The 55,844-nt window shown below is 43.7% G+C and carries 63 protein-coding genes (2 of these 63 running past the window's edge); 28 read left to right on the top strand and 35 right to left on the bottom strand.

The window, feature by feature from the left end:
* Positions 1-596, top strand: partial view of a hypothetical protein gene (locus tag FRZ54_RS15580; protein ID WP_187359636.1) — the 3' portion only. Its footprint begins 118 nt before the window's first position; the window shows 596 of its 714 coding nt (coding positions 119-714); the start codon falls outside the window, past its left edge; it ends in the stop codon at positions 594-596.
* A 31-nt stretch (positions 597-627) separates the two neighbouring features.
* On the opposite strand, the gene FRZ54_RS15575 is transcribed toward FRZ54_RS15580, so the two are convergent.
* On the bottom strand, positions 628-1,842 hold the full coding sequence (locus FRZ54_RS15575; RefSeq protein ID WP_147032507.1) for a BaiN/RdsA family NAD(P)/FAD-dependent oxidoreductase: 1,215 nt from the start codon (positions 1,840-1,842) through the stop codon (positions 628-630).
* Between FRZ54_RS15575 and FRZ54_RS15570 the strand changes: the two genes are divergently transcribed.
* From FRZ54_RS15570 to FRZ54_RS15560, 3 genes are all read left to right on the top strand, one after another.
* Entirely contained in the window at positions 1,841-2,446 is a 606-nt protein-coding gene (locus FRZ54_RS15570) for an NADH-quinone oxidoreductase subunit A (RefSeq protein WP_147032506.1), read from the top strand. The genes FRZ54_RS15575 and FRZ54_RS15570 overlap by 2 nt on opposite strands.
* Complete coding sequence (locus FRZ54_RS15565) at positions 2,436-2,918, top strand: NADH-quinone oxidoreductase subunit B (RefSeq protein ID WP_147032505.1); 483 nt, start codon at positions 2,436-2,438, stop codon at positions 2,916-2,918. The genes FRZ54_RS15570 and FRZ54_RS15565 overlap by 11 nt, the downstream gene beginning before the upstream one ends.
* A gap of 375 nt (positions 2,919-3,293) precedes the next feature.
* Positions 3,294-4,193, top strand: a complete 900-nt coding sequence (locus FRZ54_RS15560; RefSeq protein WP_228462509.1) for an alpha/beta hydrolase — start codon at positions 3,294-3,296, stop codon at positions 4,191-4,193.
* Positions 4,194-4,314: 121 nt separating this feature from the next.
* Here the strand turns inward: FRZ54_RS15560 and FRZ54_RS15555 are convergent, their stop codons facing one another.
* From FRZ54_RS15555 to FRZ54_RS15545, 3 genes are all read right to left on the bottom strand, one after another.
* A complete protein-coding gene (locus FRZ54_RS15555) occupies positions 4,315-4,947 on the bottom strand; it encodes a hypothetical protein (RefSeq protein ID WP_147032504.1) in 633 nt (210 codons plus the stop codon).
* Between the two features lie 418 nt (positions 4,948-5,365).
* Positions 5,366-5,884 (bottom strand): fasciclin domain-containing protein, encoded by a 519-nt coding sequence (locus tag FRZ54_RS15550; protein ID WP_147032503.1) that lies wholly within the window; start codon positions 5,882-5,884, stop codon positions 5,366-5,368.
* 249 nt (positions 5,885-6,133) lie between these two features.
* Positions 6,134-6,568 (bottom strand): hypothetical protein, encoded by a 435-nt coding sequence (locus FRZ54_RS15545; RefSeq protein ID WP_147032502.1) that lies wholly within the window; start codon positions 6,566-6,568, stop codon positions 6,134-6,136.
* A gap of 168 nt (positions 6,569-6,736) precedes the next feature.
* Between FRZ54_RS15545 and FRZ54_RS15540 the strand changes: the two genes are divergently transcribed.
* The 6 genes from FRZ54_RS15540 (at position 6,737) to FRZ54_RS15515 (ending at position 11,195) form a co-directional block, all read left to right on the top strand.
* Positions 6,737-7,225 carry a hypothetical protein gene (locus tag FRZ54_RS15540; RefSeq protein ID WP_147032501.1) on the top strand — a complete coding sequence of 163 codons (489 nt, stop codon included), beginning with the start codon at positions 6,737-6,739 and terminating at the stop codon, positions 7,223-7,225.
* 125 nt (positions 7,226-7,350) lie between these two features.
* On the top strand, positions 7,351-8,490 hold the full coding sequence (locus FRZ54_RS15535; RefSeq protein WP_147032500.1) for a 5-(carboxyamino)imidazole ribonucleotide synthase: 1,140 nt from the start codon (positions 7,351-7,353) through the stop codon (positions 8,488-8,490).
* 13 nt (positions 8,491-8,503) lie between these two features.
* Positions 8,504-9,151: a hypothetical protein gene (locus tag FRZ54_RS15530; RefSeq protein ID WP_147032499.1), complete on the top strand. Its 648-nt coding sequence runs from the start codon at positions 8,504-8,506 to the stop codon at positions 9,149-9,151.
* Between the two features lie 14 nt (positions 9,152-9,165).
* Positions 9,166-9,663: a 5-(carboxyamino)imidazole ribonucleotide mutase gene (purE, locus tag FRZ54_RS15525; RefSeq protein ID WP_147032498.1), complete on the top strand. Its 498-nt coding sequence runs from the start codon at positions 9,166-9,168 to the stop codon at positions 9,661-9,663.
* 211 nt (positions 9,664-9,874) lie between these two features.
* On the top strand, positions 9,875-10,585 hold the full coding sequence (locus tag FRZ54_RS15520) for an ArsR/SmtB family transcription factor (protein ID WP_147032497.1): 711 nt from the start codon (positions 9,875-9,877) through the stop codon (positions 10,583-10,585).
* Entirely contained in the window at positions 10,566-11,195 is a 630-nt protein-coding gene (locus FRZ54_RS15515; protein ID WP_147032496.1) for a flavin reductase family protein, read from the top strand. The genes FRZ54_RS15520 and FRZ54_RS15515 overlap by 20 nt, the downstream gene beginning before the upstream one ends.
* Before the next feature lie 75 nt (positions 11,196-11,270).
* On the opposite strand, the gene FRZ54_RS15510 is transcribed toward FRZ54_RS15515, so the two are convergent.
* A complete protein-coding gene (locus tag FRZ54_RS15510; protein ID WP_147032495.1) occupies positions 11,271-11,834 on the bottom strand; it encodes a YqgE/AlgH family protein in 564 nt (187 codons plus the stop codon).
* Positions 11,835-11,943: 109 nt separating this feature from the next.
* Here FRZ54_RS15510 and pdxH point away from each other — a divergent pair, with 109 nt between their 5' ends.
* The 4 genes from pdxH to FRZ54_RS15490 all read left to right on the top strand — a co-directional run bounded on the left by pdxH (position 11,944) and on the right by FRZ54_RS15490 (position 14,780).
* Positions 11,944-12,591, top strand: coding sequence for a pyridoxamine 5'-phosphate oxidase (gene pdxH, locus FRZ54_RS15505; RefSeq protein WP_147032494.1), 648 nt, complete (start codon positions 11,944-11,946; stop codon positions 12,589-12,591).
* Positions 12,588-13,088 (top strand): NADH-quinone oxidoreductase subunit C, encoded by a 501-nt coding sequence (locus tag FRZ54_RS15500; RefSeq protein WP_147032493.1) that lies wholly within the window; start codon positions 12,588-12,590, stop codon positions 13,086-13,088. Before pdxH ends, FRZ54_RS15500 begins: the two co-directional genes overlap by 4 nt.
* Before the next feature lie 32 nt (positions 13,089-13,120).
* Positions 13,121-13,486 carry a four helix bundle protein gene (locus FRZ54_RS15495; RefSeq protein WP_147032492.1) on the top strand — a complete coding sequence of 122 codons (366 nt, stop codon included), beginning with the start codon at positions 13,121-13,123 and terminating at the stop codon, positions 13,484-13,486.
* Between the two features lie 163 nt (positions 13,487-13,649).
* Complete coding sequence (locus FRZ54_RS15490) at positions 13,650-14,780, top strand: NADH-quinone oxidoreductase subunit D (protein ID WP_262712295.1); 1,131 nt, start codon at positions 13,650-13,652, stop codon at positions 14,778-14,780.
* A gap of 26 nt (positions 14,781-14,806) precedes the next feature.
* Here the strand turns inward: FRZ54_RS15490 and FRZ54_RS15485 are convergent, their stop codons facing one another.
* From FRZ54_RS15485 to FRZ54_RS15475, 3 genes are all read right to left on the bottom strand, one after another.
* Positions 14,807-15,259 (bottom strand): DUF1772 domain-containing protein, encoded by a 453-nt coding sequence (locus FRZ54_RS15485; protein WP_147032491.1) that lies wholly within the window; start codon positions 15,257-15,259, stop codon positions 14,807-14,809.
* Positions 15,260-15,480: 221 nt separating this feature from the next.
* A complete protein-coding gene (locus tag FRZ54_RS15480) occupies positions 15,481-16,569 on the bottom strand; it encodes a trypsin-like peptidase domain-containing protein (protein ID WP_147032490.1) in 1,089 nt (362 codons plus the stop codon).
* An 11-nt stretch (positions 16,570-16,580) separates the two neighbouring features.
* Positions 16,581-17,150, bottom strand: coding sequence for an RNA polymerase sigma factor (locus tag FRZ54_RS15475; RefSeq protein ID WP_147032489.1), 570 nt, complete (start codon positions 17,148-17,150; stop codon positions 16,581-16,583).
* Between the two features lie 124 nt (positions 17,151-17,274).
* Here FRZ54_RS15475 and FRZ54_RS15470 point away from each other — a divergent pair, with 124 nt between their 5' ends.
* From FRZ54_RS15470 to FRZ54_RS15455, 4 genes are all read left to right on the top strand, one after another.
* Positions 17,275-17,472 carry a hypothetical protein gene (locus FRZ54_RS15470; protein WP_147032488.1) on the top strand — a complete coding sequence of 66 codons (198 nt, stop codon included), beginning with the start codon at positions 17,275-17,277 and terminating at the stop codon, positions 17,470-17,472.
* A gap of 124 nt (positions 17,473-17,596) precedes the next feature.
* Positions 17,597-17,809, top strand: a complete 213-nt coding sequence (locus FRZ54_RS15465) for a hypothetical protein (RefSeq protein WP_147032487.1) — start codon at positions 17,597-17,599, stop codon at positions 17,807-17,809.
* 155 nt (positions 17,810-17,964) lie between these two features.
* Positions 17,965-18,168: a hypothetical protein gene (locus FRZ54_RS15460; protein ID WP_147032486.1), complete on the top strand. Its 204-nt coding sequence runs from the start codon at positions 17,965-17,967 to the stop codon at positions 18,166-18,168.
* Between the two features lie 160 nt (positions 18,169-18,328).
* Positions 18,329-18,547 (top strand): hypothetical protein, encoded by a 219-nt coding sequence (locus tag FRZ54_RS15455; protein ID WP_147032485.1) that lies wholly within the window; start codon positions 18,329-18,331, stop codon positions 18,545-18,547.
* Between the two features lie 55 nt (positions 18,548-18,602).
* Here FRZ54_RS15455 and FRZ54_RS15450 read toward each other — a convergent pair whose 3' ends face one another.
* Positions 18,603-18,767, bottom strand: coding sequence for a phosphatidate cytidylyltransferase (locus tag FRZ54_RS15450; RefSeq protein ID WP_147032484.1), 165 nt, complete (start codon positions 18,765-18,767; stop codon positions 18,603-18,605).
* Positions 18,768-18,861: 94 nt separating this feature from the next.
* Between FRZ54_RS15450 and FRZ54_RS15445 the strand changes: the two genes are divergently transcribed.
* On the top strand, positions 18,862-20,364 hold the full coding sequence (locus FRZ54_RS15445; protein ID WP_147032483.1) for an ATP-binding cassette domain-containing protein: 1,503 nt from the start codon (positions 18,862-18,864) through the stop codon (positions 20,362-20,364).
* Between the two features lie 11 nt (positions 20,365-20,375).
* Here FRZ54_RS15445 and FRZ54_RS15440 read toward each other — a convergent pair whose 3' ends face one another.
* Entirely contained in the window at positions 20,376-21,419 is a 1,044-nt protein-coding gene (locus FRZ54_RS15440) for a glycosyltransferase (RefSeq protein WP_187359635.1), read from the bottom strand.
* Positions 21,420-21,658: 239 nt separating this feature from the next.
* Between FRZ54_RS15440 and mqnC the strand changes: the two genes are divergently transcribed.
* From mqnC to FRZ54_RS15420, 4 genes are all read left to right on the top strand, one after another.
* Positions 21,659-22,783: a cyclic dehypoxanthinyl futalosine synthase gene (gene mqnC, locus FRZ54_RS15435; protein ID WP_147032481.1), complete on the top strand. Its 1,125-nt coding sequence runs from the start codon at positions 21,659-21,661 to the stop codon at positions 22,781-22,783.
* 360 nt (positions 22,784-23,143) lie between these two features.
* The gene (gene scpB / locus FRZ54_RS15430; protein ID WP_147032480.1) at positions 23,144-23,704 is read left to right on the top strand and encodes an SMC-Scp complex subunit ScpB; all 561 of its coding nucleotides are present in this window, start codon (positions 23,144-23,146) and stop codon (positions 23,702-23,704) included.
* A gap of 125 nt (positions 23,705-23,829) precedes the next feature.
* Positions 23,830-24,030, top strand: coding sequence for a hypothetical protein (locus FRZ54_RS15425; protein WP_147032479.1), 201 nt, complete (start codon positions 23,830-23,832; stop codon positions 24,028-24,030).
* Between the two features lie 83 nt (positions 24,031-24,113).
* Complete coding sequence (locus FRZ54_RS15420; protein WP_147032478.1) at positions 24,114-25,235, top strand: GNAT family N-acetyltransferase; 1,122 nt, start codon at positions 24,114-24,116, stop codon at positions 25,233-25,235.
* Positions 25,236-25,258: 23 nt separating this feature from the next.
* On the opposite strand, the gene FRZ54_RS15415 is transcribed toward FRZ54_RS15420, so the two are convergent.
* From FRZ54_RS15415 to FRZ54_RS15375, 9 genes are all read right to left on the bottom strand, one after another.
* The gene (locus FRZ54_RS15415; protein WP_147032477.1) at positions 25,259-25,600 is read right to left on the bottom strand and encodes a helix-turn-helix domain-containing protein; all 342 of its coding nucleotides are present in this window, start codon (positions 25,598-25,600) and stop codon (positions 25,259-25,261) included.
* A gap of 80 nt (positions 25,601-25,680) precedes the next feature.
* Complete coding sequence (locus FRZ54_RS15410) at positions 25,681-27,036, bottom strand: UDP-N-acetylmuramate--L-alanine ligase (RefSeq protein ID WP_147032476.1); 1,356 nt, start codon at positions 27,034-27,036, stop codon at positions 25,681-25,683.
* A 56-nt stretch (positions 27,037-27,092) separates the two neighbouring features.
* Positions 27,093-27,941: a universal stress protein gene (locus tag FRZ54_RS15405; RefSeq protein ID WP_147032475.1), complete on the bottom strand. Its 849-nt coding sequence runs from the start codon at positions 27,939-27,941 to the stop codon at positions 27,093-27,095.
* Between the two features lie 133 nt (positions 27,942-28,074).
* Positions 28,075-28,911: a 50S ribosomal protein L11 methyltransferase gene (prmA, locus tag FRZ54_RS15400; protein WP_147032474.1), complete on the bottom strand. Its 837-nt coding sequence runs from the start codon at positions 28,909-28,911 to the stop codon at positions 28,075-28,077.
* Positions 28,908-29,378, bottom strand: a complete 471-nt coding sequence (locus FRZ54_RS15395) for a hypothetical protein (RefSeq protein WP_147032473.1) — start codon at positions 29,376-29,378, stop codon at positions 28,908-28,910. The genes prmA and FRZ54_RS15395 overlap by 4 nt, the downstream gene beginning before the upstream one ends.
* 104 nt (positions 29,379-29,482) lie before the next feature.
* On the bottom strand, positions 29,483-30,247 hold the full coding sequence (tpiA, locus tag FRZ54_RS15390) for a triose-phosphate isomerase (protein ID WP_147032472.1): 765 nt from the start codon (positions 30,245-30,247) through the stop codon (positions 29,483-29,485).
* 140 nt (positions 30,248-30,387) lie between these two features.
* Positions 30,388-31,572, bottom strand: coding sequence for a GlmU family protein (locus tag FRZ54_RS15385; RefSeq protein WP_147032471.1), 1,185 nt, complete (start codon positions 31,570-31,572; stop codon positions 30,388-30,390).
* A 68-nt stretch (positions 31,573-31,640) separates the two neighbouring features.
* Positions 31,641-31,889, bottom strand: a complete 249-nt coding sequence (locus tag FRZ54_RS15380) for a type B 50S ribosomal protein L31 (protein WP_147032470.1) — start codon at positions 31,887-31,889, stop codon at positions 31,641-31,643.
* Positions 31,890-32,176: 287 nt separating this feature from the next.
* A complete protein-coding gene (locus FRZ54_RS15375; protein ID WP_147032469.1) occupies positions 32,177-34,627 on the bottom strand; it encodes a TonB-dependent receptor domain-containing protein in 2,451 nt (816 codons plus the stop codon).
* A 239-nt stretch (positions 34,628-34,866) separates the two neighbouring features.
* On the opposite strand from FRZ54_RS15375, the gene FRZ54_RS15370 reads away from it, so the two are divergent.
* Positions 34,867-35,985: a sensor histidine kinase gene (locus tag FRZ54_RS15370; RefSeq protein WP_228462507.1), complete on the top strand. Its 1,119-nt coding sequence runs from the start codon at positions 34,867-34,869 to the stop codon at positions 35,983-35,985.
* Positions 35,982-36,728, top strand: a complete 747-nt coding sequence (locus tag FRZ54_RS15365) for a LytR/AlgR family response regulator transcription factor (protein WP_147032467.1) — start codon at positions 35,982-35,984, stop codon at positions 36,726-36,728. The genes FRZ54_RS15370 and FRZ54_RS15365 overlap by 4 nt, the downstream gene beginning before the upstream one ends.
* Here FRZ54_RS15365 and FRZ54_RS15360 read toward each other — a convergent pair.
* From FRZ54_RS15360 to FRZ54_RS15345, 5 genes are all read right to left on the bottom strand, one after another.
* Positions 36,721-37,212, bottom strand: coding sequence for an isoprenylcysteine carboxyl methyltransferase family protein (locus tag FRZ54_RS15360; RefSeq protein WP_147032466.1), 492 nt, complete (start codon positions 37,210-37,212; stop codon positions 36,721-36,723). The genes FRZ54_RS15365 and FRZ54_RS15360 overlap by 8 nt on opposite strands.
* A 104-nt stretch (positions 37,213-37,316) precedes the next feature.
* On the bottom strand, positions 37,317-38,372 hold the full coding sequence (locus FRZ54_RS15355; protein WP_147032465.1) for a type III polyketide synthase: 1,056 nt from the start codon (positions 38,370-38,372) through the stop codon (positions 37,317-37,319).
* A gap of 188 nt (positions 38,373-38,560) precedes the next feature.
* Complete coding sequence (locus FRZ54_RS24755) at positions 38,561-38,746, bottom strand: hypothetical protein (RefSeq protein WP_228462506.1); 186 nt, start codon at positions 38,744-38,746, stop codon at positions 38,561-38,563.
* Positions 38,743-39,684 carry an acyltransferase family protein gene (locus tag FRZ54_RS15350; protein ID WP_228462505.1) on the bottom strand — a complete coding sequence of 314 codons (942 nt, stop codon included), beginning with the start codon at positions 39,682-39,684 and terminating at the stop codon, positions 38,743-38,745. The genes FRZ54_RS24755 and FRZ54_RS15350 overlap by 4 nt, the downstream gene beginning before the upstream one ends.
* A gap of 133 nt (positions 39,685-39,817) precedes the next feature.
* Positions 39,818-40,096, bottom strand: coding sequence for a hypothetical protein (locus tag FRZ54_RS15345; protein WP_147032464.1), 279 nt, complete (start codon positions 40,094-40,096; stop codon positions 39,818-39,820).
* Positions 40,097-40,740: 644 nt separating this feature from the next.
* On the opposite strand from FRZ54_RS15345, the gene FRZ54_RS15340 reads away from it, so the two are divergent.
* The gene (locus tag FRZ54_RS15340) at positions 40,741-41,037 is read left to right on the top strand and encodes a hypothetical protein (RefSeq protein ID WP_147032463.1); all 297 of its coding nucleotides are present in this window, start codon (positions 40,741-40,743) and stop codon (positions 41,035-41,037) included.
* Here FRZ54_RS15340 and FRZ54_RS15335 read toward each other — a convergent pair whose 3' ends face one another.
* Complete coding sequence (locus FRZ54_RS15335) at positions 41,038-41,358, bottom strand: hypothetical protein (protein WP_147032462.1); 321 nt, start codon at positions 41,356-41,358, stop codon at positions 41,038-41,040.
* Between the two features lie 144 nt (positions 41,359-41,502).
* On the opposite strand from FRZ54_RS15335, the gene FRZ54_RS15330 reads away from it, so the two are divergent.
* Positions 41,503-41,898, top strand: coding sequence for a response regulator (locus FRZ54_RS15330; RefSeq protein WP_147032461.1), 396 nt, complete (start codon positions 41,503-41,505; stop codon positions 41,896-41,898).
* Positions 41,899-41,967: 69 nt separating this feature from the next.
* On the opposite strand, the gene FRZ54_RS15325 is transcribed toward FRZ54_RS15330, so the two are convergent.
* The 4 genes from FRZ54_RS15325 to FRZ54_RS15310 all read right to left on the bottom strand — a co-directional run bounded on the left by FRZ54_RS15325 (position 41,968) and on the right by FRZ54_RS15310 (position 46,704).
* Entirely contained in the window at positions 41,968-43,191 is a 1,224-nt protein-coding gene (locus FRZ54_RS15325) for a DUF6786 family protein (protein WP_147032460.1), read from the bottom strand.
* A gap of 7 nt (positions 43,192-43,198) precedes the next feature.
* On the bottom strand, positions 43,199-44,362 hold the full coding sequence (locus tag FRZ54_RS15320; RefSeq protein WP_147032459.1) for a glycoside hydrolase family 172 protein: 1,164 nt from the start codon (positions 44,360-44,362) through the stop codon (positions 43,199-43,201).
* A 16-nt stretch (positions 44,363-44,378) separates the two neighbouring features.
* Positions 44,379-45,227 carry a fumarylacetoacetate hydrolase family protein gene (locus FRZ54_RS15315; protein ID WP_147032458.1) on the bottom strand — a complete coding sequence of 283 codons (849 nt, stop codon included), beginning with the start codon at positions 45,225-45,227 and terminating at the stop codon, positions 44,379-44,381.
* A 151-nt stretch (positions 45,228-45,378) separates the two neighbouring features.
* On the bottom strand, positions 45,379-46,704 hold the full coding sequence (locus FRZ54_RS15310) for a right-handed parallel beta-helix repeat-containing protein (protein ID WP_147032457.1): 1,326 nt from the start codon (positions 46,702-46,704) through the stop codon (positions 45,379-45,381).
* A gap of 895 nt (positions 46,705-47,599) precedes the next feature.
* On the opposite strand from FRZ54_RS15310, the gene FRZ54_RS15305 reads away from it, so the two are divergent.
* On the top strand, positions 47,600-48,439 hold the full coding sequence (locus tag FRZ54_RS15305; protein WP_147032456.1) for a hypothetical protein: 840 nt from the start codon (positions 47,600-47,602) through the stop codon (positions 48,437-48,439).
* Between the two features lie 72 nt (positions 48,440-48,511).
* Here the strand turns inward: FRZ54_RS15305 and FRZ54_RS15300 are convergent, their stop codons facing one another.
* The 6 genes from FRZ54_RS15300 to FRZ54_RS15275 form a co-directional block, all read right to left on the bottom strand.
* On the bottom strand, positions 48,512-50,131 hold the full coding sequence (locus FRZ54_RS15300; RefSeq protein ID WP_147032455.1) for a glycosyl hydrolase family 28-related protein: 1,620 nt from the start codon (positions 50,129-50,131) through the stop codon (positions 48,512-48,514).
* A gap of 1,143 nt (positions 50,132-51,274) precedes the next feature.
* The gene (locus FRZ54_RS15295; RefSeq protein ID WP_147032454.1) at positions 51,275-51,556 is read right to left on the bottom strand and encodes a hypothetical protein; all 282 of its coding nucleotides are present in this window, start codon (positions 51,554-51,556) and stop codon (positions 51,275-51,277) included.
* 37 nt (positions 51,557-51,593) lie between these two features.
* On the bottom strand, positions 51,594-52,727 hold the full coding sequence (locus tag FRZ54_RS15290; protein ID WP_147032453.1) for an NAD(P)/FAD-dependent oxidoreductase: 1,134 nt from the start codon (positions 52,725-52,727) through the stop codon (positions 51,594-51,596).
* A 110-nt stretch (positions 52,728-52,837) separates the two neighbouring features.
* Entirely contained in the window at positions 52,838-53,518 is a 681-nt protein-coding gene (locus tag FRZ54_RS15285; protein ID WP_147032452.1) for a peroxiredoxin, read from the bottom strand.
* A 349-nt stretch (positions 53,519-53,867) separates the two neighbouring features.
* Positions 53,868-54,608, bottom strand: a complete 741-nt coding sequence (locus FRZ54_RS15280) for a LytR/AlgR family response regulator transcription factor (protein WP_147032451.1) — start codon at positions 54,606-54,608, stop codon at positions 53,868-53,870.
* A gap of 5 nt (positions 54,609-54,613) precedes the next feature.
* Positions 54,614-55,844, bottom strand: partial view of a histidine kinase dimerization/phosphoacceptor domain -containing protein gene (locus FRZ54_RS15275; protein WP_147032450.1) — the final stretch only. It continues 1,940 nt past the right edge of the window; 1,231 of the gene's 3,171 nt are visible here — the last part of the coding sequence; its start codon lies beyond the right edge, outside the window; its stop codon occupies positions 54,614-54,616.

The raw sequence follows: 55,844 nt of genomic DNA, 5'->3' as shown, positions 1-55,844 counted from the left end.
ACGATGATCTTTCCGGCAAAGGGCCGATCAAGGACGAAGGTTATATCGAATTCAAAGACGATAGTAAGGCAAATCCTTATAAGCTCAGCGCCAGCGACCTCAAATCCTATATGGTTGGACAGGATAGCTTTGTGGTAGCTCATGCCCCGCACAATACAACCTGGACCAAAAAAGAGCTTGATTTTGTTAAAGTCGAACTGGATGAGGAAACCAAATTATACGTAGCCGAAGTGGGCACAGTATCCGGCGGAGGAAATGGCATTGGCGTACGCCCGGCAGGTGGCGTCGGCTTTGGGACGGGCCCTTACGGAGGCGGTTATGGCGGTGTTTCAATTGATATTGGCGGCGGTCGCGGCAGAAAGGGCCCTGTACAGGCAACTTATTATTACGGTGCAAACACGGCTGAAATGGATCAGTTAACCCCAATGAACTTTGAAGATGCCATGAGCGACATTATGGGTGACGAACAGGAAGTAGTTGACAAGATCCGCGCTCATCAATTCAACCTCGGCAATATCCAAAAACTGATCGCCTATTTTAAGCAGGTAAAGGAAGCTGAAAGCAAAAGGCTTAAAGCTGAAAGCAATCCGAATTAAAGCTTTGGTCTTTCTGCTTTTAGCTTTTTGCTTAAATATTCTGTGCTATCACAAACCCGGAGGCCCAGGCCCATTGAAAGTTGTAGCCGCCCAGCCACCCGGTAACGTCGACACACTCGCCCCCGAAAAAAAGACCGGGTACCTTCTTAGCTTCCAGTGTTTTTGAAGATAATTCGTCGGCAGATACACCGCCGCGCATTACCTCGGCTTTATCGTAACCCTTATCTCCAGCCGGCTTTACCTTGAACTCGTGTATCAACGCACCGATATTTTCCAACTCTGTTTTGGTTAGTGATGCCAGGTTTTTATCAGACGGTAATTTATCACTCAAAGCCTCCGCAAATTTTCGGGTGAATAAGCCTGACATAAAATTCAAAAGCATCTTTTTACCGTTTACTTCGCGTTCCTGTTGGATCAGGTCGACGATATCCTGGTGCGGCAACAAGTCGATATAAATAAACTCGCCCGGTCGCCAGTACGATGATATCTGCAAAATAGCCGGGCCGCTCAATCCCCAATGCGTAAACAATATATTTTCCTCAAAACTTATCCTATCGTTCCAAACGCGGCAAAAAATGCTGTTGCCGGATAACTGTTCGTACCAGGGCTGATCTTTACCGGTTATTGTCAGCGGCACCAAAGCAGGTGCGGTTTCTGTAATTTTCAGGCCAAATTTCCGGGCAATTCTCAAACCAAGGTCTGTCGCTCCCATTTTTGGAATTGGCAACCCTCCCGCAGCAACAACAACTTTTTCAGTAGTAAGGCTGACGTTTCTTCCATTTCTTATAACCGATATTTCAAAGCCATTATCAGCACTTATAACATCTGTAACCTCGGTGCCACACCATATTTCCTGCCCAAAGTCCTCGCATAACCCGGTAAAAACCTGCACCACATCCTTCGCCTTATTGCTTACCGGGAAAAGCTGGCCTAAAGTTTTTTCGTGCCCGGTGATGCCATAAGTTTCAAAAAAACTGATCGTATCCTCTACCGACCATTGCGCAAAGGCCGATTTACAGAAATGCTCATTCTGCGAAATAAATTGCTGCGCGGAGGCATACAGGTTAGTGTAATTGCAGCGCCCTCCCCCGCTTATCAATATTTTGGCGCCCGGCTGTTCATTCTTTTCCAATACCAGCACACGCTTGCCCAAATACCCGGCCTGCACGGCACACATTAAACCGCAAGCGCCTGCGCCTATTATTATTGCATCGAAATGGGTTTGTTTTGTTAAATTTGTGCTCATGGATGGCATTTCGCAAATATCAGAATTTGGAAAGATACTTATCTTTTTAATAACCGGTATCCTGGCCGTCGCTTTTGCCTTCTTTGTTTCACGGCGATTATCGCCCAATAACCCTAATGCTGAAAAACTTACCTCGTACGAATGCGGCGAAGAGCCTACAGGTAGTGCCTGGATGCCGTTCAACTCGCGGTTTTATGTGATAGCGCTTATTTTTTTATTGTTTGATGTCGAAATGGTATTTATACTCCCCTGGGCAACGGTCTTTGGCGATAAAACCATCATCAGTATCGATAACCGCTGGGGATGGCTATCGCTTATCGAAATGTTTGTGTTCCTGGGCATCCTGATACTCGGCCTGGTTTATGTTTGGGCAAAAGGCGACCTCGACTGGATAAAGCCGAAGCCTGTCATACCAACTACCGATACGCAGGTGCCGGTGTCGCTGTACGATCAGTTAAATAAACAGCAAAGCGCTTACAAAGTGAAAGATTTCGCTCTTGAACTCACTGCTGTTGCCCCAGAGCAAACTGCCACCGCTACTGCAACTCCCTTAAGAAAGCCCATGTTCAAACCAACATTCAAAAAACCGGATAATGAATCCTGAAAACATGAACGAAAGCGGCGGTGTGGTTATCACCAAAATGAACGACCTACTCAACTGGGCGCGATTGTCGTCGTTATGGCCGTTGAGTTTCGGTATAGCTTGCTGCGCCATTGAAATGATGGGGTCCTTTGCTTCCACTTACGATATGGACCGCTTCGGGGTATTCCCGCGGCCATCGGCAAGGCAGGCGGATGTGATCATCATAGCAGGCACGGTCACTTTCAAAATGGCCGAACGCATCAAACGCCTGTACGAGCAAATGCCCGAACCCAAGTACGTTATCTCCATGGGTTCCTGCTCCAACTGCGGCGGACCTTACTGGCAACACGGTTATCATGTTGTCAAGGGGGTCGACAGGGTAATACCGGTTGATGTATATGTACAGGGCTGCCCCCCACGTCCCGAGGCGCTAATTGGCGCTATACTCGAACTGCAAAAAAAGATCGAGACCGAGCAATTGATCAAAGGCTGATTTAGCCTGTGCACCAGGTTTTCATGTCACTGCTGCTTGCCACGCATCAATGAACGACAAAGCACTCCAATTTTTTACATTTCCGTGAACACCGGAATCGGTGATTAGGAATCAGTATTTGTGATTAGGTTTAAATCCCCCCAACCCTCTTTACCGCTCGCGGTAGAGAGGGTCGGCCAGCGTAGCGTCGCCGGGGTGAGTCAACTAATGGACTGATCAGTTCTTCTCCCTTTGTCTGTGTCTCCACAGACAACTCATACCGCTGACAAACTCTTATCACCACTTTATTCAACCTAAACACTTAAATTTGAAAATATCGTTATAACAACATTAACCACTGATCTCTAATCACCAATCACTGACCACTAATCGCCCATGAAAAAGATCATCCTAAGCCTCTTATTTTCTATTGTCACCCTTTCTGTATTCTCCCAGGCCACCAACCGGGTCATGAGCATTTTTCCGAAAGGAACCTTGCTGTACGATGACCTGCCCTATGCCGGCGATACTACGCATAAACACCTGCTGGATATTTACCTGCCGCCGCAGCACAAGGACAAATATCCTGTGGTGATATGGATACACGGCGGCGCGTGGATGTCGAACGATAAATATGCTGATATGGGCTATATGACCCAGACTATCAAAGGTTTTATCGACAGCGGCTATGCGGTAGCCTCCATCGATTACCGCTGGAGCACCCAGGCCATTTTCCCGGCACAAATACAGGACTGCAACCAGGCCATCGAATACTTGTACCAGCATGCCGAACAATTCCTGCTCGACCGCAAGCGTTTCGCCGTAATAGGTTTTTCCGCGGGCGGCCACCTCGCCAATTTACTTGCCTTATCTGCAAATAACGATATAAAAGATTTTTATACCGGCGGCAAAAAGCCGCATTTTAAGATAAAACTCGTGCTTGATTTTTATGGCCCTTCCAACCTGGTTACCCTAACGGCGACCGATAATAAGGACCTGAAAAACCCTGTGGCGTTATTGCTGGGCGGAGCAGTAAGCGATAAAATGGACCTGGCAAAAAAAGCAAGCCCTATCATTTATATCGATAAGGATGACCCGCCGTTCCTGATCGTACAGGGTGAAAAAGATCAATCGGTAAACCCCGAACAGGCCAAATCATTAAGCGCCGCGCTGACTTCGTTCGGTGTAAAAAATGAATTGATTATCGTACCAGGTGCACCTCATTACGGTGAAATGTTTGATGCCGAAAGTATAAGGAAAAAGGTATTTTTTTATCTGGGGAAATACTTGAAATAAGTAACTACTACCCTTTTTACCGCTCGCAGTAGAGAGGGCCGACCAGCGTAGTCCTGATAGTTATCGGGATCGGGGTGAGTCGATAAAATTGCTGGTGGCAAGGAATATATTCAGTACTCCGTTACAAACCCTTGCGTATGGTCCGCCTGCTTCTCGAGTACTGCCTGGTTATCTCTTTCAACAGCGATTGCAATACGACTGCGTTCCAGTCAATAGAGAAAACACAGCATTTGTATTGCCGCGCATTATCGGCGTGGTGGATCATGAAGTAATTCTGGTAACTTTTTACCGCTATCTTATCCCAGGGCAGGTAATTGTTCTTATCCCAGCTTATGCCATCGTTATGAAACGTTACGCCAGCCAGTTCAAAGGTTTGCTGAATGTTGTATAGTTCGGTATAATAACTAAGCTGGTTATCCAGGTAAAAATCCCATATATTTTGCAGCAGTTCGGCCCAGGTGCGATAATACTCTTTTCGTTTTATACCAAACAGGCTATTGAGTTTTATCCGGTAAATTTCGCAATTGAAATTTTTGATCTCGATAAAATACTGGCGGCCAAAACTGAATTTATATCCCCGCAGTTCGCGTACACCAAACCTAAACGCAGCTATACTGTCACCGGCGATAAACCTGTCCGGCCCGAAACCCAGAGATTGCTCAATAGTTAATCCATTATGAGCAAAGACAATTCTCTTGAATACCCGTTCCTGTATCAATCCGGTTATAGTAATAGTGTTTTGGGGGTCGGTCATTAATATTTAAATGTATGCAAAACAGCCATTAATAATCAAGAGATGTTTATAAATATTGCTTTTTTGTTAAAACAAATCCGCCGCGTTCTTTGTAAACGTAAAATTTAGCTTCTATAGTATTAATTGTCAGTTGCTTATAGCATACAACCAAACGTTGTGAAAAAATGCTACTTTTTCAACATTACAGATTCATGACACTTACTTGTTGATAACTTATCGTCTTTGACTTGAATTTGAATACCAGCCAGGTATCTTCCCGTCACATTTGCCGGCCTTAAACCCGCCTGGATAAAAAGCACGCCGCCTGGATGAACGCCTGGCATAGCAACTTCGTAACACCAGCTCACGCGGACTTCTTAAAAACAAAAAACCCGGGAATAATAGCCCGGGTTTTGTTTTTTATACTTGAAGTATCTCTTTACTTCAGCAGCACATCGCTCAAACCATGTACCACGCCATTGCCCGCCTGCAGGTTATAGAGTAGCACATCAGCTTTATTTCCCTTATCATCGGTCAGGATCAACTTCCCGGTATAAGAAAGTGTTAGTGTTCCGCCGTCAAGCGTCTTGAATTCTACCTTACGATCTTTTGATGCGTTTAACGCTTTTACAATATCGTCTTTCGCAAATTTTCCAACTACAGTATGTGCCTTAAGCAAAGTAGCCAGTTTTGTAGGATCGCTTACTAAACTGTCGAGTTTAGCAGTAGATAACTTGGCGAACGCATCATTGGTTGGGGCAAAAACAGTAAATGGTCCGGCAGCGCTTAATGCGTCCTGCAGATTTGCAACTTTTATCAGGAAAGCAGCAACACCACCTCGTTCTGAACCCTGGGCTGCATCAACAACAGTTGCAGGCGGTGCCGTCTGCGCGAATGAGGTTTTTACAAATAAGCAAAATGTCAATAAAGCGGTAATAATTAAAACTGGTTTTTTCATATAATTCAATTGGTAATTTGTTAAAAAAATATTTAAACGGCTTTTTGTTTTTAAATATTATAAAAATTCGCCACAATTATCAAAAACAGCGGCTTTCCTGAATAGTTTGCGAAAAATAAAAAAGTTTTAGTTTAAAACACCCCTTATCTGAATGTAAATTATATGTTACAGTTTGATAAGTATATCAAAACAAAAAGCGCCGCCCGTAAGCAACGCCTTTAAAATATGTTAGTTTAATTATTGAGCGGATTATTTGGCTTCCTCAAATTTATCAGCTGTTAGTCTGATCTGCCTTTCAGCTTGTTCGGGACTTACTGCTACCAAAGTTATTTTTCCATCTTTACCTTCTATTACCAAATTGAAATCCCTGGTATCACCATTGTCCCTTTTTAAAGTAACGCTCATCGTGGTCTTTCCGGTCTTGAAAGGCACAGACCAGTCGCAGGTAAAAGATTTGACATCTCCGGTCATCTTTTGGTCCCCATTATCGTTAGCCGTATAAACTGAAATACCCGTTTTGCTGAATTCAACTGTGGTAGTTTCATCCTGGCTATCCTGCACCGTGCCTTTATCATCCAGGTGTTCGGTCTTCGACGAAATGAAAGATACTTTTTTGTCGCATTGCGCCATGGCTATTGTGCCGGCAGTAGCCAGCACCAATAAACTTAAAATTAGTTTTTTCATGTGTGTTGATTTGATCTTTTTTAATGTTTAAGCGAAGATAAATATTTAACATGGTATTATGCAATACATAGTTCTATAATTTTATCCAATTAGGTGATTATCACGCATATATTTTTATCAAAGGCAAATAAAAAAGTCTAAATTTACCTTTCAGCAAACCTAAAGCGAATGATAAATACGGAGAACAAAGTAAAAACCCTGGTAAGTTTATGCCTTTTAACTGGTACGTTAGATGCTATGGCTGCCCTGCTGATAGGGTATAAAGTCTCCCCTGCGGTTATATTCCAATTTATTGCCAGCGGCTGGTTTGGTAAAGCTGCCTTTGCAGGAGGAACAGCAATGGTGCTTTGGGGAATATTATTTCACTATCTCATAGCATCTGCTTTCAGCATCGTTTTCTTTATACTTTATCCCGGTTTTATACAGGTTTTGAAAAATAAATATCTTACAGGCGTAGTTTTCGGTCTGATGACATGGGCCATCATGAACCTGGCAGTACTGCCATTAACCAATATTCCCAAACGCGCAGGCGGCGTTAAACCGCTTTCACTTATCGAAGGCATAGTTGCGCTTATTATTGCCATAGGCATTCCTGTAGCCGTAATAACCGAAAGGTATTATAGGAAGCGTTTATTACGCAAGACACTGGACGTATAACTATCAACTTCTCATCTATACTGCAAATCCCGCCTAAAACCAGTCATCAACCCCAACTAATCACCAATCTCCGGCTAACCAATCACTCATCTTCCAAACATTTACGCTAAATTTGCCTGCTCAGAATGAAAGCATTTTACGGAGATCTCAAACTCGGAATTTTAGGCGGCGGACAGCTCGGCCGCATGCTCATACAGCAGGCAATCAATTACAATGTAACCGTTAAAGTACTCGACCCCGACCGCGAGGCGCCGTGCCGCAAATTGTGCGATGAATTTGTTGTAGGTTCGCTTGGCGACTATGAGACCGTTTACAAGTTCGGTAAAAAGGTGGATATGCTTACCATCGAGATAGAAAAAGTGAATGTGGACGCCCTGGAACAACTCGAAAAGGAAGGTGTGCTGGTTTATCCTCAACCGCGTATTATCCGCCTGATACAAGACAAAGGACTGCAAAAGCAGTTTTTTAAAGAGAATGGCATTCCTACTGCCGAGTTCCAGGTAATATCCACGCCGGAGCAACTGAGAAGCAGCCATATCCCCTTTCCTTATATTCAAAAACTTCGCCGCGACGGTTACGACGGTAAAGGCGTGTATAAGGTGATCGACGAATCGTATCTCGCCAATGCTTTCACCGAACCCAGCCTGATAGAGCGCTGGATAGATTTTGAAAAGGAACTCGCCGTTATCGTCGCCCGTAATGCCGATGGCGAAACCAAAACCTTCCCGATGGTAGAGATGGAGTTTAACCCGCAGGCCAACCTGGTGGAATTTTTAATATCGCCCTCAACATTTCCTTTTGAGATACATGAGGAAGCCGAGCGCATAGCAAAAAAAGTAGCCGAAAGCCTCAATATAGTTGGCTTGCTGGCGGTTGAGATGTTCCTGGATAAACATGGGCGCATTTTGGTGAACGAACTGGCGCCGCGCCCGCATAACAGCGGTCATCAATCTATCGAGGGCAATGTAGTTTCACAATTCGAGCAACACCTGAGGGCAATATTTAACCAGCCGCTTGGCGATACATCCTGCCTTAACAACGCCATTATGATCAACGTGCTTGGCGAAGCCGGTTTCGAGGGACCAGCAGTTTACCAGGGTATCGAAAAAGTGCTGGAATGTCCGGGCGTTTACATACATTTATACGGCAAGGCGCTTACCAAACCCTTCCGCAAAATGGGGCATGTGACTATCGTGGATGCCGACAGGGAAAAAGCGATTGAAAAAGCGAGGTTTGTGCAGAAGACGTTGAAAGTTATAAGTTGACCGATCAACAAGAATGAAAAAACTGACCCTTATATTCCTGATATTTTATTCTGCCGCGGCCTTTTGCCAACACCCTTACAAACAAGACCTGCAATCTGAAGCACAGATTATTTTTCCGGATACCCCCAAAGTTGATTTTGCCGGAAGTGCAACATACTATGTATGTCAAAAAGACCAGCGTATTTATTTTGCCCAAGTAATAGATTTGAATAAAATTAACCCCGACTCGCTAAATTTAAGGAACCGGAGTGGGCTATATGATCAATTCATTGAATCAGTTATTAAACCCGAGAATGGGAAGCTATTCTACAAGGGAGACATAGAAAGCAACGGACTTAAAGGGATTTCATTCAATTATACCTGTGTGCTAAAAGGGAATACATATTATGCGTATCAGCGTGCTTTCCATGCTGATAAAGCAATTATCAGTTATTCGGTGCTTTCGACTGATTCTCTTCAAAGCGACGACTATGTAATAAAGACTTTTTTTGACACCTTTAAGCTAACTCCTGCAAAGGCTGCAGAATTAAATAAAAAGAGTGGTATTTTAGCAGCAGTTCTTATGGGTGCTGCGGCGGTCTTTTGGGTAGCGATCGTAATATTTTTGATCAAAAAGCTTCGCAAAAAGAAAGTATACACCTGGCCGGACCAAAGACAGTAAACGTACAGAAAATTATGAGTCAACCCAAAGTCGGTATCATTATGGGCAGCAAGTCCGACCTGAACGTAATGCAGGATGCTGCTGATGTTTTAAAGGAATTAGGCGTTGCATACGAGATAACGGTCGTATCCGCCCATCGCACCCCCGAGCGCATGTTCAGCTATGCCAAATCAGCCGCCGACCGCGGCCTGAAGGTGATCATTGCAGGCGCCGGCGGCGCAGCGCATTTACCGGGCATGGTGGCCTCACTTACCTATTTGCCGGTTATTGGCGTACCCGTAAAATCAAGTAACTCTATCGATGGCTGGGACTCTATCCTGTCCATCCTGCAAATGCCGAACGGTATCCCTGTAGCTACAGTGGCACTTAACGCCGCTAAAAATGCCGGTATTTTAGCTGCTCAGATCGTTTCGACAGGCGATGAAACGATTATATCAAATCTTATCGCTTACAAAGACCAACTGAAACAAAAGGTCGAAGAATCGGCGAGGGAGATGGAAAGTAGTGATTAGTTAATTTGCTGTGATCAGTTAACTGGTGACTTGTTAACTGGTAAACAGTCAATTGGATAGCGCGTAAATAATTCACTAACGACAAATTAACGAATCACCAAATCACAAGTCAACAAATCACTAATCACCAATTAACTAATCACTGGTCTACACCCACCGTTCATCAACCACTGATATAACCCACCTCAGAACACCTTACCTTTGCTGGGGTATGAACGACTTGAACATATATACCATTACCTCAGCCATTGCCGACCCGGTGCGGCTGTCGGTGATGATCTATCTCATCAGGGGGCGGGCGTCGTATGCCGAAATACAGCAGCACCTTGAAATTTCGCAAAGTAATCTCTCAAACCATCTTGCCATACTTGTAAGGGCCGGCCTGATCAGGAAAATTGCAAATGGTCGGCGAAATAATTATGAAATAGCAAGTGCCGATGTGGCGCAACTGATCGAACTGCTGCAAAACCTGCAAAAAGTACCCGCTCACCGTCCCATTGTAAAAAATATAGCCGTTGCACGCACCTGTTACGACCATGTTGCAGGTAAGCTTGGTGTGTCCATATTCAATGCACTTAACCAGCGCGAAGCGATCGTATATCACGCGCCCGCAACAGGTCCATCCTACTTTTCAGAGGAGGTTACACTCGGCATCAATGCCGGTAAAACCTTTAAGGCACTTGGGGTCGATCTGCCGCAGGCAACACCATCGCGCCGCAAATACATCTATGCCTGCCTGGATTGGACCGAGAAAAAACCCCACCTCGCCGGCGCCATTGGCGCTGCGTTGTGCCACGCCATGATGGAACAAAAATGGGTAGTGCGCAATGAAGAGAAACGCGTACTCCGTGTTACTGACGCCGGCCGCGCCGCTTTGACAGAAATAATTGATCTTGATTTTGATGCTTACTGCAACCGATAACAAAACTTACCGCACCATCAGGCCCAAAATACTTTATTTTGGAACACCTGTCGCGCTCATTACAACTTTGGACGAATCCGGCAACGCTAATATCGGGCCTATGTCATCCGTTTGGGCGTTGGGCTATAAGCTTGTGCTTGGCCTTGGCTGTAATGGAAAAACATTCAGCAACCTGTTAAACCAAAAGGAGTGCGTAGTCAATATGCCTTCGGCACATTTGCATGAAAACATCGAAAGGATAGCCAGGCTTACCGGGGCTTATCCCGTTCCGGATAGTAAAAAAGCATTATATACTTACGAAAAAGATAAATTTTCGGCAGGCGGCTTCACAAAAATGGACTCGCAAACGGTGCGCCCACCGGCTATAGCAGGTTGCCCGCTCCAGTTAGAGGCAATACTGGATAATTATACTGTTTTGGAATATGATGAGAATGGGGATCCGGGTACAGCAGCTGTAACTGTTGAGGTGATCAATGTAAAGGCGCATGAAGATATTATTACCGGCACCGATCATATCAACCCCGAAAAATGGTCGCCTCTGATCTATAACTTCCGCCACTATTACGCCTTAGGCGAACACCTCGGCAAAACCTTTAAGGCAGAAGTATAGTTACTTGTGACTGGTAATCAGTGGTTAGTAAACTTTGCACACCAACTGCAAACTGGCAACTGTAAACTGCTAACTCTAATTCAACTCCGGGTTCTCCGGGAAATTGGCAATATGAGCATAGCGCTGGCCCAGGCTTTTTACCACGTCTTTCCACAAATTCTGCTCGTCGTGGGTAAATAATATCTCGGGCGTGTACTTATCGGTCACTATCCAGGCGTCGCTGCCTATCTCGGCATCAAGCTGCCCGGCTACCCAACCGGAGTACCCAACAAAAAATTTGATCTCTCCCTCCGACAATCCGTAGTTGGAAACCAGGTCTTTCACCGTTTCAAAATCACCACCCCAGTAAATGCCGTCCGCCAGTTCTATTCCGCCTTCAATTTTGTCGGGCACACAATGTATAAAGTGCAGGGTATCGTTCCCCACTGGTCCGCCTACATATACCGGGAACTCGGAGTATTGAATATCCGGCAGCAGGTCGCCCAGCAAATATTCGCTCTCGTGGTTTAAAACAAAGCCCATGGCGCCTTCATCACCGTATTCGGTAAGTATCAGTACCGATCTCTTAAAATTCGGATCGAGCATAAACGGTTCAGATATAAGCAGCCTGCCGGCGTCGGGTGCAATAAGACTAAGCATTGGTATACGTTTATTTCTTTATAACGACTAAGGTAAAAATATGTTCATATTATCAAAATATGAAATACGTCATTAATTTACGGTGTATTTAATTTGTAAGTTTGCACAAATGAACCAGCAGGATATACAAAATATACGCAGCGAATACGCCGCATCTTCTCTTTCCGAAAAAGATACCGCCGCCGACCCGGTAAAACAATTCGAAAAATGGTTTAATGAGGCCCTTAAATCAGAGCAGCACGAGCCTACCGCTATGACCCTTGCCACAGCTACTCATGACGGCCGCCCTTCGGCACGTATTGTACTGATGAAGGGTTTTGATAAAGAAGGCTTTTCATTTTATACCAATTACCTGAGCCGGAAGGGAAAAGAACTTTCAAAAAATCCGCTGGGCGCATTGCTGTTTTTCTGGGATTCGCTCGAAAGACAGGTACGTATTGAAGGAACCATCGAAAAACTGGACAGGGCAACCTCTGAGAAGTATTTCATGACACGTCCGCGTGCAAGCCAGTTAGGAGCGGTAATATCGCCGCAAAGCCAGGAAATTGCCGGCCGCGAAGTGCTTGAAGAAAAAATGAAGCAGGCCGAAGCGCAATATGAGGATAAAGAAGTGCCGAAACCCTCGCATTGGGGCGGTTATATTCTGAAACCACGGCTGATCGAATTCTGGCAGGGCAGGCGTAGCCGCCTGCACGATCGCATAGTTTATAAAAAGATCGATAACAAAACCTGGAAAAAAGTTCGCCTTGCGCCATGATTTTAGACGAGATCAAAGCAATATTGACGGCTAAATTCGGCGACGAAGTTGTTACCGGCGAGGAAACCGGCGGCTTACAACCGGCTTTATTAATTGATGCCGACCGCATTGCAGATGTTTGCCTTGAGCTTCGCGACAACCCGAAAACTTACTTTGATTTCCTGTCATGCCTTAGCGGCGTCGATTATGGGGTAGAAGCCAACCGCTTCGGCGTGGTTTATCACCTGGCGTCCATCCCCTACCAAACCCAATTGACATTAAAAGTAAGCAGGGAAAATAACCGAGATCCGGATAATTTACCTTCGTTCCCAACCGTAAGCCAAGTGTACCGCACTGCCGACTGGCACGAACGCGAAGCATTTGAAATGGAAGGGATATTTTTTGAAGGACATCCCGATCTGCGCAGGTTGTTATTGCCAGATGATTGGGAAGGTTACCCGTTAAGGAAGGATTATACAACTGTAGATAAGTATTATAAGGGAATAAAAATAGATTAATATCGAATTTCGAAAGTTCAATTTCGAATTTTATGGACAGTGCCGAATTAAAAAGAAGGGCGCAAAAGTTTGCAGCCGAAATCATCAAATTCACAGAAACCTTGCCTTCAGGACGAGCACTTAATGTACTATGCACTCAATTAATTCGATGTTCGACTTCTGTTGGTGCAAATTATCGGTCGGCATGCAAAGGAAAATCTACGGCGGATTTTATAAATAAGATAGTAATATGTGAGGAAGAGGCCGACGAATCGATATATTGGTTAGACTTAATGGAAGAATCAGGTTTAGTAAAACCAGAATTATTGATTAAGTATAAACAAGAAGCAAAAGAGTTGACCGCGATCTTCACAGCCATCGGTAAAACAACTAAACAAAATCAAAAAGATAAAAAATAAGATATTCAGATTTTGAAGTTGAGATTCTAAATAAAACAATTCGAAATTGAACATTCGAAATTCGATATCATAAAATAATTTAAAATTGGAAGTCAGGAATTCCACATACGAAGAAGCCTTACTGCGCTATCAGCAAAAGATCGCTGATGCCGCGACGGAAGAAATGGTGCTCAACATGGGCCCACAGCACCCGTCAACGCATGGCGTTTTACGGCTGGAGCTGATCACCGACGGCGAGATCGTGCGCGAAGTGATACCGCATATCGGTTACCTGCACCGTTGTTTCGAAAAACACGCCGAATCCCTCACCTACCAGCAAACCATTCCTTTTACCGATCGCATGGACTACCTGGCATCCATGAACAACAGCCATATCTGGACGATGGGTGTTGAGCGGATGATGGGTATTGATAAGGATATCCCAAAACGTATCGAATATATCAGGGTGCTGGTTTGTGAATTGAATCGCATAGCCTCGCACCTCATCGCCATTGGTACTTATGGCATTGATATCGGCGCCTTTACCCCGTTCCTATGGTGCTTCCGCGACCGCGAACACATCATGGGTATGCTGGAATGGGCATCTGGCTCGCGAATGCTATATAATTATATATGGGTGGGTGGTTTGTTTTACGATCTGCCCGTTGGATTCGAGGAACGCTGCCGCGAATTTGTAGAATATTTCAAGCCAAAGCTGGTGGAGTTAAACGGGTTACTGACCGACAACCAAATATTTATCAGTCGCACCGCTAACGTTGGCGTTTTGCCGATGGACGTTGCCATCAACTACGGCTGCTCCGGCCCTATGTTACGTGGTTCGGGTTTGAAATGGGACCTCCGACGTATCGACGGCTATTCCGTTTACCCCGAGCTGGATTTTGAAGTGCCTATCGGTACCGGCAAAATGGGTACCGTTGGCGATTGCTGGGACCGTTATAAAGTACGCGTAGATGAAATTGAACAGTCGCTGCGCATAGTTGAGCAATGCCTCGACCGCCTGCAGAAGGAACTGAAACGCACACCGGATTTCGATCCGCGTGCCAAAATGCCGCGCAAGATCACCCCAAAACCGCAGGACTATTATGTTCGCGGCGAGGGCGCCAAAGGCGAATTGGGCTTTTACTTTATAGCCGACCCTGCAGGGCGCTCAGAGGTACCCTTCCGTGTAAAATCGCGCGGACCGAGCTTTTGTAATTTGTCCGTTCTCCCCGCCCTGGCCAAAGGCGTCATGATAGCCGATCTGATCGCTATTATAGGATCTATCGATTTTGTTTTGGGCGAAGTGGATAGGTAGATACTATCCCATCAATGGAGGTAATTTTAACCTAACTTCATCAATGCCATCAGCAACAATACCCACGCAGCAAATTCCGGCACTAAACGCAAAGGGCTCAAATCAGTCCATTGCTTTACGATACGCTGTAACGTTGCCGCATCAAACTTTTCCGGCTGCATGATCTTCCTTATCATAACCGGAATAAAATAGCTGAAGGTAATAAGCCGGGTAACAAAGATTATGATAGCCGCAGCCAGCCAATAACCCTGGCCTGAGCCATGATGCCAGCACGCAAGCGCGATATTAAGCATCGCCAATAATCCCTGCGCCGGCGAAACCAATGGCCAGAAACGTTTTGCCGCATTATTTTGCCCCGATGATTCTAATTTATCACGTAAAGTATGCGGATGCACATGGTGTTTCCAATTGGGGTAGATCACCAATATCTCGTACAAACCGCCTCCCATACTCAGTGTTAGGGTCAGGAGTAGTAACATTATGCTTATCGTCGTCGTCATGATGCCAAATTAGCGGTGTGGCAACCTGTGTCCTAAAACTTTTCGGTCAGTAGGCGTGTTTCGTCGGTAAATCCACGATAACGAAAGCAAGATGTTCTTTTTGGAGTCAGTTCGATCCATATAAACCGCGAAAATCTCATCCAACGAAAAAGCCCTGCAAGCAGGGCAATTCCTTATAATATGGCCAGGTTTGGTTTACATTAATATACTTTAACCATAAACACATAGTTCTGCAATTTCTTCACCTGCTGAACCCTGCTTAAATTGGTCAATGTATTTTTTGTATTCAGAACCGGCTTTTTTGTCAATGAGTCGGTTGGGATGTTATCAATAGCATCCAGTAAAAAGTCTGATTTCAACGCAAAATGAGTTCCTTCCAACCCGGTTTCCTTTGCCTTAACCAAGCCGACGATGTTACCCCTGCTATCCAGCAAAGGCGCACCGCTGCTGCCCGCATTTATCGGAACAGAAACCTGGTAATCTATAGTATCACCGTTCATCCCGTTTAAGGAAGTTACCCGGCCATCGTTGTACATCGGCGAATCCTGCGGATACCCGTAAGTATAAACACTTTCAGCCAAATCACTTTCCGTCCTTTTGAAAGTATAAGGAATAGCACCTAACCCTGTAAATGTAGTGTCGCTTATCTTCAATATCGCCACATCGCGTTTGGCATCAGTATAGATCACTTTAGTTTTAAAAACGCGCCCGGCAAAATTTTGTACATATACCGAATCGGCCCTGTAAATAACGTGATAAGCCGTTGCTATTAAACCATTTGATGTTATTGCAAATCCGGTAGCGCTGCTTTTGTTTGGCGGTAGTACCCTGGGCTCATGCTTCAAAGCATTATCCAATTTATTATTTAACCTGCTTATATCCCTGCGTTGATTTTGAAGTGTCAAACTCAGTTCTGTGTAGGTTGATTTATTATCCATCTTACCCGTTACAAACAAGGTTGCCAGTATCGCAAATATCGCTATGGAAGCTGCTACCGATATTTTTGAATGATGGTTGCGCCACAGATTAATAACAAACGGAGGCCGCTCGGTAACTTCTTCTACCAAGGCATGAACATCAATCTCGTCATGGATAGCATTAAGCCTTTTCTCCAGTTCCACACGTTCGCCATATTGCTTCAGCAAACCAACAAACTGCTGATGTTCTATAACCCGGCTGTCAACCTCTGCATTCTCTGTACGAAGCTGCTCAAAGGCACGGCGCTCGTCGGGGTTCATCTCCCCGGCAAGGTAGCGTTCTATCGCTTCTAAAAGTTGCTCGTCTCTCATGTCTTTTCTCTCTATTTCTGCTGAAAAAATAATTTCTTCAGCCTTTGCAGGCATTTATATTTTTGGGTTTTGGCATTGTCGGCATTAGTATAGCCAAAACTTTCGCAGATCTCCTGCATCGATCTGTTATGGATATAAAAATCCTCGATAATAGTTTTGCAGGGTTCACCCAGCATCCCCAGTGCGCCCTGCATTTTGCCGAACTGTATATCCCGCTCACCCTGCTCCTCTACATCGTCCTCCACAGGTAAGTGATCCTGGAAATCGTGCAGATCGCCGCCGTACCGGTTCATCTGGCTCAGCCTCTTCAGCCAAAGCCGCCTGCAAACCGAGTACAAGAAAGTCTTCAGTTTGCTGTTCAGCTCAAAGTCGCCCTTTTTTATCTTATTATAAAGAACTATGATCGCCTCCTGGTAAATATCCTTGGCATCGTCCGGCGTGCCGCTGTTGTTAACAATCAGTTGCAACACCATCGGAAAGTAAGCCACGTATAAACGTTTAATAGCATTTTCCGAGTTATTGAGGATACCAAAAACAATTTCGCTGTCTGTAGGCGCCGAAGTTTTTAACTCTTTATTCACTATTAATACGATTTATCCGGAATTGTAACCCACTCATTGTAAAAAATTTAAACAAAATCAAAAGTACGAGGTTACCTACTTTGATTCAGATTTCAATTTTACAACAATTATTAATTAATCCACTATGAAACACATAAGCAAATTAGGTTTGGCCGCCTTTATAGCATTGTCCTTTGCGGCATGTAAGGGCGCCAGCTCAACCAGCACTACCGACACCACTAAAGTAACCGATTCTACCAGCACAACTGTTGTTGACACAACCAAAAAAGACACCGGCAAAATGATGGATACTTCTAAAATGAAGAAGGACACCATAAAATAATGCTGATTTAATTCCCCGGAATACGCCAAGGTAACCCTCATCGGGTTGCCTTTTTTTATTTATTTTTCGTACGGGTTACCTTGGAAAAGTCTGCAGTATCAATGCAAAACTTAAATTAAAAACAATGAAAAATTTATTGAAAGTTAGCGTTGCTGCATTGGCAATTGCACTGTCGGCCGCCGGATGTTCCGGCTGCGGCGAACAAGGTAAAAACAGCCCGGTTTCAAAGATCGACACCAACAAGAAAAGCGTCGATTCGCCGGTAACAAAAATCGACACCGTTAAAGAAGCCGGCATCGATTCAACAAAAAAGGACTCAGTTAAAAAAAATAATTAAAAACTGATACCGTCCAGGGTAACCACGGCCGGGTTACCTTTTTGCAAAGACAATATTAACTACAAATCAGGTAGATTAAATATAATTATTTTCAACTTTCATGGGTTACCTTTTGTTTTTTGGGGTATTAATGCAAAAAACAAAATATAATAAACATGAAAAATTCATTCAAATTTGCTGCCCTTGCTTTGGCAATCACTGTATCTTTCGCCGCTTGCAAAGGTTCATCTTCTGCTTCTACTACTGATTCAACTACTACCGTTGATTCAACTAAAACTACTACTGTAGATACAGTGAAAAAAGCTGATTCTACTGCAGCTGCTGCTGACACCACCAAGAAAGACACTACTAAAAAATAATTACCCCGAAAAGACTCAACATTTTAGTTTTATCTGTTGATTTTTTAGTTTTTTTCTTAAAACGAAGGTAATCCTTAATTTTTTTATAAAATGATGGGTTACCTTTTGTTTTTTCAGGTATTAAGAAGCAAAACTATTAATCACTTATTAAAAAACTCAAATGAAAAATTCATTCAAAATCGGTTTCTTAGCATTAGCTATCGCTGTTTCAGCTGCTGCTTGTAAAGGTAACAGCGGAGCTTCTTCTGCTGATTCAACCAAAATGGCTGACTCTGCTAAAATGGCTGACTCTGCTAAAATGGCTTCTGACACTACTAAGAAAGACACCAGCATGAAAATGTCTGCTGACACTACTAAAAAAGACACTACTAAAAAGTAATTTCTTTTCAAGTCAGAACAAAAAGCTCTCCGGTTTCACCAGGGAGCTTTTTTGTTTACCTGCGGGTAAACATGGAGATGATCCAGATAATAAGGGCTATCAGAACAATTACGGCCACAATTCCCACAGCGAAGCCCGCCTTAAAAATACCGCCGATGACAGAACAGCCGCTCAATACGGTCATCGCCAGTACAAACAATATCAGATTAATATTTTTCATATAATTTGGTTAGATATAAGCTTAACTACAAAAATCAACTTCGAAAGTTTCATTGGTCGTGATACCCTGAAAAGAATTTCTAATTTAGGCGGGCATGGATATTCATTTGTTATCGGTCAATAATGCCGTCCTCAAATTGGGTGGTAACACCGTTTTTAATAATTTAAATTTCCAAATAAAAAAAGGCGAACACTGGGCGCTCGTAGGGCAAAGCGGGTCTGGAAAAAGTGCCTTGCTCGGTCTTATCGCCGGAAAGTTCCATTTGTCGGCTGGGAGCGTACAGTATCATTTTCACGAGGATTTCCTGGAACAACACCCCCACCCCAATGCACACCTCACTTTTCACAAGCTGCTCGCCCTTGTCGAGCCGCGCCATCATTTCCGTAACTTATCCAATACCGGCGACTTCTATTACCAGCAACGCTATAACTCATCCGACTCCGAAGATGCACAAACCGTAGAAGAATATCTTGGGTCGATAAAACCGGGTCCTGCCTTAAATACCTTCTGGACCTTCTCCCTTGTGCTAAAAACGCTTCACCTTGAGGGTTTAAAAGACAAACAACTTATCAAACTATCAAATGGAGAAACCAAACGCCTGCTGATAGCGGCAGCATTGCTCAAAAACCCTGTTATTTTGATGCTCGATAACCCGCTCGCCGGGCTCGATATACAAACGCGTGCCGAATTTGATACTATTATAAGCCACATTACGGCATCAGGAATTACGGTGATAATAGCAACGTCGCCTTCTGAAATACCTTCCGCTATTACCCATGTAGCTTTGTTGAAAGATAAAAGCATCGTACAGATGCCGGCTTCGCAGTTTGATACCAGGCTTTTTTTTAACGGTGAGACAGATAGAATAGACAAAAAAGAGCTTGCGGACCTGCTGAATTTACAAATAACACCAGCCGCGTACGACTGGGTCGTTAAGATGGATAAGGTAAACATCACCTATGGCGAAAAACAAGTTTTAAAAAACGTTGACTGGCATATACGGCAAGGCGAACGCTGGGCCTTACTGGGACCGAATGGCGCCGGCAAGTCTACTTTGTTAAGCCTTATCAACGCCGATAATCCCCAGGCTTATGCAAACGATATCACTCTGTTCGACCGCAAACGCGGTACCGGCGAAAGCATTTGGGATATTAAAAACAAAACCGGCTTCATATCGCCCGAATTATACCAGTATTTTCCGACAGATAACAGCTGCCTGCAGGTTATCGAATCTGGCTTTTACGATACCATGGGCCTTTTCCGCCCAAGCGATCCTAAAAAAACGGCAATAGCTTTACGCTGGATGCAGGCATTGGAGATAGCTCAGTATTCGAGGCAACTACTTAAAAATATCCCGGCAAGTGCGCAACGGCTTTGCCTGCTGGCACGTGCCCTGGTAAAGAACCCTGCTTTATTGATATTCGATGAACCCTGCCAGGGACTTGACGCGCATCAGCAGCGGCATTTTAAAAGCATTGTTGACGCTATTTGTGAACTGAGTAACGTGACTCTTATCTATGTCACCCATTACCAGCACGAGATACCGGATAGCGTGACACAGGTTTTGAGATTAGATAAGGGTGAAGTTGTTTCATAAAGAAGGTGTCGCTATGCTTCCCCTTTCAGCATTGCGAGCGAATAAAAGCTATCACGCCAATAAATGCCGCCCTGTTTAAGCGTAATATAAGTAGCCCTTAAAGTAGTATATGCCATAAAAAAGCCTGCGAATGGGATAACAAGGGCATACCACCACTTATTAGGCGGAATAACAGCCATGTAAACGACGTGTGTTAAAAGTACAACACCGGCCATTATGCGGATAGTGGCAGAGCCAAAAACAAACATCAAAGGCATAGGTAAGGCTACAAATATCAGCATCAGCGCACAATTTGCCACTGACCTGACTGTATTGTAGTTGGCCACCGAAAATGAGTTTTTTAACAATCCATTGGCAAGCTGCCCAAGATTTTTATACCATTCCAGGCTAACATATTCGTTACCGATCAATACATGCTGGCGTAAACCGGCCGATTTGATCTTAAAGCCCAGTTGCAGGTCGTCATCGGGCCGCAATTTTATAAGGGCGTGTGTACCGGCCTTTTCATAGGCATCGCGCCTGACAAGATTAAAAGCACCAATGCCTACGTATGCTTTCGATCTGGCCTTTTTTGCGTCCCAGGGCCTGAGGTGAAGCAGCAACATAACAGTAAATGTGGCCAGCACACTATTCAAAATAGCCGACCTTGATACCACTTTAGGCAGAATTGCCAGGTGGTCCACTTTATTAACAACTGCATAACTTAACGCCTTGCTTAAAGCATCCGGGTGAAACACAACGTCGGCATCAGTAAATAACATCCATTCTTCATTGCTGCTCAGATACCCCTGGTAAAGCGCGTTATTTTTCCCAAGCCAGCCCTCGGGTAGCGTGGTAACTGTTGTGATAGTAAGCTGAGGGTACTTCACCTTAAAATCACGCAGTATATCGGCAGTGCGGTCGGTCGACCGGTCATTCACTACAATGATGCGACTATTGCTGTAATTAATATTGCAAACGCTTTGCAGGGCTTTGGCAAGGTCCTCTTCTTCATTCCGCACCGCGATAATAATGGCAGCAGGTGGCAGATCTTTTATTATGGGTTGCTCATTCACACTCCTGATCTTTCTAAAACTTACAAAAAGGTAAATGTTAATCGCAATGGTGATTAGGCTTATGATTAAACTACAGTAAAAAAATAGCATTGTTTTTTTTCCAAAACTAAGGAAAGGGTATTTATGTTCGGTGATTTTTATGCTGTAAAACAATACTAAGTTTTATGACCTTCATAATCCCACCGTCAAACTTAGCTATGTAAATACAACCAAGCCCTCAAGTCCTTATCTTTGCCTGTATGAATACCGCCGATCTTTTACAGCGCGCTTTAAATTTTGATTTTCTTTCCGTCGAGGAAGGCGTACACCTTTATCACCATGCTCCAACTGCTGAGTTGATGTTCGTAGCCAACGAACTTCGCAAAAAGCAGGTGCCGCATGGCAAGGTTACCTGGCAGATAGACCGTAACGTAAACACTACCAATGTTTGCATAGCGAACTGCAAGTTCTGCAACTTCTTCCGTCGCCCCGGTCACGATGATAGCTATATTACCGATATCGAAACTTATAAGCAAAAGATAGAGGAAACTTTTCGTTATGGCGGCGACCAGCTGCTTTTGCAGGGCGGCCATCACCCAGACCTGGGATTAAAGTTCTACGCCGACCTGTTCAAACAATTAAAAGAATTATACCCCGCGCTTAAATTGCACTCGCTCGGTCCGCCCGAAATAGCCCACGTGGCCAAGCTGGAAGGCATGAGCCATATTGATGTATTGCGCGAATTGAAAGCCGCCGGTCTCGATTCGCTGCCCGGTGCAGGCGCCGAAATATTGAACGACCGTGTGCGCAGGCTGATCTCAAAAGGGAAATGCGGCGGTAAGGAGTGGCTGGATGTAATGCGTGCCGCTCATCAGCTTAATCTGCCCTCTTCAGCTACCATGATGTTCGGGCATGTCGAAACCATTGAGGAGCGCTTTGAACACCTGGTGTGGATTCGTGAGGTACAATCGGAAAAACCGGAAGGCGCCTACGGTTTCATCGCCTTTATCCCCTGGCCTTTCCAGGACGACGGCACTTTGCTGCGTAAAGTTCGTGGCATTACTAATAATGTTTCCGGAGATGAATATATACGCATGATAGCGCTTAGCCGCATCATGCTTCCCAACATCAAAAACATCCAGGCCTCGTGGCTCACCGTGGGTAAGCAGGTCGCCCAGGTATGCCTCCATGCCGGCGCCAACGATTTCGGCTCAATCATGATCGAGGAGAATGTTGTTTCGGCCGCCGGGGCGCCTCACCGCTTTACGGCAAAGGGCATTCAAAACTCGATTATCGAGGCCGGCTTTCAGCCGCAGTTGCGTAACCAGAAATATGAGTGGCGTGATGTACCTTCCCAGATCGAGGAGCAGGTAATAAACTATTAAGCAAAGATTATTTTCTTAAAACTTAGGGCAAAAAGAAAGGCCGGGTACTCTCGCAGTTTCCGGCCTCTACATCTACCTATGAAAAACAGCCCTTTTTGGGGGTCATGTATATATATCCAAATGTTGTGCCATTACCTAAAAACCCCGTTATGAGCGTAAATAAACTTAACTTTTAATACATATATCATTTATGCGGGGAAATTTTTTCCGAAAAGTGTTGCTTTTTTTCCCACATTTTTCCTTTCAGACAATATATTCCCCACTAAAATTCCCCAAATGTTAATATCTCCAGGTGCCATTTTTTTAATCTTTTGGCAATATCTTTATCTTTCCGCATCTTTAAAACTCCAAAAAAAATAAATGGAAAACCCGGAGCTATATATTGAAGCATTAATCTTTTCATCGGAACAAAGCATCCGTACCGAGGAAATAATCTACTGCCTGCAATCGGTTTTCGAACGCGATTTCAGTCGCGAGGAGATCATGTCCTGCTTAGATAGTATCAAAACCAAATACCAGGATCCTAACCTGGCCATCGAACTGGTAAATGTTGCTAACGGCTACCAGTTCCTGACAAAAAAAGACTACCACGCCGTTATCAATTTATTACAGTTGCAGCGCTCGAAAAAGAAATTAAGCCCCGCCGCTTTAGAGACGCTTGCCATCATTGCCTATAAGCACCAGGTCACCAAACTGGAAATAGAGCAGATACGGGGGGTTAACAGCGAATATTCGATACAAAAGCTGCTTGAAAAGGAGCTGATCACCATTGCCGGGAAGTCGGAAACCGTCGGTCGTCCTATTTTATACAGCACGAGCCAACAGTTTATGGATTATTTTGGAATAAACAGCCTTAGTGAATTGCCACAGATAAAGGACTTTACAGATAATTCCTCGTCCATTGGCGAGCAGGCAGAATAATTTTTAAATGTATTTTCTTTGAAATTGATTTTAATTATTTTTGGGATAGCAGAAAACTGCGTTAAACAAACATTACATTAACAACTGACCCCAATTTAATTTAGACTGTAGAAAATTTCACCGCAATGGAAACGCCGAAGAAACCAGTTAAGAAAGATTCAAGTGCCAGGAGCGCCAGCGTAAAGAGACCAGATGAGAAACCGGCGGATGTGCCTGTGAAAAAAAAGATCATCGACGACGATGATGACGAAGATTTCGATATGCCCTTAGACGACCTGGGCCGCTACGAAAACTTTGATACTTACGATGATGACGACGACTATTGATAACATTTATTAACTATAAACGATCTTAAAGCATCCGCAATCCCCCCGGATGCTTTTTTATTTAAACAGCAGTACTACTTTCTATGAAAATAACCGAGGTCAATAACAAACAAACCCAACAAGCATTCCTGGATGTTGCCCGTATCATTTACAAGAGCGATGAAAATTGGATATGCCCGCTGGACAACGATATTGAAGCTGTTTTCGACCCGAAAAAGAACAATTTTCATCAGCATGGCAAATGTACACGCTGGGTATTGACCGATGATGACGGAAAGCTGCTGGGCCGCGTTGCCGCCTTTATAAACGACAAAAAAGCTTACAACTATGAACAACCTACAGGCGGGATGGGGTTTTTCGAGTCGGTAAATGATGAGAAGGTGGCTTTCTTGTTATTCGATACAGCAAAAACGTGGCTGAAAAATAACGGCATGCAGGCAATGGATGGTCCCATCAACTTTGGGGAGAACGACAATTTTTGGGGGTTGCTTGCCGAGGGTTTTGTACCGCCGTCGTACGGAATGAATTATAATCCTCCTTATTACAAAAAGTTTTTTGACGACTACGGCTTCCATACCTTATATGAGCAGATCACAAACCATGTTGATGCTCACAAGCCCTTCCCTGAAAGGTTTACAAAAATAGCAGAGTGGGTTGCTCAGAAACCGGGTTACGAATTCAGGCATTTCGATTCAGCACAAATAGAAAAATTCGCCGCTGATTTTATTGAGATTTACAATGACGGCTGGCGCGATTTTGAAAATTTTGTGCCGATAACCCATGCCACCATAATGGAAAGTTTCCGGAAGATGAAACCATTGATGGATGAAAAACTGATATGGTTTGCCTACGTCAATGGCGAACCGGCATCGTTTGTCGTTATCCTGCCCGACGCCAACCAGATGATCAAGGGTATAAACGGAAAGTTGAACCTTATCGGAAAATTGAAATTTGTTTATAACCGGTGGCGGGGGGTAAAGCGCATGAGGGCCATTGTAATGGGTACCAAACAGGCTTATCAAAAGCACGGCCTCGAGTCTGGTCTATTTATAAAAGTGAAAGAATATGTCTTGCCTTTAAAGCAATATGACGAATTGGAACTGTCGTGGGTGGGGGATTTCAACGATAAAATGATCGCATTGCATCATAGTATGGGTGGTGTTTTTGGCAAGAAACACGTCACCATGCGCTACATTTTTGAATAACAAAAAGAGCTGAAACTTAATTATCAGGCAGTAACTTTAGCGTGGCGAAGCTCTTCAAAAAGCTCGATCACCTTTTTTTGCAGGTCGATCACTTCCGACTCGCGGTCGAGCAATTTCTTGTTGACCGACTCCAACTCGTTCACAAATTTCTGATCCTGTTCCGAATCATTAAATGTAAGCAACTGAACCACAGTCATGTCAAACAAAACAGCTATTTGCTCTAATCTCGAAAGGTTAATATCTGTAATTCCAGTTTCGATCTTGGAAAAAGCCGGGATGGAGATGTCGAGCTTTTTTGCAACATCTTCCTGGCTCCATCCTTTTTGATGGCGAAGTAACCTGATTTTTTTTCCTAGTGCTTTCATTTAGTTTAATTTGGACAAGGTTTTCCAGTAGTTAATAAAGTTACTAAAAATATCAATATCAAAAATATTATTTACAATTTTTATAATATTTTTACAGAAAGCGAGGCTAAGTCTATCCCGCCGAAGTTTCCGGAGCTCATCATCAACAGATTTTTTCCTCTGAGATCAACATTTTCCAGGTAATTTGACAGCTCCCCGGGCTCGTTAAAGAACAGGAGGTCACCCCTTGAAAACGCTTTTTTCACCGTTTCCGCGCCATAAGGCGACATTTTCTTTTGCTCGAACGTTTTTTTGTCGATAAAAACAATAGCGGTATCTGCTTCTTCCATACTGTCCGAGTATTGATCCAAAAAATCTTTGTTCAAACTGCTGAACGTGTGCAGCTCAATGCAGGCAACCAGCTTTCTATCAGGAAATTGTGTCTTAACCGCATGGATCGTTGCCTTCAGTTTGGATGGGGCATGCGCAAAGTCCTTAAAAAAGTTCGCGTTCTCATTTTTTCCAACCAACTCCAGCCGGCGGGCCGCGCCTCTGAAAGTAGTTATATGGTTACAAAAATCTGTGGCGCCTATACCTAAGCTTTCACACGCCAGCCGGGCTGCTTCAAGGTTCAAAAGGTTATGATCGCCGAATACCTGTAACGGGTATTCCTTCTCATCAACTATAATATTAGTAACGCCATATTTAATATTATAAGCGGGTAAATCATAAGGAATTTTACTTATTGCGGATGTATCTTCATGCACTATTTTATTTACAACTGCGTCCGTGGCGCTATAGATAAGTTTACCCCCGGGCTGTATGGTATCGATAAATATCCTGAACTGATCGACATAATTATCGAAAGTAGGAAATACGTTGATATGATCCCAGGCAATGCCGCTTATAACCCCGATATTGGCCTTGTACAAGTGAAATTTGGGTCTTCTGTCAATAGGCGAAGACAAGTACTCGTCGCCTTCTATCACTATTACGGGCGCCTCGTCTGATAGCCTCACCATGGTGTCAAAGCCCTCCAGCTGCGCTCCAACCAAATAGTCAAAGTCTTTGCCTGCGCTTTTCAGCACATGCAATATCATCGACGTTATGGTGGTTTTACCATGACTTCCGCCTATAACAACACGCAATTTATTTTTTGAATATTCATATATATATTCGGGATATGAATATATCCTAATGCCCAGTTCCTGCGCTTTTAGCAATTCAGGATTATCCACCCGGGCGTGCATACCGAGGATGATCTCATCAATTTCCGGCGTTATCTTTTCGGGGTACCATCCCATCGCTTTAGGCAGCAAACCATATTTCGCCAGGCGTGATACCGAAGGTTCAAACATCACATCGTCCGACCCGCTTACCTCGTGTCCCCGTTTATGCAACGCTATCGCCAGGTTGTGCATGGCACTGCCGCCAATGGCTATAAAATGTATTTTCATGCAGATGATTACTTGCAACAAAGAAAAGCAAATTCCAGGTGTTTACGGCAATTTTCCTATTTCAGCAACAATACCGGCACCGCTGATTTTACCGTTAAACCCTTCGACACGCTATCATGAAGCAGCGATTGGAAAAAACTGTATTTATGCGGCAAAGCAATAACCATTTGGGCTCCACGCGCTTTGGCAAATTCAAGTATGCCATTTATAACATCGTCCGACTCGCTGTAAAAGTATTTGGGATGATATTCTTTCAGCATCTTATGCAAAACCGTTTCCTGGGCAAGTTGTTCCGGGTCGGCATTCTTATGCCTGGCCTGCCGGTCGATATTGACCACCAGCAGCTCTGCATCGTGTTTTTGTAAAAGCCGCTGCAATCCCTCGAGTGGGAAGCTCTCGGTTATTTTTTGAAAATCACAGGCCATTACCACCCGCTTCACCGGCTCATAACAACAACCGGGGGGTACCACTATCACAGGCGCCGGGCTTATCTTGGATATATTGATCGCATTAAGGCCCACATGGCTTTCACACTCATCACCCGAGCCGTTACTGCCAATGATAACCACATGCATATTATCATCAGACAGGCTTTCCAGCACTGCCCGGGTAAGCGGTTCCCTGCTTACTTTGGTTTCTATTTCAACGCCTTCCCGTGCAGTTTTGAGTAATTTGCTTCGCAGATGTTTTAATTGATTTAGTTTTTCTGCCGTTTCAGCAGCTATTTCATCTTCGGTTATGATAACCATATCCGGTGTGGGTAAAACGCTTTGATAAACAGAGATGTAGTAGGAGTTTAGCAATACGATACGTTTAACGTCGGTTTGCTTGCTCAGCAACGCAGCGTATTCGGCAGCATGCACAGATGTTGCCGAGAAATCGACGGGCACCACGTAAATTTTCATCAGCAAATAATTTAGGTCGAATTACGATCGGCTATTTTAGCCTAAAAGTGAAAACACTATCAAAGTTACGAAGGGTTTGGCTCACAATTGTCAGTTTCAACATATATTATAACGCCTGAGCGAAAATTGTGTTTTACCTCATGAATTTGGCGGCAACCCATTCCCTGGTTTTTTGGTGGCTGACGTAGCTTAAACCATACTTGGCGGCCTCCTGTTTAATGATCTCAAGGTCGGGGTTTTCATAAAACCCGCTGAAGTAAATTTCGCCGCCGGGCTTCAGTACCCAGGCATAGCGGTCCATCTGATCTATCAGTATGTTGCGGTTGATATTGGCAAGGATAATATCAAATTGCTCCAGGGGAATAGCTTCCTTAGCACCGCAAAATACCCTTATGTGGGTGCAATGGTTTAACTGGGCGTTTTCAATTGTACTGTCATAGCATGCAAGGTCATTGTCAACAGCGGCCAGGTCAGTTGCACCAAGTTTCTCGGCCAAAATAGCAAGTATACCCGTTCCGCAGCCCATATCCAGTACTTTCTTGTCTTTAAAATCGGCATCGAGCATCATATCCATTATCATCGAAGTAGTCTCGTGGTGTCCGGTACCAAACGCCATTTTAGGGTCGATCACTATCTCGTACGGAAACCCGGGCCTGGCCTGATGAAAGGTCGCCCGGATCCATACTTTATCCCTTATCTGTATCGGCTCAAAATTACTTTCCCATACCTCGTTCCAGTTTTTTTGCGGGATAAGGTTTATCTCGTAGCTGAAACTGAATTGCGGGCGAAAAACATCCAGCCTTTCGTCCATCAATTGTTTATTGAATTCCGTTTCGACGATATAAGCATTGAATCCGAATTCGGCTTCCTGGAAGGTATCGAAACCGATATCAGCCAATTCGTTGATCAGCAGGTCCTGCTGATAATTCTCCGGGTCTATCAAGGTAAAGTGCAGTTCGTAGTAGTTCATGCTTCAGGCTCAGTATCGTTGTTTTCGGCTTGTTGTTCCAGTCGTACATTTAATAACGACATCACTAATATATTCATTACCCAGTAGCTAAGCTGCACACCGGTCATAAAAAGAGATAACCTGTATAAATGGTATAGCCCCGAACGAGGTTCCCAAATGATATAGGCAACACCAAATGCAAATAACAGGCAGATAAGGGTCAAAATAGCAAAAGCGGTTATTTTCGTTCCTGTTCCCTTCACTTTTACGTTATACCATACCGGCACAATAATGAGTACCTGAGTTAGCAGCCCCACAACAAACAGCAGGGGCCAAAAAAAACGGTAATAAGCCATAAAGCTTCTTAGCGTGCCCTCACCCATTTCATCCGTCCTCAGGCTATAATATTCCGAACTGTACCGTACGGCAATAAAAAGCACTGTAAAACCGATAAGCGGTGGCAGCAGAACTTTAAGGAACTTTCTCATCTACAGATTTGAGATATGATATGTGAGACCTATCGGCGAGCTTCATTACCAATTTGATTTTGTAATAAAACATAAAAACTCAAATCCCAGGTCTCACATCTGAATCAATTGAACACCTTCACAATATCCAGAAAATCACGCGACTTCAATGAAGCACCACCAATCAGGCCGCCATCTATATCACCCTGGGCAAACAATTCGCCTGCATTCTTAGGGTTGCAGCTGCCGCCATAAAGAATAGTGGTATTGTCTGCTACTTCCTGGCCATATTTTGCTGCTATTTCCTTACGGATGAACACGTGTATCTCCTGCGCCTGCGCTGATGTAGCGGTTACGCCCGTACCAATGGCCCATACCGGCTCATAGGCTATCACTACTTGTGCAAATTGTGTGGCATCCAAATGAAACACGCCTTCAACCAATTGGCTCTTGATAATACCAAAGTGCTCATTCGCTTCACGTTCCTGCAAGGTTTCGCCAATACAGAAAATAGGCTTTAACGAATTCTTTAATGCTGTATCAACTTTCTTAGCCAGCAATTCGTTGGTCTCACCAAAATATTGGCGGCGTTCCGAATGGCCCAGGATTACATATTCGGCACCTGTCGAGTGGATCATTTTCGCCGAGGTTTCACCTGTGTAAGCGCCTGATTCTGCCTGGTGTGCATTTTGTGCGCCGATAGACACTTTTGCATTTGATTTTGCCAGTTGAGCCAGGCTGTGCAGGTGAATGAAAGGACTGCAAACTACAACATGCTGTTTGCCGGTCACTTCATCATGTACCATATTTACTACTTCCGAAAAAAGCGATAAGCCATCTTCGTAATCCATGTTCATTTTCCAGTTGCCGGCAACAATTTTTTTTCTCATGAGTATTTAGTTATTGAATTATCGATTGATTGAATTATTGATTGTTTATTCTGGTTAGCTTAATATATCTTTTGTTGACCTTTCGTTATAAAATTATCGATACGCTTATTCAATAAATCAATAATTCAGTAAATCAACAATTAAAATCTCCGGAACTCTTCCGTCAGTTCAAAAACTTTCTTTAGTATATCGTGCTCCACTTCATTAAATTCCCGGTTTTCACGACGTTCGAAGACCTTCTCCGTTGTTTCGAACATTTTTTTTAAGGTATACACTTCGTATCCCTGCGCTCCACCCCACGAAAAATCGGGCACAAAATTACGCGGGAACCCGGCACCAAACACATTGGCGCTCACCCCTACCACAGTCCCGGTATTGAACATGGTATTGATGGCGCATTTGGCATGGTCGGCCATGATCAATCCGCAAAACTGGAGGCCTGTTCTCCGGAAGCGTTGTGTGGTATAATCCCATAACTTCACTTCGGCATAGTTGTTTTTCAGGTTCGAATTATTACTGTCGGCCCCTATATTACACCATTCGCCCAGTACCGAATTGCCCAAATATCCTTCATGTCCTTTGGACGAATATCCCCATATAACAGCATTATTGATCTCGCCGCCAACTCGGCAATAGGGACCGATAGTGGTGGCACCATAAACCTTGGCGCCCATTTTTACCTGTGAGTGTTCGCAAAGCGCAAACCCGCCGCGTATGTGGCATCCCTCCCAAACCTCGGTATCGGCGGCCAGGTAAACAGGGCCGCGCGTTGTATTAAAAGTAGAGCATTCGGCTACGGCACCTTCTTCAGCAAAAAAATCGTCGCCTATGATCACATTAGTATTGCTGATGGCTGCGCTCGTTCGCCTTTTTGTCAACAATTGAAAGTCCTTGCGAAGTTCGGTATCATTCAGTCTGAATATGTCTTCGGGATATTTGATCATCACAGGCTCGCCGGTATAATTTACTTCGCTGCCAAAATCTGCAAACGGATCAAAGCTTTCTGCATCCGATCGAGAAAGTTTTACCGCCAGCAGTTGGCCCTTGTATTTTAACGCCTCGCCTCCGTGCAGTTTCAGGATTGCTTCTATAAGCTGTTCATCCGGGCATAAAGCCCCATTAATGAACAGGTTCCTTTCTTCAGTTGTCTTTGGAAATTTTCCGGTTAAATATGCCTGGGTATGATAGGAAAAGTCGAGATCATAACGCTTTGCCCACTTTTCTGCTATCGTTAGTATCCCAAGGCGCAGGTTAGCTACCGGGCGGGTAAATGTTAAAGGCAGCAGTGTTTGATGTGCTTTGTCGTCAAAAAGAATGATCGCCATGGCGCAAAAATAAAAAAAGTCCCCCGATGTACCGGGAGACCTTCAAATAATTTATCAATAACAACAAATTACTTTTTGTTGTAACGGGTGCGGAATTTGTCAATACGTCCTGCAGTATCTACCAGTTTCATCTTACCTGTGTAGAAAGGGTGCGAGGTGTGCGAGATTTCGAGTTTCACCAACGGATACTCATTGCCATCTTCCCATTTCACTGATTCACGGGTGTCGATGCAAGATTTGGTTAAAAAAGCATAGTCGTTAGACATATCTTTAAAAACAACTAATCTATAGTTTTTTGGATGCAGATCTTTTTTCATTGTTATGTATTCTCCTAAAAGAGGGGCAAATATACCAATATAAATCAAAATTTAAAAGCAAAACTCAAAAAAATCCGCAACCGTATGTCAGGCTTTTTAAAAAATTAAATCCCTGATTATCAATACAAAAACAGATTTACTTAAAAAATATGGCTAAAACTATAACCTTGTCAACTTTAGGTGCGTACAAGTACGTGGTTAATAAATAAGAGATTAATACTTTTAATTGGTTTGAAGAATGGTTAAATCCCCGGTAGTGAATGGCCGGGGATTTTTTTGTTTGATAACTATAGCCTGCTGCGTTCCTCCCCTGCCCCGCTATCTCTTTTCTCCTGATTCTTGTTCCCGCTTGAACCAAACGAACGGTAATAAGTAAGTTTAACCATGGTTGCCACATTCGATTCAGAACTATAGTTCACATGTACTTTACTGTTAAATGCATCCTTGGTAAGCCGCCCAAGGTCGCTTTTGTAGCTACTTCCCCTGAAAATATCAGCTATCGATAACTTTATGCTGCCTTTACCAAGCTGTTTCTTTACGCCCATGTTAATGATGGTATTACCGTACGACCGCCAATTGGCGTTATAAGACGGTGAATTGCTGTAACCTGATAGCTCGGCGGAAAGGCCGTGTCCGAGTTTAAAGTTCTCGCTGAAATTAAATGAGCCGGCAAGAAAGGCTTTCTCAAAGGGCTGAGGGGTGAACGATATCCTGTATTGCCTTAGCCCTCCGGTCAAAGTGTATGTCATATCCCACCAGTCACTTATTTTGACGGGGATTGTTGCCTGCAGGGTAATTGAATTCTGCCAGTCGGCATTAACCGGACGTAAATAGACAACCCCGCTCACCGGGCCGGTGGTAACCTGCGTCCCTAAAATGGGACCATTATCGCGACTGAACAACAACGAGAACAAGTAATCATGATCATTGTAGCCAACCTTTAGATTATGCGTGATAGTTGGCTTCAGCAACGGGTTGCCGGTGAAAACCGATACCGGGTCGTTATAGCTCACATAAGATGCAAGATCGTCATAAGACGGTCTCGTGATACGTTCGGTATATGACATATTCCATGAGGAATGATCGTTTATCTTCCTGGTAAAAAAAACCGAAGGAAAAAACCGCCCCAGTTTGCGATCGACCCGGTAATTAATATCCGCCGACCTGTCCGTATAATTATGCGAATACTCATACCGCGCGCCTGCAACAAGGCTGGTTGCCGAATCGAGTTGCATATTGAAAGTTAAATAGCCTGCGTCTATGGCCTCATAAGTGATAAAGTTATTGGCCAGCCCTACCACGTCGGGCACCCAAACACCGTTCTCAAAATTTTCGATGCCGGAGCGGGCATTAGTGCGGCTGTAAGTAACTTTGGCACCGGCTTCAAGCCTGAGCTTCTTGTTGAATTGCTTTGAGTAGTCGAGCTTTCCGACTAAAACGTTGATCAGCGTATTACCAAAATCGCGCTGCACTGGTGAAAACAGGCTGTCCGTGCCGCCGGCCTGGTTACCCTGGCTATCGGTAAAAGAGCTTTGCGAATTGGATAATGACCGCGTTTTGTAATACAGGTAGTTAAGATCGGCGCGCAGCTTTTGTCCTTCTGCCATGTCTTTGTCCAGATACAAATTGGTAGTCGCGATACCGGCATGGTTAGAGTTATTGAAAAACGAATTATAGGTAAGCGTTTGTGCATCTTCAAAGAGGTAATAACCGTAATTATGAGGATGATTAGTATTGCCTCCTCCCCAATAATCAACGCTGACGCCTATCGTAGTTCCTGAGTCAAGTTTGATGTCTGTCCCCACCGCCGCGCTGCTGTAGTTGGAAATCGGCTTGCTGATCCCAGTGTAGCTAAAATCTGCCTGCCCGCCCAATATCGCCGCATTCTCAGAACCGATTGCACTAAGGTAGCCGTAGTCATGATTGTGCCAGTAGGAATAATATCCGTAAAGGTTGACCTTGCCGGTATTATGATTGACATTGAAAGCTGCCGAAGCTTTTTCATACACGCCATAGCCGCCGGTTAGCGTTACCGAACCGTTCGTGCCGCGTTTCTTATTCTTCTTGGTTACGATATTAATAATGCCCGCATTGCCTTCGGCATCGTATTTGGCCGGCGGCGTATTCATCAACTCGATCTTGTCGATATTATCCGCACTCATACTGATTAATAAAGTTATCAATTGATCCATCGACATACGCATGAGGCGTCCATCTATCATCACCATTACGCCTGTTTTTCCGTTGAGCGAGATGGTATTGTTATGCTGATCGACAATTACACCCGGCGACCGCTGCAGTACGTCCATTGCCGAGCTGCCCTGCGTTATGATACTATTTTGTACGTTCACCGTCACGCCTTCGGCCGTTTGTTGCACCTGTGGCTTGTCTGCGCGGATCACCACCTCACCTAACTGCCTGCCGGTTTGTGTAACGATCAGCCGGCCCAAGTCCGCTTGCCGCCCCTCACTTACACCAAAAACTGCCGATCTATACATACGGTACCCTACGGCAGTTATGCGCAGGGTGTATGTTCCGGGCTGTACACCATTCATACGAAAAATCCCGATATCATTCGCAGTGGCTGAATTTGCAATTGTACTATCTGCTGATCGCAGAAGCGCGGCAGTAGCGAACGCCACGGGCTTTCCGGCAGTGTCGGTTACGTGGCCCGATATCTGCCCAAAGGCTCCGGCTCCAACAAAAAGAAAATATAAACAGATGATGACAGGTCTCATATATGCTGTATTTACCCAAAAGAACTGTAGTTATTCCGGTCAAAAAATATCAATTGATGAGTGCTGCTATCCTATTGACGAAATGCAAGGAATTAGAGGGAAACAGGGAGAAAAGGTCGTCGTGACCGGTTGATTACCGTATATAAGCTATAAGACGTATTTGGTCAATTATTTACCGCCATTCATCTGCGGCATCTTCAACTTTCAGCCAATTGATCTAAATTAGCGTCATGGCGCTTATGCTCTCGAAACAAAACTGGTTCATCAGGTACAAATTGTATCATATCCCTTTTTGGCTATTATACAACTATGTACTATGGGCGCTGTACACCGGAAGTCCGTATGAAGCAGCCCACGAACAGTTTTTTTCTACCTTTTGGGCCAAAAGTCTCTTCTATACGATCTTTCCGGCGTTCGCGGTTTATTTCAATTTATATTTTCTTATACCACGTTACCTGCAAAAAAGGCATTACGGTTGGTACATTATGTTCATTATACTGATCGTCGTTGTTTCTTCGTTTCTCATAGTGCCGGGATACTACATAACCGCCTGGTTGAGCGGCAGTAATGCACAAAAAATGTTTGGCATTACCAGCAACTTTAGCGGCTGGTTCAATGCGGCCAAATCAGAACCGGTGAAGTCCACTTTAGCAGCAATTACGCTGGGTATGAGCATTAAACTGGCAAAAAACTGGCTTGAAACGCAAAAGCGGCAAAGAGAGCTGGAAAAAGAGAAACTGGAAACCGAGCTTAAGTTTTTGAAATACCAGTTCAACCCGCATTTTTTGTTCAATAGCATCAACTCGATATTTTTCCTTATCCATAAGAATCCGGATATGGCTTCTGCCTCGCTGGCTAAGTTCTCCGAGTTGTTAAGGCACCAGCTTTACGAATCGAACGATAGCCTAATACCCTTAAAAAAGGAAATCGCTTACCTCGAAAATTTTATTGAACTGGAAAGGCTCCGTCAAAGCCCAAACTTGCAATTGAATATTAATATCGACGATGGTTATTCGCCGGCTTTAGGCATTGCCCCGTTTATTTTGATGACATTTGTCGAAAATGCATTTAAGCACGTTTCGCGCGAAAAGGATTTCCTGAATTGGATAGATATTGAATTAACGACAGAAAAGCATCACCTGAATGTCCGGGTGGCGAATAGTAAGGGCGAAAACAAATCAGCGGAAGCTGTAGTGTATGGTGGTATTGGTTTAAAAAATGTAAAAAGGCGGCTCGACCTGGTTTATCCCGGTCAGTATAAGCTGGACATACAAGATCGTGCAGACGATTTTATTGTGAAACTTGGTCTCGAACTTTCTGAATTAACTTTTTCCCCGCCTGTAGAATTTATAGCATGATCAATTGTGTAATCATCGATGACGAACCGCTGGCCCGCGAAGGCCTTGCAAATTATGTAAGGGAGGTTGACTTTCTTCAATTGGCAGGCGTTTGTGAGAATCCGCTTGAACTGGTGCCGCTGATCGATAACAACACCATCGACCTGATCTTCCTCGATATCCAGATGCCAAAGATGAACGGTATCGAGTTCCTCAAGATCATGCAAAAGCCGCCTATGGTGATTATTACTACGGCCTACCCGTCTTATGCATTGGAAGGCTTTCAATTGAATGTGCTCGATTACCTGCTTAAACCTATTACGTTCGAACGTTTCTTTAAAGCGGCCAGCAAAGCGCGTGATTATCATCGATTAATTTCGAGGCCTGCGACTGAACAAAGCACAACTTTACCGGATGACGACTATTTTTTTATAAAATGCGGCAACAAATACGAGAAAATACCTTTTGAAGACATCTTATATGTCGAAGGAATGCAGAACTACGTCAATATCTACACAGTAAAGGGCAAATTCATGACCATCCTGTCGCTAAAAAACCTGGAGGAAAACCTGGACCAGCATGCGTTTATCCGCGTACATAAATCCTACATCGTAGCCACCGGGAAAATTGAAAGTATAGAAGGTAACGAAATATTTATCCGGGACCATCGCATTCCTATCAGCCGCAATTATCGCCAGCACGTGATAGACCAGGTAGTAAACAAAAAGCTTTGGGACAATGTCAAAAAGAAAATGTCTAATTAGCCCAAACCTTATTTTCTACCCGTATTCGCACCGTCAGCATAATAGCATTCAAAACTGTAAATATAACCGCTGTATAACACAAATGGAACACCAGCGGGATAATGGCGATCTCGCATACTACGTCAACATAGTTGGGGTGTTTAAATAGTTTATATGGACCCTTTTTCACCGGCCCGGCTCCCGGCACACGGTATATCCTGGTGTTCCAATAAGTTCCCAATGAGCTGAGCACCCAAAATTTAAACAGTAAAAGCAAAATAAACAGCCCTAAAAACAGGTAATCCATTTGTTTATCTCCGGCCAGGTAATATTCGGCCACGATAGAACAAATAAACAACGTATGCATTCCCACCATAAACGGGTAATGTTCGCGCCCATATTCAACCGCGCCTTTCGATAGCAGCCACTTCTCATTCCGCCTTGATATATAAAGTTCCGTAAGTCGCTGAATAATCAGAAAAGAAATAAACAGAATGAAATACATGTTTTATAGTCCGTAAGTCGCGTAAGTCAAAAAGCCCGCAAGATAAATAATAAGTCCTGTTAGCACGATCCGTATAAATCTTTCGGACTTACGGTCTTTCCGATTCAATTCCCCATCTCCAGCAATACCATCTCGCTCGAGAAACCAGGCCCCATCGCCATCATCAATCCGTAGCCATTTTCAAAGCCTTCATTCATAAAACGCTCCAGCACATATAATACCGTCACGCTCGACATATTGCCGTAGTTATTCATTACCACACGCGAGTTTTGAAGAAAGTCTCCTTCCACAGGCAAGGCATCCGTGTAAGCATCAAGCACTTTTTTACCTCCCGGATGAAAGATGAAGTTTTTAATATCTTCCAGTTTCAAACCTTGTTTTGAAAGAAACCCGGTGATATCGTTACGCACATTTTCATTGATAAAGGTGGGTATATCTTTGGAAAAAAGCACCTTAAAGCCGTTATTAGTAAAGTCCCAGCCCATCACCTCCAGCGAATCATAATACAATTTACTGCTGGCCGACTTATACCGCACGCGGTTATCGCCGGGGCGATTATCACCCATCACCAGGCAGGCTGCTATACCGTCCGAGAAGAGGCTCGATCCGACAAAATTACTTGTGCTGTAATCATCGCGCAAAACGGTCAGCGAACATAGTTCCACCGCTACCATTAGTACTACAGCATCCGGATCTGCTATCGCTATCGAATTCGCTTTCGCCATTCCCGACACGCCTCCCGCACAACCAAGCCCAAATATTGGCATCCGGTTAATATGCGGATCCAGTCGCATTCGGTTAATGATCAATGCGTCCATACTGGGGGTGGCGAGACCCGTTGTAGATACAAATAAAATGTCCGTTATCTCATTTTTACTAACGTTTGCCCTTGTTAGGCATTCCTCGATAGCCTCGACAGAATATTTCAATGTAGTTTCGAGGTACTGGTTATTCCTGTCCTCAAACGTAGACGGCATCATATAGTACCCCAATGGCTTACAAAAATTACGGGTAACAATCTGCGTGTTGTCAAAAACATCCATCAACCGCTCCATATGCGGCGACCGGCTGGTAAAGGCTATCCGCGCCTGCTCTTTTACCGCCTGCTGGTCTGTCCGGCATGGAAGATCTATCTTGGATACTGCTGCTATATAAGGCATAATAAGTTTGATGGATGAAAAATATCTATTGTATAAAGAAAAGTAGCGACTGTTAGTTTTAAAAAAACAAGAGCGGATACATCTAAATTACGAAACATGACCATACCCGGTTGCCCGCAGCATAAAAAAGCCCCTTGCGGGGCCTTTTCGTGAGATTGATGGATTTAGTTGATTTATATGTTGGTTAATTAGACCCGTATGTAAATTTTTCGTTTGTCAAGTATATAACCTACAAGCCAGCAGGTAAGCATAACAGTGATGGCAAATAGCAACGAACCTATTTTGCCGTGTGCAACAGACTGCCAGAAATTGTCCACCCATTGCGGGATACTTTTTCCGCCAAGTACCACCCATGAAAGAATGATCAGGATCAATTCAGAAACGATGTAGACAAAAAGCGGGTTTTTGCCGACGACGGTAAAAAATTGGGCCAGTTTACATTTCGCCACTCCTTTATTTCCACGATAAAAATAAGGAATGAGATAATAACCAGGTCGATACCGGTAGTGATAAAAACGAACGAGCTTGTCCAGAGTTTTTTATTGATCGGAAAAACAGCATCCCAGCATATTGCAATAAATATAAAAAGGCAGCCGGTAAGCATTAATCGCGCAATAGTTTCGTACCCTTTGCCCTTTTCCTGGATGAACTTACCGGCGTAAAAGCCGATGATTACGTTTACAATGGACGGTATTGTACTCAGGATACCTTCAGGGTCGAAAGCGACGCCTTCGCCATGATACAGGTGCGCGTCTCCCAACACCCATTTGTCAAGGTAGGTGCCTGCATTTGTCAGCATTCCAAGCGGGTTTGCAGGATCGCCCCAAACAAGCAGAATGATCCAGTATCCCAGCAAAAAAACTCCTGACAGGATATACACCGTATTCTTTTTAAGGTAATGCACCATCAGCGAAGCAAAACAGTAACATAATGCGATGCGCTGCAATACACCCATAATGCGTGTTTCGCCGACCGGCCTCAAATTCCAGTGTCCGTTTTGAACATTGAAAAACGGGAACCAGTACATCAGGTAACCTATCAGGAATATCAGGATCGTTCTTTTGAATATCTTTCCAAGCACAGCGCTATTGCCCATCTGCTGATATTTTTTCATGGTAAAGCTCATTGCGTTACCAACTGCAAACAGGAAAGAGGGAAAAACCAGGTCGGTAGGTGTAAAGCCGTTCCACGCCGCGTGGTTTAGCGGCCAGAATGCACCGTTGCTTCCGGGGGTATTTACAATGATCATGAAACAAATAGTCATTCCACGAAAAACATCGAGCGATAAAAATCTCGGTGAAGCTTCGGCCATAAATTAGGTTCGTTTACAGCCACAATGTGCGAATACTATTTTAATTTTACAAGAAAATAATAATACTTTTTAATTGTTTTTAAAAAGTATCGCAAAACGGCCCTAAGGCAGGAGGCAACCGATTGCAAAGAGGTTAGTCAAGGTAGTCGGCAAGCTCCGGCTCGTTGTACTCACGGATGAACTGCACGATCTTGAATATCGTTTCGTGATCAAGATTCTTACTGCCGTTCCAATCCCATTCAAACAATTCACCGTCAAACCTGATCTCTCCCACACCTTCGCCGGCCTCATAAAGTATATACCGACCTGTCGGGAACAAGTCGCCGCCGCCTATCTCTTCATATATCGGCTCAATATTGATCAGCCGTTCGTCGCCCTGCGTATCCAAATGATATTTAACCGGGTTAACCATAACATTAATTTCTACATATTTAAGACGCAGCGTATTTTGTTTTGTTTCAAATAGAATTTGTTTATCTCTTAAAAATTCTCACCGGGTTTGAAGAATAACGGATCCCACTTCCAAAACACAATCATTAAATAATAAAGCACGCATAATCGCACTTCTTTTATTAAAGATCAATCAGCTTAAACTTAATTCAGGTTATTTACCACGGCAAAAGATCCGCGATGTTTTATTAGTAAACTATCATCCCCAATTGGTCAACTATATAAAGGCTAAATTAACGGGGGAACTTATCACAGGCAATTACTTATTAAACATAATATTTAAACATCAGATTTGCAAATATTAAATGCTGTATTTCCAAAAAAAGTCGGAGCGACAGATGCAATTTTCCTCTCCGCAAACCGGCGCTTATTTTTAACACTTCCACTGGGATTACGGTAAAAAACTGACTTGCGATCAAAGAATGACCGGTAGCAAAATATTAATGTTTACCATCGCCGCGCAGACTTTAGTTAACTTGCGTGAAATCCTTTAATACAGGCATTTATAGTTTTCAACCGTAAACGGTATCAACAAGTTGTGTGTTAATAAATTCAACGCTAAAGTGGTACATTTTTTGACAAGTGTTAATAAGAAATCAATTATAAATGCTATCCACTAATTTTTACATTATCCAAACCGAAGCTGGTGATATGATCCGCGATGTTAAATCTATGTTGCGTATCAGCATTCGCAGGCTTGAGGAAGCTTTTGAGCCGAATCCAACCGAACTCCAGTTCTATAGCAAATACAATGAAGGCCTTATTGTTTTCGAAACAGTGAATATTAAGGACTATTTAAGGCCATTGGTGGCATCGGCACTGCAGTGGTATGCCGAGCATATCGGCTATCCTGATATGCACATCAGCAGCCAGGACCCACGCCATTTGCTGAAGGCTGTGTAATTACAGCATTAGCAAATATTTCTCAAATTGTGGAATAAATTCATCAAACAGGGCGCAGCCGCTTGCTTTTTCGTATCCGCCTTTTGTAAACGAAAAAATAATATAACCATTTTTTACACATTCCATATCATACTCCCAGTCGCCTATGTTCCAGGCCATAAAAAGGCTGCCTGACAACGTGGGCCTGAACCGTATATTTTTCTCCAGGTTCAGGTCATCTATGTAGTTTAGAACCCTTTCTGCATTATTTTGGGCAATATCGTTAGGCGCCTGTGCGTATACACTGGCCTTATTTACAACAGCGGTAATTTGCGGGTGCATTGGTTATAAAAAAAATATTATTGATACCGGTTGTATACGATAATATCGTCAATAGGTTCACTTGCGTATTGGTATAGCCTTTGCGTATAAATTAACACGTCATGCTATCAACCAAAAACTACTAACCTATTAAAGATCATCACCATGTGTAAAGTTGTTTTAATTGACGATAATCCCATTGATCATTATATCATGCGGACAATGTTATATAATAATGACAGATGCCAGCAGGCAACTTATACTTTCGATGGCGATATGATCATTGAGTATATGGAGGAACACCAGTCGGAGAGCAATCGTTTACCCGACGTGATTTTCCTGGACCTGACGATGCCAGATTTTAGCGGATGGGATTTTCTTGAAAAGTTTGAGCGGTTAAAAAATCGCCTGAAGAAAAATATCGAGCTGTATGTAATGACATCGTCCGTCCGTGAATCGGATAAGGAGCGATCTACCAAATATGCCTGTGTAAGCTCATTTATCAGCAAGCCATTGTCAAAACAAATGCTGAATAGTATTTGCAGCCATGGACTGGTCTGACAACCTTTAGAAATCCAAACAAGTGATCATATTTTAGTTTTTATGCCGGGTATTATGCCCGGCATTTTTTTATTTAAAAGCTAATTTTATCTCACTCAGCGAGACACCAAGTGTTTTTAAGGCGATCTTATTCAGCCCGGCTTTGTCGCCGGTAAAGTGAAATATACAATGCTGGTGGGTAAGTTTTTCACCGGGTTTAAGAAATGCCCCCGGCGATACGCTTTCTATCTCGTAAAATGGTCCCATCTGCGTGCCGTCTGCCAATGGTCCGTCGTTGTAGGAATTGACAGCGTCACCTATCATAGGGTCTTTGTCCGGCGTCCATTCCTGGTTAAGGTAAGTGGCCTTGCTTTCCACATCAAATACCGCTACTGTCAGCACATTATTAATAGCATCATAGCTGCCCGCTATGGCTTTTGTTCGTGATGCCGGCATGCCAAGCTTGCCCCGCGATTTACCATCGGCTTTAAAAAACAAATGACCATTCTTATAAATTACCCTGTCGGGCGGTATCTGGCCAAAGTAATCCGTGGTTGCTACTTTACCGCTTGCGTTTTCGTTATAGGGGATCACGATCACTACGCCCGGGGAAGGGTTAAACATATCAAGGTTCCATAGACAGGGCGCGCCGGTTTGCTTTGTCCAATCTGTATCGCCTGTGTTAACGATGCTGTTGTCCGTTTTTATTCCGACTGCCTTTACCGAGCTGTCTGGCTGCACATCCAGTGCTTTTTGAATATCTGCCCTGTCAAGCAGGCTGATATTGCGTTCAATGCGTAATTTAAAGTTAGTACTCGCATAGTTCTGTAGTTGCATATCTTTGCTGAACGATACTTCTTTATCGCCTGCGTTCGCCAGTTTCCAGCCTTCATGATCAAAAGCGGCGGGGGTATGCCAGTTAGCGAACTCCATTTTTGTTCCGGGTTTAAAAAACAAGGCAAACTTGCTTCCTTCCGGTCCCAGCCACAGGCGGTCTTCTCCCCCATAGGCATTCATATGCGGATCTATCTTTGCATCAAAGGCCTTATAATTTATCCAGCCAAAACTTTTTCCGGTATCACCGTCAGCTGTGGAGGTAAATACTTTGCCCTGGTATTTTGGGGAAATGATAGCTTTGGCCGATCCGTCGCTGCTTTCCAGCACAATAACACTGTCCCTTTTTTGGAGGAACGCGAGATCATACCCAAATGAGCCTTTTTTAAAGTCTTTAACCGATGATTCCTGCTTACCGGGGTTGCACGAACAAGCCATCATCACACCTGCCAGGAAAAGATATTTTGCGCTAAGCTGCATGGTAATATTAGTTTACTTCCAATTGATCTTTTGCCGGCAGCTTTGGGAACGGCGTGTGGGGTTCTGCCTGGTACCAGAATACAGTGGAAGCGATATCGTCCTGCAAAGGCATATACCGGCCGTCGTTGTGCCAGCCAAGGTCCTGGATGGTTACTTTCAGGTCCTTATCGAACCTTATCGGATCCATAATATGCCAACGGTACAAACCGAAACGCTGGGCAATATTATAGTGGCCGTCGCCCCTTAGTACTTGCGGTAAGCCGGTATAAGGTCCGCTGAATTCCGTATAATTACTTTCTTCAACACCCGCACTGTTTTTCTTTTGACTGTCAAAATCGTACGCACCGTTAAAGTAGTCTTCTGTTCCGGTACCTGCTATTGTCGGAAACTCGGTATCGCCGTCCATGAAAAACTTGATCTCACCTTCGCCCCACCATCCGTTCTTATTCGATCCGTAAGCCATGTAGGTACCAACATATTGGCCTTTACCTTTAATGCTATCCACAAGCACGTAATCCTTTTTAAAAGGCAGCGGGTTCACCCTCCGGAACTGGGCGTGTAAATAGCCTGCATCCTTAGGAACATCTGTAAGCGCGTAGTCTATCTGGTAATACAGTACCATGTCCCTGTCGTCAATATTTTCCATTGTTATGCGGCACTTCTTATGAAAAGGCATGGGCCAGTAGCAGTTAAGCCCACTGCCTGGGTTTACCACTACGGCGAGTGATGTTACAGGCGCATATTTGCCCCATCCCATACAGAAAAAGTCACCAACGGGGACTTCAACCGATGGTGTTGTCTCGTCATCCCAGTAAAACCGGATAATGGAATAACGCCAGTTACCTGTCGGCGTCATCCAGATATGTTGTACAACACCCGGGCCATCTATTTCCGCTATTGTATAGGTTGTTTTCTTCCTGATCACCACACTTGGGCTTACTTTCCATTTCTGCCCCAGGTCGCGGGCTGCGTTCGCGCCGGTACCCGTAGTGGCCATACCACCCTTGCCTTTTTCTCCATTAAAATTCTCGGGGCTTATCGAACGGGTCTTCGCATCCGACATGCGATATATGTTCCCCATATTCATATCAAGGCCGTTAAACTTTTGCTGGGCACCGGCCAATGCCGTTATCATGATAAGCAGCGAAAAGATGGTGATCTGTTTTTTCATATATCAAAATTTTATTTCATGGTTTATAGCTAACTGTATTGGTCAACTCGCCGATACCAGTTATCCCGATCGATACCACATCCCCGGGCTGAAGCGTAAAATCGTTAGGCGGCACAAGGCAGGTGCCGGTCATCAGGTAACAACCATGCGCAAAATCGCACTCCAGGAATAGATAGTGTGCCAATTCGGGCAACGACCGCTTCATCCTGCTGACACTGGTCTCGTCACTGTAAACCTGCTGATCATTCCTGTAAATACTCATCTTTATAGTCGTATCGGGTGGTATCGGCTCTTCCGGTACGTAAAGGCATGGACCCAGCGCGGCGCTTCGCTCGTATATTTTCGCTTGGGGCAGATATAACGCGTTCTCGCCTTCAATACTGCGCGAACTCATATCATTACCAGCGGTATACCCTTCTATGCTTCCTTTCGAGTTGATAAACAGCGTCAATTCGGGCTCGGGCACATTCCACGATGAGTCGCGCCGGATATATACCTGTTGATTATGCCCCGCAACCCGATGTGGCAAAGATTTGAAAAACAATTCGGGCCGCTCGGCCTCGTATACTTTGTCGTAAAGATCGGCTGCCCCCGAATCTGCAGACTCTTCCATACGCGCCTCACGGCTGCGCAAATAAGTAACACCTGCAGCCCATACCTCCTGGCGGCTTATCGGCGGGAGCAAAGTACCTGCGATAAGTTCTGCGGCATTTTCAACTGAAATATATTTTACCCCGGCAGCTTTTTCTGTAAGATACTGATAAAGGTTATCCCGGTTTATAAGGTCGTCCCATTCATCATTAAGCAGATAGCTTTTTGATTCGTGCTGTAAGATAATACCCCCGGTAATTTTATAAACTTTCATGTAGTAACAAAAAGCGAATGCACTGATTGCAGTTTAAATTGGCTTTACAATATAGTACTTTTAATAAACTTTAAAAACCAACAAGACAAAAACGGCCGGTAATTACACCGGCCGTCAATTCGGGTTGCTCCAATTGTGGATATCTCAAAAATTATTGAACTACTATATTATTGCCTATCGACGCCCCGTTTTGTGTATAAGATGCTACCCCGCTTGGGGTACTGGTAAGGACAACTCCCGACATTTGTACGTTGTTAGTAACCAAACCGGCTTTCGTATTGGATATTGCGATAGCACATTTGGTAAAATTAGCTATGCTACCTCCGCTTAACGTAAGATTACCCGGACAGCTATCCAGCATAATGGCCAGGGTAGCGCCGCTTGTTCCTTTAAATGTTGTATTCGATATAGTAACAATGTTTGTACCCTGCAGGTTAACGGCCTTTGTTGTGGTAGTGAGGGTACAGCCTGTGATCTTAATATTTTGACTACTGGTATACGAATGGATACATTCCTGTGCGCAACCCGAAATAACGTCATTCATGCACTCTATTCCATTACTTCCATTGGCACCGTCAATTAATATCCCAACACCCGACGAACTGGTTATGATGTTCCCCTTCGAGCGGCACCCTGTGCAATCAGCAAACTCCAACGACTCTAATTGTGAATTACTGAATTTATTAGCTGCTGCCAATGTACCTGACGACCGAACAATGCTTATACCTATGCTACCGCCAACAAGGGTATTCTTATGCATCGTACCATTATTACAATACCTAACCTCAATACATTCCGCGGCCCAGCTTGTCGGGTTAACCGGCATTTTTATGGTGTTGTTGCTAATATCCCATCCTGAGGTGGTAATAGCAGGGTTGTTAGTACTGCCCCTGATACCCACCGCCAGTTGCTGAACGGTGGAAGGCGGAAGCATGCTCCGGTCCACAATATTATTATCGAATATTCCACCTGATGTAACAATAGTTTCGGCATCGAAGTAAAAACCGATATAGCCGGTTTTGTCTATTGTGCATTTGGTGACAGCGGGTTTATTAAAAGCCCCCACCAATATACCATAACTTGCGAATTGAGTTACATGCACATTCGTTATAATACAATTATCGGCGAGTATACGCATACCTATTACGCCATTAACATTACCTGCGGCTGTGTAATCCCAGGTCCCTTTAACGGTACCGTTTATAACGCTGGCACCTGCCGCGCTAAGCCTTATAGCGGCGCCCGAACTCGCGGTCATATTAATTGTGGCGCCGTTCATATCGAGCGCATGAGTAACTGTCAGCCCGGTTACATTATAGGTGGCGCCCGCAGTAAGGGTCACATTCCCAGCCGTTAGCTTTGCCTGCAAAGTTGCCGTATCATCTGCATAACTGTTTAGCACCGATAATAAGGCAAAAAGAATAAGCGTTCCTGTCATTTTTACCGACCTGAAGAATGGTTTTTTAACTGTTTCCATTTGTTTATCGTTTGGGTCCTTTATATAGTTTAATTTAATTAGTGGTATTTCGATCAATGCTCAGCTGTTTTAACAGTGACAAGTATAAACTTTCTCTATGATTAAGGTTTATATATCTACAATTAAATATCTGTAATTGAGCATTTTATACAATAAATATACTAAATAAAAGGGGCATTTGCAATGAATTATCCGGCTTTTTTATATGCCTGCATTTGTTCATTTTTCCCTTTTTTTACGTTTAATATTATGATTTAAATATGTTAATAGCGTACCTCGTAATGTCGTTCACAGCAACACTCTTGTTTCTTTTGCCTTGGGCTGATTTCTATCTTTGTAAATACTATTTCTTATACGATTTGCGACAATGCTAACTTTGTAATAGAACTTATCATATTAATGTGGTTGTTTGCTCTATAAATATCCATACTTCGACAAATAACAGTAATGTGGATTACCGTTTTTCAATGATTTTTGCTAAATCTCTTAATTTCAACACGTTGAATATCTGATTGGCAAAAAATTCCACACATTTTATTCCCCTTTCATTAAATCCTTCAATAAACACGACGCTTTTTTCACAATGGTTAATATTTATTAATATTAATTAAACTATTGTAAAAGAAGCACTTACACCCTATAATATGCAAAAAACGCGCCCACATTTTTGCAACAACATGTATCGCACGTTTACACCCTGAAATTCTACCAATTCCCGCGCGGATGGTATGATTCTTGAAATCAATTCAGTAATGGCAGGGGAAGATCATATGTCGTCAGGTTTCAACGACATTTTACTATAAACGACCATAATATTATATCTGCTAAAATTTAATATTTTTATGAGGATTAAACTTTCCCGGGAACGATTCATCTATAAACAAAAATTGCAACCATGAAAAAACCATATCTTGTCATAATTCCGGCATTGTTTGCATTCTACTCGTGCCACCATAATGAAATAAAGCTTATTGACGGGCCAAAGTTTGCGGTTAACAAAGGTAAAAAGGATAATGCCGACCTAAACAACACCGGGGCCGGCACGGGGAACGATAACGGCACAGCGGATGCCGGTGGCGCCGCTGCGTTAAATGGGTTTAACCTTAACAGTAATGAGGCCATGTCGAAAAAAGACATACCACAAACAATTGTAGAAGAATTGCCGAGATCGTATAAACAACGGAAATTCATGAATGATGTCTCGAGCATCAGCTACGATCTGTTTATGATACCTGGCAATATAGTTACCTTCAATCCAACCGACACTACTTATCAAATGAGGACGCTAAGGGCCATAACCAAAAACAACAAACCTCCGGTGGTCACTTCAATAAACGATGGTGTGCTTTATAGTGCAAAGGTCAATTCTACCACCAGTTTTAACGGATCTTATCTTATCGGCGGGCTTAACGTTAACCGGGACGAGATAATGGAATTGAACATTCAGGACGTAGCGATTTCGACTGTCCCCGACAGCCTGATAGACGTGGATGCCATAAAATCAGCCATCGCAGATATTCCGGCCGACGAAAAGAAAAACTTGTATTACATAAAGTCGGCAACCCTAACCCTGATAGAAAACAGAAAATATACCGAATCCAAGTTTGACGCCAGTATTAATTCCTTTTTTGTAACATCCGGCGGAAAGACCTATAGCAGCAATGAGAAATTAAAGAGAGACAGAACGGTTTCTATATATATTGTACCGCTTGATCATATCATAAGTGCCCATTAATTTTACTTATACAAAAAAGCCCCGACGCAGTTATTCCTGCGTCGGGGCTTTTCATTTTATAACTTGCTTAGCTTAAAAATTGTTCCCTGTTTTAGTATTGGTCAGGAAGCCAGTCAGCCAATAAAGACAATTGTAAAATTTATTATTGATAAACGAATAACCGGTATAGGTTAAGCCTGCATTATCCATAGCTACAACCTCAGCTCCGGATGAGCTTTTCACAGCATTGCCGTTAACTATATTTCCGTTTAATGTAACATTGTTAGTCGTCGTATAAAAGACCATTTCTTTCCCTGCTCCGCCGTTAGCACTCGTAGCATAGTTAAATGTATTGTTATTAAGCGTAAGAAGCTGGGTATTTGTTTTGGTTGAAGGATAGGTGACAACCGCCTTCCGCACGCCCAGGCTCGGGGTTGTAATATTAAATACATTACCGCTTGCTGTCAATGAATAAGTAGAAGCGTTGGTAATTATATCAAGACCAGTCGCCTTGGGGTTAGTAATTGTATTGTTAGTCATACTCACGCTTGGAGTATAGTTACCGATAACAACAATAGCATCCAGGCAACCTGTGATTTTATTATGATCGATCACCGATGTCGTACGTGTAGCAGCTCCCTGGAAATTGTTTGGCGTTGTATTTATAACTATTCCCTCAGCTTTGAGGTTATAGTCAACAATCGTGTTATATTGAATCACCTTATTGTTAGCTGCAACCTCAATATACTCTGCCTGCGCATCATAAATAGTATTGTATGAAACTGTGGTGTTTACAGCTACCGCCTGGATTCCTTCGCCATAAAGGGCTTCACTTGGGCTTTTACCCGAGCCGTTGATAGTATTGCCTGTTATTACGGTGCCGTCTATATTACCATAGTCAACAATACCGTTACTTCCGGACTTATTAATTACGTTGTACAACACCTGGTTATCTTTACCGTAAGTAGCAACGTTACCATACGAGGCAAAACCATTTGAGTGTGGAGAGTTAAGTACATTACTCATACAAATAGTTTTATTTGCACCCGCTTCTGCATATGTAATACCCACAGTATTACAAGTGTTCCTATAAATGTAATTCTGTAACGATGCTGTACCAGTTACCCACACAGCTTCTATACCTATGGGCTGGTAAGGACATTTAAAACTGAATTTATTGTATTGTATTGATAAATACTGGCTGTCCCTTATGTAAATACAAGCATTAGCCCACGATCCAAGATTAAATGCCTTGTCGGAAGTGATAAAATTTATATTGGTAATTGCTGCCCTGTTAATACCAATCGCCGAGAAATACCAGGCACGGCTAAGCAAATAGCCGGACATAGAGTTTCCTGCCTTGATTGCAGCTCCGCCGGTGCCGTATATTTTAACTCCGGTACGTAAAGTAAGCGTCGAATTAATAATATAAGTCCCCTTACTAAGCAGGATCGTTGATTGAGCGTTAATAGCATTTTGAATTGCCTTGGTGTCGTCGGTATAACCGTCGCCTTTTGCGCCATAGGTTTTCACATCGACGGCATTTGAAGGGGGGATGGTGTCTGAATTGACCTGGACACCATTGACAGTTGTTACTGCCAGTGAATTGGATGCCGACTTAGAGAAGTCGGTAGTTGGGGTTACTGCGTCTTTTTTGCACGAGAACAAAACGAATAAACAAAGACATCCCAAGAGTGCTGTAATTCTTTTCATAGTAATTTAAATAAACTAGGTAGTTTTGTTGCCTATTCCTTACAATCTTTGAGGCAACAAGGGTTAAAAAATCTGTTAGTTAGTTAGTACTGTATATAAATCGGTAGCTGGCCATTAATTTGCGAGAGTAAGACCAATTTCCCGACGGTAATGCAATTTATAAAAATTTATTTGCCCTGGCGCTTATCGGTTGATATTGCGGTTTGGGGCCATTATTGACATATATCCACAATTGCGAGATTGTGCATAATGCATCAGTTAAAGTTTTTTTAAGATTAATTAAATAGCCAAGGTTCGAAAAGCGCTTTTGAAACAGGCGCATTGTAGTGTCACCTTGTAAATTCGTCAAAAACAGACCGTTGGTACTATTTTTCTCTGAAGCGTCCTTGTTCCGGGATTTCAAATTCATTTAGTTATTAATTAATTCAGGGTTGTTTACGACAAAAATATTAAAAAGTTTCTAAAATGATAAAAAAATTTCAAATAAATGATTAAAATTTAATTATAAATTATTAAATACTTAGCATTTTTTAGTATTATTAAAAATAAGGTATTTCCAATAAATTCATATTTTCAAGTTTTTCATTGTAAAAAACTTGTTACAATAGGAGTTGCTGAAGGTAAAAGCATATTTACTAAAATATTTAGAGCGTTATATTAATTTTTAATATTTCAGCAAAAAATATTGTACACATGCGAGGTTAACAATAGTAAATTGCAATTGTTTTAATTTTATTCATTTTTTTGTGATGAAAAAAATTCAGGCAGAACCGGGCATACGTATGTAGCGACGTTTAATGACAACTTATCCCTCATTCGTTTCCACCCACCGGTAGTGGGCGTTTTGGCATTTCATAAAAAAACAAGTCATAATAATGGCTTGCTTACAGTGAACCCTGTGTGGAATTTTTTTCAAACCGCTTCATGCAAAATTTGAAGTCATTCGCCTGGCTGAAACCGGGGTTCGATTCCCCATAAAGGCTACTTATTAAAGCAAAATGCTGAAGGCTTTTTCTTTACACAACAGCCGCCCCAACCTAAGCAACCTGTTTTGCAATATTATTGGTTTTAGCAATGTTTCGAATTTGATCCCCTTCGGCTATTCGTACGATTAGAATAATTCTCCACGACCCTCAAATCAGTTTATCCCTTTTGATTCATTTCAGCAAACTGGCGGATGTCTTCTTTATTGAATGTTACCAGTTCGATGATATTGGCATGACGGCGTAGAAAAGGCGGAACGGTTTGAAGGGCCTCTTCCCTGCTGTCAAACTCGCTTATAAAATAGGATTTATGAACACCGGATTTGCAGCCCCAGTAAGCATGCGAAAGCAGGTGTGAACCGGATTCTACGAACAATTTGATCACGTGCTGGCATTCAACAGTATCTTCTGAATGGGGGATCTCGATTAGGTACCTTGTCATTTCTTTAGGTTTTAATAACGATTAAATAATTATTTGGTTACTCTAAGCCAAACCAGCGGGCTTTCCGGCTCGAGCCAAAGTGTTCTTTGTCGATGGTCAGTGCCTCGGAAGCATCATGGTGTACGCCAAAAGGTTTTGGGCCCGAGAAAAAATCGACATCAACCCGCGCAACCTGGCCCTTGCCAAATTCAATGTAACATGATCCGGCGCCGCTGTAACCTGTTTCGTTTTGCCGACCCTGAAACCTGGCTAATATAGATGCCGCCGCAATTTTTGCCGCGCCTTCTGCGAATACACCGGCCTTAGGTGTGCCTACGCTGGTCACATCGCCAATGGCATATACATCGGGGAACCGGGTCATCAGGGTTTTCCTGTCAACCGGTATCCATCCATCCACTGCCATGCCGCTCTGTAATACCACATCCGGGGCAACATGCTTCGGAATACCAAGAAACAGGTCGAAGGGCATTTCGCTCCCATCGTCAAGAACGGCTTTGTTCATGTTAAGGGATGCTACTTTATGCTGAGGAATAAACCGGATACCCCGTTCGTCAAACGCCTGCAGCAACGCCTTTGATGAGTCGGGCGATGGCGGAATGGGCGAACCAAACGGCATTACAATACTTATGGTACAGGCGTTGCGTCTTCCTGCTTTAACCAGGTAGTCGTGTAACATCAACGCGGCCTCACTTGGTGCGGGCGGACATTTGAATGGCGCTCCGCACACCCCGATTATCGCGTGGCCTTTTTTGAATTGTGGTATCACATCCCGCAGTTTCAGCGCGCCGTCAAAAGAATAATATTCGTTGCCATGTTCGATAAGGCCATGCGTAGCGTTAAAGTCGTAGTTAGCCCCGAGTGCGACAACGAGGACATCTGCCTCGTAGGCACCGCTTTGTGTAGTAACGGTCCTGGTCACCGGGTCGATGGTTTTTATAGTTTCTTTACGGAACTTTACGCCTGTCTTTACAATGCTGCTGTAAGGGATCTTAACCGAACCAGGTTCCTTATGCCCGAACATTACATCGAGCTTTGAGAAGCCAAAGAAAAAAGTATCATTTTGATCTACCAGGGTAAGATCAAGATCGTTACCCATGGTGTCGGAAAGTATCGAGGTAAGTTCCAGGCCGCCAAAACCGGCGCCCAGCACCACTACAGGTAGTTTTTTCATTTTTTTGAAGATTAGAGATTTGAGATCATGCCGGATAATTTAACAACATGCTATCTCTTTAACCAAAGAGTCGGCGTCTTAAACCTCACAGTTCAAATCTCATACCTAATTTAGTTCATCACCGTCTCATGGGTGCCTGGCTGAGCAACGTAGCGCAGGTAGGGCTTAACCACCCTGACGCCGGCAGGGTATTTTGCATTTGCATCTTCCAATGATAATGTTGCCGGGATGATCACATCGTCGCCATTGTTCCAGTTCACCGGAGTAGAAACCATATATTTTGCGGTAAGCTGCATGGAATCGAGTACGCGCAATATTTCGTTAAAATTGCGGCCTGTCGACATCGGGTACGTCAAATGCAGTTTTACTTTTTTATCTGGACCAATAACAAACACCGTGCGTACGGTTTGGTTGGTTACCGGCGTTCTGCCTTCTGAAGTTCCGGGCTCTTCGGCGGGCAGCATATCGTACAATTTGGCAACCGCCAGGGTTGGGTCGCCGATCATAGGGTAGGGAATGGGTAGCCCCTGCACATCTTCGATGTCTTTTTCCCAACGGAGGTGGCTCTCAACCGGATCGACGCTAAGCCCGATGATCTTGCAGTTCCTTTTTACGAACTCAGGCGCCATTTTGACCATGTATCCGAGCTCGGTGGTACAAACGGGTGTGAAATCTTTAGGATGGGAGAAAAGAACGGCCCAGCCGTCGCCTATCCATTCATGAAAATTGATGGGGCCTTTTGTGGTGTCGGCGTGAAAATCTGGTGCGATGTCGCCTAATCTGATACTCATGACGTTTACGTTTTTAATTGTTTGATAATTGATTTCGATGTGATGTTTACTACTATAATAACAAGATGTGTCTCTTCCCGCATTTTTCACATTCGTAAATCCGGGGCTTCACCCTTCCGAACGAGATCAGCGCGATAGAGCGACTCATCAAAGTTTTTTTTTTGAATCAACCAAATTACCCCCGCACACCGTGCAGCGTATCCCTATCACCGTTCGTTTGATAATGATCTTATCTAAATCCATCAATGCCATAACAGGAATGAAATTGCACCGGATTTAAATGATCGTGAAATAAAAGGGATAGACGTCAGAACTTAGGGACGAATGGAAGAAAGTTTGTGATGAGATGTTACACCTCTTTTATTCCCAAAGCTTTAAAGAGATCATCTTTGTACGATTTACCGATGGGGATCTTTACCCCGCCGACTGCAACTTCTGTTGGAAAGACATCATCGACAAGATTGATATTCACGGAATAACTGCGGTGGATACGCATGAACATTTGCGTATCAAGTTGCACTACAAAATCATTAAGCGTCGATCTGACCATGACTTTCTTTTGCGACTTCAGATGCAATGTCACATAGTTAGCCTCGCTCCCGAGGTATAACAGATCGTTAAAAAATATCTTTTTAAAAACATAGCCATCCCGGACAAACATGAAGTCCTTTGCCGGGCGAATGGCCTGAGGCTTGGCTCCGGGCGCATTGCGGCCGCCGGTAAAGTTGCTGAAGGCTATCTCGATGGCCGCGTATAACTCTTCCCTGCTAAACGGCTTGACGATGTAAGCGTGAGGCTTCACCCTTTTCGCCCGGTCGATAGTGTCGCCATCGCTGTTCGCAGTCAAAAAAATGAAGGGTATCCGGTAAAGTTGATTAAGCTTTTCGGCTATGTCAATGCCATCCTTTTTTCCAGAGAGCTGAATGTCAAGTAACAGGAGGTCGGGTTTTTCATGTTCGAGCATTTCCATTGCCTCGGTGTAGCTTATTGCGGGTCCGCAATGATCATAGCCCAGTTCATTAAGCGTGTTCAGAATGGTACGGCCTATTACCAGTTCATCTTCGACAATACCTATTTTTAAAACGCTCATGGGTTTTAGTCTTCTTTTTTACGCAAGCTGCGGTTAGTAAAATTAATGATAAAAGTGGCCCCATTTTTATACACATAGTTCACTTTGCCACCAATTTGCCTGCTCAGATCGTAGATCAGCTGCATGCCCATGGTGGTAGCATGAGCCAGGTCGAAATCTTTGGGTAGCCCGGGGCCATTATCAGAATAAGTCAATTCGTATCTCCCTTCCGACACAATGCTTATTTCAATATCTATTCTTCCCGGCGCGCCGTCATTAAATGCATACTTGAACGAATTGGTTAGCAATTCATTCATGATGAGGCCCAACGGAACAGCAGAATCAATATCCAGGTACAAAACAGGCACTTCAATATTCAGCCCGATGACGGCCTGTTTTTTATATACGCTCTCCACCTGGCGGCACAGGTCGCTTACAAACTGCCTTAACTCGATGCTGCTCAGGTTCTCGACCTGGTAAAGATTCTGGTGTATCAAAGCAATACTTCTGACGCGATTGCGGCCCTCCATCAAGGCATCTTTTGCTGCTTCGTCGGCGACGGCTTTGCTTTGCAACTCGAGCAAACCCGAAATAACCTGCAGATTGTTCTTAACGCGATGATGGATCTCCCGCATCAATATATCTTTTTCCGAAAGTAATCCGGCCTGCTCAGCCAGGGACTGCTTCAGTTGCAAGGTCCGTTCACCAACTGTTTGCTCGAGCCTGATCGTTTCTTCAGCCAGTTGTCTGGTTCTCCATCTTACGATCCAGTAAATGGTTATCACCAGCATCAGCGTCATTAAGCCAATAAACCACCATTTGAGATAAAACGGCTTTAAAACCATCACCGGGATAATTAACTCACTTTTGCTCCACGCCCCTTCCCGGTTCTGAGCCTTTATATGCAGCGTAAATTTTCCATAGGGCAAGCCGCTGATACGGATAGAATTCTCAGTGATGTAATTCCAGTCTTTATCCAGGCCGACTATCCTGTAGGCATAGTGATCGCCTTTTGCAAAATCAAGCAATTGAAATTCGAGCGTAAAAAAGCGGTCGGAGGGTGCCAATGTTATCTGCTGATCGGTCAACAGTTCACGGGTCATATTAACCAGTTGATTTTGAGAGCCAACAAACTGATTGAATGCGATGACGCGTAGGGGCACGTTTAATGCCAGGGCGTCCGTTGCAAAATCCCGGGGATCAAATGCTATGATACCATCCAGCCCTCCAAAATAGAGCTTCCCGTCAGCCGCTTTA

Source organism: Mucilaginibacter ginsenosidivorans, assembly GCF_007971025.1.
GTDB lineage: Bacteria > Bacteroidota > Bacteroidia > Sphingobacteriales > Sphingobacteriaceae > Mucilaginibacter > Mucilaginibacter ginsenosidivorans.
The sequence above is the reverse complement of the archived record's forward strand: the minus strand, read 5'-3'. Positions and strand labels throughout refer to the sequence as shown.

Excerpts from the sequence above, each read along its gene's own strand:
- FRZ54_RS15570 (WP_147032506.1), top strand. The coding sequence starts at position 1,841 with ATGGATGGCATTTCGCAAATATCAGAATTTGGAAAGATACTTATCTTT.
- FRZ54_RS15575 (WP_147032507.1), bottom strand. The coding sequence starts at position 1,842 with ATGAGCACAAATTTAACAAAACAAACCCATTTCGATGCAATAATAATA.
- FRZ54_RS15565 (WP_147032505.1), top strand. The coding sequence starts at position 2,436 with ATGAATCCTGAAAACATGAACGAAAGCGGCGGTGTGGTTATCACCAAA.
- FRZ54_RS15560 (WP_228462509.1), top strand. The coding sequence starts at position 3,294 with ATGAAAAAGATCATCCTAAGCCTCTTATTTTCTATTGTCACCCTTTCT.
- FRZ54_RS15555 (WP_147032504.1), bottom strand. The coding sequence starts at position 4,947 with ATGACCGACCCCCAAAACACTATTACTATAACCGGATTGATACAGGAA.
- FRZ54_RS15550 (WP_147032503.1), bottom strand. The coding sequence starts at position 5,884 with ATGAAAAAACCAGTTTTAATTATTACCGCTTTATTGACATTTTGCTTA.
- FRZ54_RS15545 (WP_147032502.1), bottom strand. The coding sequence starts at position 6,568 with ATGAAAAAACTAATTTTAAGTTTATTGGTGCTGGCTACTGCCGGCACA.
- FRZ54_RS15540 (WP_147032501.1), top strand. The coding sequence starts at position 6,737 with ATGATAAATACGGAGAACAAAGTAAAAACCCTGGTAAGTTTATGCCTT.
- FRZ54_RS15535 (WP_147032500.1), top strand. The coding sequence starts at position 7,351 with ATGAAAGCATTTTACGGAGATCTCAAACTCGGAATTTTAGGCGGCGGA.
- FRZ54_RS15530 (WP_147032499.1), top strand. The coding sequence starts at position 8,504 with ATGAAAAAACTGACCCTTATATTCCTGATATTTTATTCTGCCGCGGCC.
- purE (WP_147032498.1), top strand. The coding sequence starts at position 9,166 with ATGAGTCAACCCAAAGTCGGTATCATTATGGGCAGCAAGTCCGACCTG.
- FRZ54_RS15520 (WP_147032497.1), top strand. The coding sequence starts at position 9,875 with ATGAACGACTTGAACATATATACCATTACCTCAGCCATTGCCGACCCG.
- FRZ54_RS15515 (WP_147032496.1), top strand. The coding sequence starts at position 10,566 with ATGCTTACTGCAACCGATAACAAAACTTACCGCACCATCAGGCCCAAA.
- FRZ54_RS15510 (WP_147032495.1), bottom strand. The coding sequence starts at position 11,834 with ATGCTTAGTCTTATTGCACCCGACGCCGGCAGGCTGCTTATATCTGAA.
- pdxH (WP_147032494.1), top strand. The coding sequence starts at position 11,944 with ATGAACCAGCAGGATATACAAAATATACGCAGCGAATACGCCGCATCT.
- FRZ54_RS15500 (WP_147032493.1), top strand. The coding sequence starts at position 12,588 with ATGATTTTAGACGAGATCAAAGCAATATTGACGGCTAAATTCGGCGAC.
- FRZ54_RS15495 (WP_147032492.1), top strand. The coding sequence starts at position 13,121 with ATGGACAGTGCCGAATTAAAAAGAAGGGCGCAAAAGTTTGCAGCCGAA.
- FRZ54_RS15490 (WP_262712295.1), top strand. The coding sequence starts at position 13,650 with ATGGTGCTCAACATGGGCCCACAGCACCCGTCAACGCATGGCGTTTTA.
- FRZ54_RS15485 (WP_147032491.1), bottom strand. The coding sequence starts at position 15,259 with ATGTTACTACTCCTGACCCTAACACTGAGTATGGGAGGCGGTTTGTAC.
- FRZ54_RS15480 (WP_147032490.1), bottom strand. The coding sequence starts at position 16,569 with ATGAGAGACGAGCAACTTTTAGAAGCGATAGAACGCTACCTTGCCGGG.
- FRZ54_RS15470 (WP_147032488.1), top strand. The coding sequence starts at position 17,275 with ATGAAACACATAAGCAAATTAGGTTTGGCCGCCTTTATAGCATTGTCC.
- FRZ54_RS15465 (WP_147032487.1), top strand. The coding sequence starts at position 17,597 with ATGAAAAATTTATTGAAAGTTAGCGTTGCTGCATTGGCAATTGCACTG.
- FRZ54_RS15460 (WP_147032486.1), top strand. The coding sequence starts at position 17,965 with ATGAAAAATTCATTCAAATTTGCTGCCCTTGCTTTGGCAATCACTGTA.
- FRZ54_RS15455 (WP_147032485.1), top strand. The coding sequence starts at position 18,329 with ATGAAAAATTCATTCAAAATCGGTTTCTTAGCATTAGCTATCGCTGTT.
- FRZ54_RS15450 (WP_147032484.1), bottom strand. The coding sequence starts at position 18,767 with ATGAAAAATATTAATCTGATATTGTTTGTACTGGCGATGACCGTATTG.
- FRZ54_RS15445 (WP_147032483.1), top strand. The coding sequence starts at position 18,862 with ATGGATATTCATTTGTTATCGGTCAATAATGCCGTCCTCAAATTGGGT.
- mqnC (WP_147032481.1), top strand. The coding sequence starts at position 21,659 with ATGAATACCGCCGATCTTTTACAGCGCGCTTTAAATTTTGATTTTCTT.
- scpB (WP_147032480.1), top strand. The coding sequence starts at position 23,144 with ATGGAAAACCCGGAGCTATATATTGAAGCATTAATCTTTTCATCGGAA.
- FRZ54_RS15425 (WP_147032479.1), top strand. The coding sequence starts at position 23,830 with ATGGAAACGCCGAAGAAACCAGTTAAGAAAGATTCAAGTGCCAGGAGC.
- FRZ54_RS15420 (WP_147032478.1), top strand. The coding sequence starts at position 24,114 with ATGAAAATAACCGAGGTCAATAACAAACAAACCCAACAAGCATTCCTG.
- FRZ54_RS15415 (WP_147032477.1), bottom strand. The coding sequence starts at position 25,600 with ATGAAAGCACTAGGAAAAAAAATCAGGTTACTTCGCCATCAAAAAGGA.
- FRZ54_RS15410 (WP_147032476.1), bottom strand. The coding sequence starts at position 27,036 with ATGAAAATACATTTTATAGCCATTGGCGGCAGTGCCATGCACAACCTG.
- FRZ54_RS15405 (WP_147032475.1), bottom strand. The coding sequence starts at position 27,941 with ATGAAAATTTACGTGGTGCCCGTCGATTTCTCGGCAACATCTGTGCAT.
- prmA (WP_147032474.1), bottom strand. The coding sequence starts at position 28,911 with ATGAACTACTACGAACTGCACTTTACCTTGATAGACCCGGAGAATTAT.
- FRZ54_RS15395 (WP_147032473.1), bottom strand. The coding sequence starts at position 29,378 with ATGAGAAAGTTCCTTAAAGTTCTGCTGCCACCGCTTATCGGTTTTACA.
- tpiA (WP_147032472.1), bottom strand. The coding sequence starts at position 30,247 with ATGAGAAAAAAAATTGTTGCCGGCAACTGGAAAATGAACATGGATTAC.
- FRZ54_RS15385 (WP_147032471.1), bottom strand. The coding sequence starts at position 31,572 with ATGGCGATCATTCTTTTTGACGACAAAGCACATCAAACACTGCTGCCT.
- FRZ54_RS15380 (WP_147032470.1), bottom strand. The coding sequence starts at position 31,889 with ATGAAAAAAGATCTGCATCCAAAAAACTATAGATTAGTTGTTTTTAAA.
- FRZ54_RS15375 (WP_147032469.1), bottom strand. The coding sequence starts at position 34,627 with ATGAGACCTGTCATCATCTGTTTATATTTTCTTTTTGTTGGAGCCGGA.
- FRZ54_RS15370 (WP_228462507.1), top strand. The coding sequence starts at position 34,867 with ATGCTCTCGAAACAAAACTGGTTCATCAGGTACAAATTGTATCATATC.
- FRZ54_RS15365 (WP_147032467.1), top strand. The coding sequence starts at position 35,982 with ATGATCAATTGTGTAATCATCGATGACGAACCGCTGGCCCGCGAAGGC.
- FRZ54_RS15360 (WP_147032466.1), bottom strand. The coding sequence starts at position 37,212 with ATGTATTTCATTCTGTTTATTTCTTTTCTGATTATTCAGCGACTTACG.
- FRZ54_RS15355 (WP_147032465.1), bottom strand. The coding sequence starts at position 38,372 with ATGCCTTATATAGCAGCAGTATCCAAGATAGATCTTCCATGCCGGACA.
- FRZ54_RS15350 (WP_228462505.1), bottom strand. The coding sequence starts at position 39,684 with ATGGCCGAAGCTTCACCGAGATTTTTATCGCTCGATGTTTTTCGTGGA.
- FRZ54_RS15345 (WP_147032464.1), bottom strand. The coding sequence starts at position 40,096 with ATGGTTAACCCGGTTAAATATCATTTGGATACGCAGGGCGACGAACGG.
- FRZ54_RS15340 (WP_147032463.1), top strand. The coding sequence starts at position 40,741 with ATGCTATCCACTAATTTTTACATTATCCAAACCGAAGCTGGTGATATG.
- FRZ54_RS15335 (WP_147032462.1), bottom strand. The coding sequence starts at position 41,358 with ATGCACCCGCAAATTACCGCTGTTGTAAATAAGGCCAGTGTATACGCA.
- FRZ54_RS15330 (WP_147032461.1), top strand. The coding sequence starts at position 41,503 with ATGTGTAAAGTTGTTTTAATTGACGATAATCCCATTGATCATTATATC.
- FRZ54_RS15325 (WP_147032460.1), bottom strand. The coding sequence starts at position 43,191 with ATGCAGCTTAGCGCAAAATATCTTTTCCTGGCAGGTGTGATGATGGCT.
- FRZ54_RS15320 (WP_147032459.1), bottom strand. The coding sequence starts at position 44,362 with ATGAAAAAACAGATCACCATCTTTTCGCTGCTTATCATGATAACGGCA.
- FRZ54_RS15315 (WP_147032458.1), bottom strand. The coding sequence starts at position 45,227 with ATGAAAGTTTATAAAATTACCGGGGGTATTATCTTACAGCACGAATCA.
- FRZ54_RS15310 (WP_147032457.1), bottom strand. The coding sequence starts at position 46,704 with ATGGAAACAGTTAAAAAACCATTCTTCAGGTCGGTAAAAATGACAGGA.
- FRZ54_RS15305 (WP_147032456.1), top strand. The coding sequence starts at position 47,600 with ATGAAAAAACCATATCTTGTCATAATTCCGGCATTGTTTGCATTCTAC.
- FRZ54_RS15300 (WP_147032455.1), bottom strand. The coding sequence starts at position 50,131 with ATGAAAAGAATTACAGCACTCTTGGGATGTCTTTGTTTATTCGTTTTG.
- FRZ54_RS15295 (WP_147032454.1), bottom strand. The coding sequence starts at position 51,556 with ATGACAAGGTACCTAATCGAGATCCCCCATTCAGAAGATACTGTTGAA.
- FRZ54_RS15290 (WP_147032453.1), bottom strand. The coding sequence starts at position 52,727 with ATGAAAAAACTACCTGTAGTGGTGCTGGGCGCCGGTTTTGGCGGCCTG.
- FRZ54_RS15285 (WP_147032452.1), bottom strand. The coding sequence starts at position 53,518 with ATGAGTATCAGATTAGGCGACATCGCACCAGATTTTCACGCCGACACC.
- FRZ54_RS15280 (WP_147032451.1), bottom strand. The coding sequence starts at position 54,608 with ATGAGCGTTTTAAAAATAGGTATTGTCGAAGATGAACTGGTAATAGGC.